Below are 57,552 nucleotides of genomic sequence, written 5' to 3' on the forward strand. Positions count from 1 at the left end.
AGGTATGGTTGTTAGAGCTTCAGAAGTAAAACCTCTTGCAAAAGAATTGGTCTTTGTATGTCCTGATGAACATCAAACTAAAGTTATTCAACTAAAAGGAATGGATGTAAAAATCCCAATAGTTTGTGATAACCCGAGTTGTAAACACAGAGATTTTGAATTAAAGCCAGAAGCTAGTAAATTCATAGATTTTCAAATTCTTAGATTACAAGAACTTCCAGAAGATCTTCCTCCCGGCCAATTACCTCATTATATTGACGTTACAATTAGACAAGATCTTGTAGATAATGCAAGACCAGGTGATAGAATTATCCTTACTGGTATAGTACGAGTAGAGCAAGAATCTATTGCAGGAATAACTCGAGGTCACAGTGGATTATATCGATTACGAATAGAGGGAAACAATATTGAATTTTTAGGAGGGCGAGGTTCTAAAACTTCACGTAAAATTGAGAGAGAAGAAGTATCTCCTGAAGATGAAAAGATGATCAAAACACTTGCTCAAAGTCCTAATGTATATCAGAGATTGATTGATTCTTTTGCACCGCATATTCAAGGACAATCTTTAATCAAAGAAGCTATTTTATTACTGATTGTCGGTTCAACTCAAAGATTACTTGGTGATGGAAGTAAGATTAGAGGTGACATCAACGTATTTCTTGTTGGTGATCCTGGTACTGCAAAAAGTGAAATGCTAAAATTTTGTGCAAGAATTGCTCCACGAGGACTATACACATCAGGTAGAGGTTCAACAGCAGCAGGTCTTACTGCTGCTGTAGTACGTGATAAAACAGGAATCATGATGTTAGAAGCAGGAGCTGTTGTACTTGGTGATCAAGGTCTTGTATGTATTGATGAATTTGATAAGATGAAACCTGAAGACAGAAGCGCATTGCATGAAGTTATGGAACAGCAATCAGCAAGTATTGCAAAGGGTGGTATTGTTGCCACATTAAACGCAAGAACATCAATTTTAGCAGCTGCTAACCCAATGTATGGAAAATACGATCCATTCAAAAATATAACAGAAAATGTAAATCTGCCAATTCCATTATTGACTAGATTTGACTTAATTTTTGTAGTACGTGATATCCCTGGAAGGGAAAAAGACGAAAAAATTGCAAGACACATAATTGAATTACATACACCACAAGGAACTGACAAACGTTCAGTAATTGATGTTGATATTCTAACAAAATATCTTTCATATGCAAAACGTTCTAGTCCTGATTTAACCAAAGAAGCTGAAGAAAAAATTCTGGAATATTACCTTCAAATGAGAAATGTAGAATCTGAAGAAATGATTACAGTCACACCTAGACAGCTAGAAGGAATTATTAGGCTTTCAACCGCAAGAGCGAGATTACTTATGAAAGATAAAGTAGAGGAAGAAGATGCTGAGAGAGCCATATTTCTAATTCAAAGTATGCTTCAAGATGCAGGCGTTGATGTTAATACTGGTAAGGTTGATCTTGGAGTTTTGCAAGGAAGGCCAAGAAGTGAAGTATCTAAGATGCAGTTGTTTATGGATGTTTTAAAATCGATGGAAGGTGACAATAAAGTTGCAGTTGAAGAACGAACTTTTGTCAAAGAACTAGAAAAGACAGAAAAATTTACTGAAGAGGAAGCGCGAAACTATATTCGAAGAATGCTTCGCGAAGCATCTATTTATGAATCAAAACCCGGTCATTATAACCGAGTATGAAAATAGAACAACTAGATCTTCTTAAACCTGCAATTGATTTTTTATTGTCTGAAGGATTTTCTAAATTATATCCACCACAAGCAGATTGTATTGATGCTGGACTCCTCAATGGAAAAAGTATACTAGTTTCTGCACCTACCGCGAGTGGTAAAACTCTAACTGCAATCATATCTATAATTAATTATCTTTCAAAAAATAATGGTAAAGTTGTATATCTTAGTCCATTAAGAGCATTAGCTTCTGAAAAATTTACTGAATTCAAAAAACTAGAAAAAATTGATTTAGGAAAAAAAATTAGAGTGGGAATATCCACTGGTGATTTTGAAAATATTGAAAAAAATCTTGAAAAAAATAATGTGCTAGTTTTAACAAATGAAAAAATGGATTCTATAATTCGTCATGGTACTGAATGGATTGATGAAATTGGATTAGTTATTGCAGACGAGATTCATCTTATTGGAGATGAAAGTAGAGGACCAACATTGGAGATGATCTTAACAAAACTAAAATTATTAGAATCTAAACCTCAAATTTTAGGTCTTAGTGCAACAATAACGAATTCTGCTGAACTTGCAAATTGGCTTGATTGTACACTTGTAAAAAATGACTGGCGACCTGTTCCTCTATCTGAAGGAGTATATGATGCGGGAGGAGTAATAATGAATAATGGTAAAAAATTTGAGGTTGAGCCTAGTATTCGTGGGATTTCTATTGATTTGGGTGTACAATCTGTAAAAGACGGTGGTCAATCATTAGTTTTTGCAGAAACTAGAACACGTTCAAAAGCTCTTGCAACAAAAGCTGCGGATATTATATCACAATTTTTAGAAAAAAACGAATCTGAAGAATTAGAAAAAGTTTCAAAAAAAATACTCTCAAATAATGAACATACTGAATTAGTAAGAACACTTGCAACATTAATAAAAAAAGGGGTTGCATTTCATCATGCTGGATTAAATCAAAACTGTAGACAAGCAATAGAAACTGAATTTCGTAAAGGCACTATCAAATTATTATCTTCTACTCCTACATTAGCTGCTGGTGTAAATCTTCCTGCAAGAAGAGTTATTATTTCTAACATCAATAGATATAATGCAAAGGTTGGTGCAAACAGACCAATTAGTATCTTAGAGTACAAACAACTTTGTGGTAGAGCTGGAAGACCACAATATGACGACTATGGTGAATCAATAATTGTTGGAAATGGAAATAGTGAAGATCTAATGGAGTATTATATTCATGGAGAACCAGAACCGATTTTATCAAAAATCACCGATGATAAGTCATTAAGAACACATGTGTTAAGTATAATTGTAACAAATCCCGGAATTAAAAAAGAAAACATTTTAGAGTTTTTTTTGCATACATTGGGTGGAATACAATCTAGAAAAGCAACTATAAAATTTGCCATTGATATATCCTTAAGGTTTCTAACTAGTGCATTTTTAATCATTAAAAAAGGTGAGAGATATGCTGCTACCGAGTTTGGAAAAAAAACTTCGATGTTGTATGTTGATCCATTAACTGCAACTTACTTTAGAGATGCACTTGAAAATGTATCTAAAGAAAGAAAACACACTTTTGGATTTTTACATTTAATTTCAAATTGTGAAGAATTTTTCCCTAAATTCTCACTAAGAAATAAAGACTTTGAAACTGCCAGTTTAATGATTGAAAATCATTCTTCAGAGATATTAGAACCATTATCTGAATATGATTGCTCTAGAAGTTTACTTGCTTTACAGGCTTGGATTACGGAATCATCTGAATTATCTCTATCTGATAATCTAGGAATAGAATCTGGTGATATGCATAGAATGGTTGAGACTGCTGATTGGTTAGCATATTGTTTACGAGAAATTTCAAAACATGTTGAACGTGCTGATCTTCTTGATGAATTAGAGAATCTTAGACAACGAATAATTTATGGAATTAAGGAAGAATTGTTAGATTTAGTGAAAGTAAAAGGAATTGGACGTGTAAGAGCAAGAGTGCTATATAAACATGGAATTAAATCTCTTGATGATTTATCAAAGATTCCAGTGAACAAATTAGCAGAAATTGATAAAATTGGTTCAACCATCGCAGATAACATAAAGTCAGAGTTAAAGAAGGTTAGATAGTTGACTGAATTAATCATACCTGCAATCATTTCATGTGTTGGTGCATTTTTTACCGTATTTTTTACAACTCCATATTTGATTAAATTTCTACACAAAAGAAATCTTGCAGTCCAAGATGTGAACAAAAAAGATCATGTGATGATTGTACGACCTGGAGGTCCATCCATAATTGCAGGAATTATAGTATCGGAATTTATTTTATATGGGTTTTTACAAATGAATGAAATTCTTGCAATAATAATTACTAGTTTTATAGCGTTTCTAATTGGCTATGTGGATGATAGAAAAGTAATGGGAGGATGGTTTAAACCAATTGCTTTGATATTTGCTGCAGCACCGATAATTTTCTTTGGTGCATATGATTCCAATCTATCTTTTCCTTTATTTGGTACAGTCCAAATACCTGCTCTTTATCTTGGACTAATCATTTTCATGATCCCTATCACAGGTAATACCATTAATTCTATTGATGTACTAAACGGAGTAGCTAGCGGTTTTATGGTTATTGCAAGTTTTTCCCTTAGTGCCGCATTATTTATTTTACAACATTATGAAATGGCTATAGTTAGTTTACCATTAGGATTTGTTGCTTTAGCATTTTACAAATATCATAAAATTCCAAGCAAAATATTTCCTGGAGATTCTGGTGCTTTAGCTTTGGGTGGAATGTATGGCGCAATTGCAATAATTGGTCATGTAGAAATTATTGCAGCAATCGCTCTTTTGCCTGCAGTAATTAACTCATTTTTGTTCTTATCTAGCATGAAACGAATCGTAGAACATAGGCAAATCAAAGGAAAACCTGTTGAGCATACTGAAGATTTCAAATTAATGGCAACTAAAGATAAAACTGCTCCAATTACACTAGTACGACTAATTCTAGCAGTAGGACCATTATCTGAAAAACAAGTTGGTTATGTAATTTTCAAACTTGCTATTTTTTCAGGAATCCTTGCAATAATAACTGCATTTATGACGAGGTTAGTCATTTGAAAATAGGACTTTTTAGTTTTATCTTTGTTATGTGGGTTTTGATAATTGTCGGTGGAGGAATTTTAGTAATGATTTTAGGTCCTTTTTCGATCTCTGGCTTTGGTGATTTTGATTCATTATTGACATCCATATTCAAAGCCATTATCGCAATTCTTTTGATAATAGTTTGGATTCTAATTTTATCAAAATTAAAAAATTGGATATTTAAAAAAGAAATTAAATTCTAACTTTCCATCCACTGTTTTTGTTTTTTATCGTATTCTTTACGTGTATACCTTATTGTAGCGGGAACTCCAATTACTACAGAATCTTCTGGAACATTTCTCGTTACTACTGCACCCATAGCAACTACACTATTCTTGCCAATAGTTACACCTGCTTTAATAACAGCCCTTGCCCCTATCACTGCATTATCTTCAATGGTTACTCCTACCATTTTCTCACACATTGGATATGGATCATTAGTTAATACTGCTGCAGGTCCAATGAATACATTTTTTCCAATTCTTGATAATGGTGGGATGTATGCTTGTCCTTCTATCTTTGTATTTTCTCCAATCTTTACATTGTAATCAATATGAACAAGTGAACCAATCTTCACATTATTTCCAATTTCTACATTATCTCCAATATATGAAAAATGCCAGATTTTGACATTCTCTCCTATCTTTGCTTTTTCAGAAATAAAGTTTGTAACCAATTATATCACAAATGCCATGGCTTTGCCATAGTAATAATTTTTTCAGGCAAGTTTTTCTTATTATTAGTGAGAAATTCTATCTCTTGCTTCTTGTTTCTTAATTCATCAGGTAACATTATTGGAATCTCTTCAATTATGGGATAAAATCTTGAACATTTGGGGCAAAATAATGCTCCTTCTGAAACAATATTATTTTCTTCTTTAATTTCATATAGTTCTAAAGGATGATTTTTGTCTATAGGGCATGCTAAAATATCCATCATTGTCTTGTTCATTTCAATTCCAGATAGATTGGCATGCCTTTTTGGCTAGATAAAAGTGCAGCTTCTGCTATTTTTGTTACATTTACTGCTTGCTGTGAACTTACAACTAGATTATTTTTTCCTTCTATAGCTCCCAAAAAACTTTGAATTTCCAGTAGTAATGGTTCCTGTTTGTCATTCCGTGGTATTTCGGTTTCTTCTTTTTTCTCAATTTTTATTTCCTGCGAAATGAAATCTGATGTAATTATTGCATCAGTACACACTGCTGTAAATGTTCTAACTCTTTTTGGTGTAATCCAATTTGATGAAATAATTGCTACTTTGTCATTTTTATATCCTAACATAATACTTGCAAAATCTTCATGTTCATGATTTATTCTACCTGATCTTGCAAAAACTACTTGAGGCATATCATCAAACAACCAATTTGCAGTATCTATGTCATGAACAGATGTATCGTAAATAATTCCAACATCTTTGATATGTAGTGGCATTCTATTTTCTCTGTGAAATTCAAGCATTACAAGTTCTCCATATTTTTTTTCTTTCACAAACTTTTTCACATTATCTACTGCTGGGTTAAATCGTTCTATGTATCCACAAGTTAGTACTAGGCTATTTTTTTTGGCCAGATCTGCAATTTTCTGACCATCTTCTGATTTGTATGTCATGGGTTTTTCTACAAATACATGTTTTTTTGCTTCAAGCAATTTTGTTGCAATTTCTGTGTGTGTTGATGTTGGAGTTACTACAAACGCTCCATCAAATTCTTCAAATTCAATCAAATCATCCAATGAATTATAATGATTAACTGAATATTTTTCACCATATTCTTTACTTCTTTCAGCATTAGTATCGCAAACTGCAGAAAGAACACCTAATTGTGATAGAATTCTTGTATGATTTTTCCCCCATCCTCCTGTACCGATTTGAACAATTTTCATTTAATACACCGCAGTTAACCAATCAGAGTAATTTTGGTTTTTGTTCATTACTATGTCTGTATACTCTTTCATCATTTTTTTAGTAATATGTCCTGGTTTACCATCACCAATTTTCTTACCATTCATTGAAATTATAGGTGTGATCTCTGCAGCAGTACCCGTAAGAAAAATTTCATCAGAAATTTCTAATTCACTTCTAGATACATCATTTTCTGTCACATCAATATTTAGATCCTTTGCAATTTTTATTATTGCATCACGTGTTATTCCATTTAATGCTGAAGAAGATAATGATGGTGTGATCAATCGTTCTTCTCTTACAATGAAAATATTTTCTCCAGGCGCTTCACTTACATTTCCATTATGATCCAATAAAATTGCTTCATCATAACCACTTCTTTTTGCTTCTTGTGTTGCTATAATTGAATTAAGATAATTTCCTCCCATTTTTGCTTGTGGTGGATTTGACATGTCAGAGAATTTTCTCCATGATACCACTCCTGCAGTAATTCCATTTTTGCTAAATAAATCTCCAAATGGGAAAGCAAAAATTGCAACATTAGTTGGTGCTTTTTCTGTAACATGTAGATTTATTCCATAATCTCCTACAAAATAAAATGGTCTAATATAACATGATTTTTTTATTTTATTTTTTTCGCAAATTCTAATTATTGCATTACTAATGATTTGATCTGAAAAATTAAGCGAAATATTATAAAATTGACCTGATTTTCTAAACCGCTTTACATGTTCATCTAATCTAAAGATAAAAAGATTTTTTCCATTCCAATATGCTCGAATTCCCTCAAAAACAGAAGTTCCATAATGAATTGCATGAGTTGTAATTGGGACTTTGGCTTTATCTATGGTTGTAAATTTTCCATCAAACCAAACATATTTTGAAATAGGAAGACCCACAAAAAATCATCGATATATCAGTAATTAATCTATTTGGGAATATTTTTCTCATTATTTTCTCTAAAACCTAGAATTAGAACGTAATTTTGATAATTAAATTTTGTTAGTGTATTCATTTTTGATGAATTCTTGAATAATTCTAATTTTCATATGATTTTAGACTTGATGAATCTTTTAATTTTTAGACAATGAATCTTTGAAGATAAAAATACAAAAAACATAAGATCTAATCTTGCAAAATGGATTTTTTCTTTTTTAAAATATTTTAAAATTGTATTCTCAACATCACCCATTTTGTGTAATTTTTTTAATTTCACCTGTAGAAATTCTAGTAAATTGTCAATTCTATTATGGCAGCAAAGAAAAAAGCAGCAGCTAAAAAAACAACTAAAAAGGCTTCAAAAAAGAAATAATCTTTTGAAGCTTGTTTTATTTTTTCCAATCTAGATTTTTATAAAATATTCATATTTTAGATGATTTACTCCGACCATCCTTCCTTAGGGAATTTCATTCCTAAAACTCGGGTTGTTTTATCCTCAGAATCTGAAAATTTTTTAATTACTTCCCAATTTTCTTCAATTATTTGTTGGACACTTTGTGGAACGTCATTTTTCCAATTTATTGTTTTATCTAATACTGAATTATAGATATTTTCTTTAACCGTTGTTGCTGACAATATTCTTCTTTGTCCTATCTTTGGCTTTAATCTGTATAATTTGAGCATATACCCTTCTGTTTTATCTCCTGTATATGAGAAAAAATCACCTTGTACACCTTTTAGTATTTGTCTTCGTAATTCCCATGATTTTGGTGATAATAATGGTGGCATGTATTTTTTAAATGGTGCAAAAAAAGTATAGTCATTTGTTATTCTAATAGAATCTCCAAAAATGGATGTAAGCATTTTTTTTCTAATTTCAAAATTAAATGGAAAGCTTTTACTGTTAATTTCCATTTTACCTGATTTGAAAATAACAGGCATAATTTTAACAATATCTGCTTTATTTTTTAATTCATTTATGATTTCAACATGAGCATTAGTGACAGGATTTAGATGTGCTAGGTACAGAGCAGTAATCAATCACATTAACTAGAAAAATGTCATATTTCAATGATTGACTTTCTAAAAATATGGGAACGATGGGATTTGAACCCATGATCTCCAGCACCCGAGGCTGGCAGTATACCAAGCTAACCTACGTCCCCGAAGTTTAGAATTGCTAGGTAATTTTATTTCTTTAAAAAGTTGCTTAACCGTACGATTCGTACTTTACTTCAAAGCTTCCGTCTGCACGTTTATCATGTTCTGTAACAAATCCTTTTGGTTTTAGGAAATCCATTACACCATCAATTGTTCCTTGCCAACCACAGACATAAAACATTGTATTTTCTTTTGTAATTTTATCTTCAATCAATTCTTCTAATGGTGAAATTCCATTGTCTCTTGGTCTAAGAAATGTTTCAACCCTTCCAACTTGACCTGCCCATGATCTGTTAAACCATTCTTGTGGTCTACTTATAGCTGCTCTGTATTTAAAATTCCATTTGTCTTTTCCTTTTGCTATGCTTTCATTTTCTAAATCTGTTAGTAATTCTTTGTAACTTAACTCATCAACATAACTTGCACCATGTAAAACAATTATCTCTCTTTTATCTCCAATAGCATGTAGGTGTTGTGCAAAACTTACAAATGGTGCTAGACCTGTACCCCCTCCAATACAAATAATTCTTCGATTATCTTTTTCTCCATTTGGAAGGGTTTCATTTATCAAGAGTGCTCTACCTGTAGGTTTTAACCATAAAATTTCATCACCTTCTTTAGCATTGAATAACTGCGTGGTTAATCTACCTGGAAGTGGTTTTCTTACCCATCTAATTACAAGCTCAATATACTTTTTATTTTCAGGATGTGATGCAATTGAATAAGCTCTTCTAACAATTTTTCCACCTTCTACAGGATTTGGTAAACCTAATGTGATAAACTGACCTGCCTGATAATCAGGAACTGGTCCGTCTTTTGGTACTAGTCTAATAATTACAAGGTCTTCCTTAAGTAACTGAACATAGGTGATGGTTGCTTTGTTATCTACTACCATAACGTTACATCCATCCTAATTATGGTTAAATATCTTGTGTTAATTTCACACTTGTGTTTTTTTTGACCGCTAAACGTTAATAACCAATTTGAAAAACGTTATTCGATCAGTTTACTGATTATTGGGCCGATCGTCTAGTCTGGTAGGATGGGTGCATGGCATGCATCAGATCGAGGGTTCAAATCCCTTTCGGTCCACTTTCTCTTTTAACATTTGAAAGTAATCTCTCTAACTCTGAATCTTGTTGATTAGACAATTCTTTAATTTCACTCTCTGACAATGAATATCCGAGATCAATAATTGCTTGTAATGCACTTTTTCTAACTTCCAAATTACAGTCGGATAGACAATCATAAATTGCTTCTTTAGCTTCTTTTGCTTTAAGATGTCCTAATGCTCCAAGAGCGCATGCTTTTACCATTGAACTTTGATCATCTAATAAATTGATGATTTCTGATATTGCATTAGTATCATTTCGATTAGCTATTACTAAAGCTGTGTATCCTCTAATGTTTTTATTTTGAGATTTCAAATTATTTACTAATAAATCTGAAATATTATTTTCATTTAATACTAGTGCACTAAAAGCTTCTCCTCTCACTTTAATATCGACATCATCTAATTTTGAAATTATTTTTTGTATAATTTCTATATTGTTTGTACCAGCAAGAAATTCCAGATTTTTAATTTTTTCTTCAATAGTTCCTGAATCTAAAATTTCTATGATGTTTTTCATATTATTCATTAAAATCCCCAGATCTAGTTAATAATGCTTCAATATTTTTCATAAAATTTTATCTAGAATCAAAAATTCTCTTTTAGCTTTAAATTATCGTTAAATACCGAACTTCTTATGTCAAACGAATCCAGAAACACCATATTCATTGGTAAGAAACCATTGATGGCATATGTAACATCAACGCTAATTCAATTGGCAAACTTACCCTCCGTCTACATCAAAGCTAGAGGTCTAAGCATTGGTCGTGCTGTGGATGTAGCTCAAATCATTGCAAGAAAGACAGAAAATGCTGGATACTCTATTGGAGAAATAAAAATAGGCTCCGAATCATTAGAGTCACAAGACGGTAGAACCAGAAACGTTTCAACAATAGAAATTGAAGTAAAGAGAAACGGTTGATAACTGTACTTTACTTGAAATTTTTTATTTTATTCTCTTTTTGAAAATCTATATCTCTTTTCTAATTTTTGGAATTTGGGTAATTCGACCAGATCATTGAACTGATCAAAATTTACAACTTTTTGTTTTGATTTCCTTGTAGTTCCTGACTTTTTCAATTCTTTTAAAATGTTCATAGTTGCAAAAGTATTAGCAAATAATACTGAAAGTGGATATAAAATAATTTTAAATCCTAATTTATGTAATGTTTCTGCTGACATTATTGGAGTTGTACCTCCCTCTATCATATTTGCTACAAGAGGTGCATTGATAGATTTTCCAATTATTTTCATCTCTTCTAATGATCTTGGTGCTTCAATAAACACTGCATCTGCCCCTGTTTTTTTATTTTGTAATCCACGTTCTATTGCTGCATCTAGTCCTTCTGTAGCTCTTGCATCAGTCCTTGCAACAATTATGAAATCTTTACTTTGTCTTGCATCTATAGCTGCCCCCAATTTTTCGGTATATTCTTCTTGTGATATCACTTCTTTTCCTTGCATATGACCGCATCTTTTTGGCCATCTCTGGTCTTCTAGAAAAATCCCTGATGCACCTGCTGATTCTAACTCCCTTACCAATTTCCAAACACTTAATGCATTACCATAACCTGTATCTGAATCAACTATTACAGGAACTGAAACGGCTCTACATATTCTTCTTGCATTATCTAATGTTTCAGTTGCTCCAATGAAACCATAGTCTGGCATTCCAAATAATGTAGCTGAAGTTCCATATCCTGTTTGAAACATAGCTTCAAACCCTACTTTTTCTGCAATTTTTGCTCCAATTGCATCATACACTCCTGGAATTACAAGTGACTTGTTTGTTTTTAGCATACTTTTCAAATTTTTCATGCTATTACTTTTAGGGAGAATTATTTATGATTTTAAAATATTAAAATGACATATACAATCCTATTCTATTTTAATTTCTTTTCCTTTTTTGATAGTTTTTTTCTCATCTATTTTCTTTAGCTCTGATTCTAAGAATTTTCTATATTTCTCAGTTTCATCATTTGTCATATTGGCAAAATTGGAGCTAAGAATTGAACCTATTATGGACATTTTTTCTAACAGATCCGTTGCAACAAATCTTCCTACATTCCCTAATCTAAAAAGGACATCTAATTGCTTTCTAACAATTTCATTTACTTTGTCAACATCTTCTGCCGTCTCTATTCCTTTTTTTGTTAATTGATACTTTCCATCTCTAGTTTCTTCAATAAGATCTTCATCAAGTAATCTTCCTAATAATGGATAGATCAACCCAGGTGAAGGTTTCCATATCCCATTACTTTGTTCTACAGCATAATCTATAATCTCTTTTCCAGTATGCGCTTTCTTTTTTAAAAGTTCTAAAATAAAATACCTTGAAAATCCTCTAGGTATTGAACTTCCAACTCTTTGAAACCATTCTGAAATCATAATCAATAATATCGCTAGTGATATATAATATTTTTTTGAAAATCTACGCTCATTACTACATATTTAACCCGCCTTTTAGGTAGTCATTCTGTCAAAATGGTCGAATCTCTTGAATTTGATTTGATAATATGTGGGTCTGGATTAGCTGGTTTAAGGGCAGCTATAGAAGCCGCAAGGAAGAACTCAAAAATCAAAATTGGAATTGTTTCAAAACTTCAAGTTATGCGTTCTCATTCTGTATCTGCAGAAGGTGGAACAGCGGCTGTTCTTTTTGAAGATGAAGGTGATACTATTGAATCTCATATTTATGATACAGTGAAAGGAAGTGATTTTCTTGCTGATCAAGATGTTGCTGAGAGGCTTTGTGTGGAGATGCCAAAAGAAATTTATCAATTGGATCATTGGGGAATGCCTTGGTCTAGACGAAAAGATGGAAGAATAGGTCAAAGAAATTTCGGTGGTTATAGTTTCCCAAGAGCTACATATGCATCTGATAAAGTTGGCTTCTTTGAAATGCAAACTTTGTATGATACATGTCAAAAATTTGAAAATATTGAATATCTAAATGAGTGGTTTGCAACATCAATTATTCATGATGGAAAACGATTTATGGGAATCACTGCAATTGAACTTTCATCTGGCACATTTTATTCAATTAAAGGTAAAGCTCTAATCATTGCAACTGGTGGAGCTGGAAGACTGTACAGTTTCTCAACTTATGCATTATCTTCAACTCCGGATGGTTTGGATATGGCATTACGTGCAGGTATGGCACTTAAAGACATGGAATTTGTTCAATTTCATCCAACTGGAATTTTGCCTTCGGGAATATTGATCACTGAAGGTGCAAGGGGTGAGGGAGGATATTTGCTAAATAACAAGGGTGAACGATTTATGAAAAAATATGCTGGTGAAAAAATGGAATTAGCTCCACGTGATATTGTTTCAAGAGCTATGATGACAGAAATGAGTGAAGGACGTGGATTCAAACATGAAACTGGCGTTAATTGCATGAAACTTGATTTACGCCATCTTGGAGATGAAAAAATTAAAGAAAAATTAGGTGGTATCCGAGAAATTTCTATTAAATTTTCAGGATTAGATCCTTCCACTGACATACTTGATGTTAGACCTGTATGTCATTATATGATGGGTGGAATTCATACTAATATCGACGGTGCTACTGAACTTCAAGGTGTATGGGCTGCAGGTGAGGCAGCATGTAATAGTGTTCATGGTTCAAATCGACTTGGAGCAAATTCTACTTCTGAGTGTATAGTATGGGGTAAAATTACTGGCAGTTTGGCAGTTGATTATATTGAAAAAAATGACTTGACCTCTTCTTGGCCTCATCACTTAGTTGCAGCTGAGGAAAAAAGAATTTATGATGGCATATTTCGAGGTAACGGCGATGCTAATCCATATGAAGTTAAACAAGAACTAACTGACATTATGAATGATAAAGCATATGTTTTCAGAAACGAAAAAAATCTTGTCGAAGGATTACAGAAAATACGCCAACTAAAAGAACAAACTTGGAAGCATGTTGATGACAAAGCAAATGAATACAATACTAACTTTTCAAATGTGATGGAACTCGATTCAATGTTTCGTGTTGCAGAAATTGTTTTGCTAGGAGCTATTAATAGAAAAGAATCACGTGGTGCACATGCAAGAACTGATTATCCTAAACGTGATGATGCAAACTTTTTACATCATACTCTAGCCTATTATGATCCTAAAGAGCCAATTATGAAAACACATCCGGTAACAATTACTAAATATCAACCAGTAGAGAGGAAATACTAGATGACTGATCAAGACGAACACAAAGAGGGTATTGGTGGAATGATCAATCCTCGAAGATATGGTATTGAAAGAGTGGCATATCTATTAATGAGATTAAGTGGGTTGGGATTATTGGCATATTTTATAGGTCATATCTATGAAACTAGTTCAATTTTAAAAGGTCAAGTTGGATGGAATGAATTTCTTGCAATTACACAAACCAACGAAGGTCATGCAATTTTAGCTATAGTTATTGCAATGTGTGTTTTCCACACTGTTAATGGAATTAGAGTGATGCTTGGACATGGAGGAGTTGGAGTAGGTAAACCTGCTAGACCTGATTATCCATACATTCCAGCCTCTCAAAACATTAGACACAAAATGGGAATATATTCTGCAATAATTCTTGCTGCAATTGCAATGATGTATGGACTCGCGGTAATGTTTGGTGAATAAAATGAGAGAAAGTATTATTATGAAAATTCATTATGGAACTGCTCTAGCTGCAGTGGCATTAGTAGCAGTTCACATATTGATGCGTCTTACACAAGGATTTGCAGAATCTTTGGAATATGAAAGTGTAATTGCAAACTACAAATTTCTACCATATGCGGGTATGCTTGAAATAATTTTAATTCTACTATCTATTCATGGATTTAATGGATTAAGGGTAATACTACTCGAGTTGAAACAAGGAAGAAAATATGAAAAGGCAGTTTCATATGGATGTGTTGTTGCTATGATAGCATTAATTGCATATGGTTCACGAACAATAATAATGGTTAATACGGGGATGATGTAGATGGCACAGGAATCTAGTTTGGCAGAAAAAAATACTATGAAAAAAATCACTTTACGTATTGCAAGATTTAATCCTGCAAATGACGATGCCAAAAAATTTATGGAATTTAATATTTCATACGAAAAATGGACAACTGTATTAGAAGCAATTCTTGATGTTAAGCAACATTTTGATCATTCTATTGCAGTTAGATATTCTTGCAGACAAGCTACTTGTGGTTCATGTGGGATGATTATTAATGGCAAACCTAGACTGGCATGTTTTACAAAAATCAGCGAGCTGAATTCAAATATTGTAACCGTTGAACCAATGAATAACTTTCCAATCATTCGTGATCTTGCAGTAAAATTTGAACGACTATTTGATACTCATCATAAAGTAAAACCATATCTGATTCGTGATGACACTGAAATTTCAAGTAGCACAAAAGAATTCCTCCAAACTCCTGAAGAGCTAGAACAATACATCCAATTTTCAAATTGTATTAAATGTGGATTATGCAACTCGGCATGTCCCACAATGGCAACAGATTCTTCGTTTGTAGGTCCTCAGGCATTAGCCCAAGCATATCGATATGTTGCTGATAGTAGGGATAAAGGCAAAGATGAACGCCTAAAAATTATTGATGATTCTCACGGTATTTGGAGATGTCATTTTGCCGGCTCTTGTAGTCAAGTATGCCCAAAAGGCGTAGACCCAGCCATGGGCATTCAATTACTCCGTGGTTATATGTTAGGATTTAGAAGCTAAATCTTTTTTTTTGGATTAGGGCTATTATTTACCTGATTGTTAATCTGTTCTGCCATAAAGTGATTTGATACATTTACTTTAACATCATCAATTCCATCTACCTTCAAAAGATTATCATGTATATCTTGACAGATTTTAAATCCAAAAACTGCAGGACAAAATGGACTAGTTAGATGTAAATCTACTTTCACGTTATTACTGTTGATGTCAACTTCATCAATTAATTCTAAATCGGTAATTGATGTATTGATTTCAGGATCTACAATCTTTGATAGCTCATCAAAAATTTTCACTCTAAGTTGTTTGATATCTAGACTCATGGAGAAAAAAGCGTTGATGCTATATATAACCATTCTAGAATATTAGATAATGTATCGTTCTCGTCTTAGTACAGATTTGAGTGATATTACTTTAGATTATGTTTCATCGATTAAAGACGATATTCAAATAGCGCTTTATGATATTCTAGGAAGCCAAGCTCATACTATAATGTTATTTGAAAACCAAATTATTACAAAAAATGATGTAAAAAAAATTCTTTCAGCTTTAGACTTTTTAAAAAATGAAAAATTTGATGTTTTTAGTGGAGCTGAAGATATTCATGAATTAATTGAAACACTAGTTATCAAAAAAGCTGGTATTGCTAGCGGTGGAAAAATGCATACAGCACGTTCCCGTAATGATCAAGTTTCTTTAGATATTAGAATGAAAATTCGTGATGATATTAACATTATTTGTAATTGTTTACTTGATACAATTGAAGCACTTGTATCTTTAGCAAAAAACCATCAAAAAACAATAATGCCTCTTTATACGCATCTTCAACAAGCTCAAGCTGGTTTATTTTCACACTATCTAATAGCTCAGGCCGATGTGTTGTTTAGGGACTTTGATCGTCTTTATAGTACATTTAACCATGTTAATCAAAGTCCGTTAGGAGCAGGCCCTGTTGGAGGAACTAGTATTGCAATAGATCGACATAGTACTGCCAAAATGTTAGGATTTGATAGTGTTTTAGAAAATTCTCTAGATGCAACTAGCACACGTGATTTTGTTGTTGAATACGTTTCAATGATCGCAATACTGATGACTAATCTTAGTAGAATTTCTGAAGATTTTATTATTTGGTCAACGTCTGAATTTTCCTTTATAGAACTTGCAGATGAATTCACGTCTCCATCAAGTGTAATGCCTCAAAAGAAAAACCCCGATATATTAGAATTAACAAGAGGGAAAACTGCAGAGGTAATTGGAAATCTTACTGCAATCCTAACTACCATCAAAGGACTGGCTTCTGGATATGGACGTGATCTGCAACAAATTAAATCATCCATTTGGTCAACATCTAAAATTTCTTTAAACGCATTATTGATTTTAAAATCTATTCTCCTTACATTACATGTTAATGAAAAAGAAATGAAAAAGTCAACCGAATCTAGTTATCTTATTGCCCTTGATATTGCAGAAAAATTAGTTCAAAATGGAATTCCATTTCGAACAACTCATAAAATTGCAGGAGGCTTAGTGCAATTGGCACATCAATCCAATAAATCTTTGAATAAACTCACTTCAAAAGAAATTTCAAAAATTGCACAAGATGCTAAAATCCCTCCTAATCTTATCATGAAAATTATTGAATCCACAACAATTACATCCTCTCTAAAAGAAAGAAAGTCCTTTGGCTCTTCAGGATATGATGAGCAAAAGAGAATGATTGAAGATCGTGTGAAAAAAATTAATGATTATAGAATCAATGCAACAAAACGATCTAATGCTATTACTAAGGCATTAGATGATCTCTCTAGCAAAGTTACTGAATTGATAAAATAGGAGCGGGTCTAGTGGGATTCGGACCCACGACAACCGGATTAAAAGTCCGGTGCGCTACCTGGCTGCGCCATAGACCCCTCACAAAAAATGCTTGACGTGTATAATTTAGTCTTTTACAAAATTTTTTCTGTTACAGAAACTTTTAATCTGGCAATTTGTTTGAAACAATTCGGGCCCTTGTAGTATAGTCCGGTCTAGAATTCGACCCTGTCACGGTTGAGACGCGTGTTCAAATCCCGCCGAGGGCGCCATTTATCTTACAATGATTTTATTTTCAATTTTCTTGGATTATGATCGCTCTAAACATCGTATTTTTATATAAAATTAAGAATAATCAAGCATTATTTTTCTACTTTTTCAATTCTTTTACAATCTAATTATTTCATTTGAGATTACCTCCCAAAATTTCACTACAAGAATATTAAAATTCAGGCAATTTTAGTAAAATTTGATGTCAGAAAAGCATGATGAATCTAAGATAGAAACTACAACTGTCAATGATTTAACATCTGATAAGACATCTGCAGAACAAACCGCAGAATCTAAATCTGAAATTGCAAAAGAAGCTAAAGTAAAAGCTAATGATAAAGCAAATGTAGCCAAAGATGCAAAAAATGAAGTAGTAACTAAAGTAAAAGAAACAGTTCAAGCAGCAGAAGGAACTAAAGCAGCTAATGAAGCTAAAGCAGCTGCTCAAGCAGCCGCAAAGGCAGCAGCTGCAGCTAAAGCAGCTGAAGATGCAGAAAAAGCTGCAAAAGAAGCAATTGCAAAGGCTGAAGCAGCTAAAGCAGCAGCAGAAGCAGCTGCTGAAGAAGAATACAAAGCAATTGCAGCTGAAGTTAAAGCAACAAATGCAAAAGCTCCAACATTTACTAATCAACGTAAAGGGGAAGAAATTTTTCGAAGAGAAATGGGAGAGCCTGAATTTTTCTTAGCAAAAAAAGATAGATTTCCAAGACCCATTCTTTCATCTGAAGAACAAGATGAACTCACAAGAAAAGTAGAGATTCCAACAGATAATACACCAAAATATATTCCACAACATGTTCTAAGTCCTGAATTTGGTGGAATGTCTAATTATGAATCGGGAGTAGGAAATTTCTTGGAGGAGACTAAACAAAAACTTAAAAAATTAAAAAGCGATCCTAATTCATCTCAAAAAGATATCCTTGCAACACAACAAGAACTTGCATATTTGGAATCAATTTATGAGAATTATTATATCGGTATGAATGTTTTCCGTACTGCAAAAGGTGGAAGGAACAAATTAAGAGAATAAATGGTGATGAATTGAGCGAAATTAATTTTGATATCATTAATGCAAGAGTAACTTTCAAAAATGTACCACTTCACTCTTTGGCCAGATTTAGATTTAATGATCTTAAAGTTGCATGTGAAACTTTTAAAAAAATTCCTGGTGTCGCAGAATGTATAATAATTCAAACTGCTAGTAGAGTTGAAATATTTACTGTTAGTAATTTGGAAACAGGAGATACTCCAGATGGAAGAAGGGTTGAGGGAAAGGCTCTAGTTTTAAATCAAATTAAAGAAACATGGGAATCTCTGTCTGAACTTGAACAAATTGATATTGATCACTTTGATCAAACACTTGAAGTTTACAAAGGTACTGATGTCTATCTTAATTTGTTAAGATTGGCTTGCGGTTTAGAATCCGTAGTAATTGGTAAAGAAGAAATATTGAATGAAATTAAATCGTCACTTTCACACGCAAAGGAAATTAATGTATCTGGAGATATTTTGAATAAACTATTTGAAAATATTATTCGAATTGCTTCACGAATAAGAGAAACTACTGGCATTAGTAAAAATGTGATATCTCTCGGTGATGTATCTGTAAAAATTGTAGATGAAAAAGCTGGATTGGATGCTAAGAAACGTATTCTTTTAATTGGTACGGGAGAATCTGCTGCTAGAGTCGCTAAAACTCTAAATAAAAAAGGATTTGCGTTTGATGTTACAAGCAAAACAATTGAGCGTGCAACTGGCTTTTCTAAAATATTGGGTGGTAAACCAATTGCATTTGAAGAAGTATTAGCAGGATTTGATAAATATGATATTGTTTTTGTTGCAACAACTGCTGATTATTTCTTAATTACATTTGATAGATTAAAATTAGTTATGGAAGAGAAAAAGAAAGGTACACTGATTTTAGATTTATCAGACCCACGAACAGTTGATGAAGGAATAACTGCATTACCTGGAATTAAATTATTGTTTAGAGATCAAATTGCTGAAATCTATGAAGAAAATGTTAAATCCAGAATTGGTATGATTCCTGCTGTGGAAAAAATTATTGAAAAAGAAGTACCAATTCTTGAAGCTACAATGAAACACATTACTGCATAATCTTATCGTAATTACTTGGCAGTAATAACTGCATATCTGAAATGTTATTTTTTTCTAAGGATAAATTGCATTAAGGCTTCTTTTGAGTAATCTATACCATGTATGTCTTCAGTATGTTTTCCAAATTCTTCTATTACTTGTTCTATTTCACCTTCTGACACAAATTCACACTCAAAACCATAATCACTGCATTTTAGTTTAGCCATGTCCAGAGTCTATCAACTGGATATAAATATCAAAAGAAAATTTTTATTCATAAAATTTATGATCTACTCATTTTGCTATAATTGGCGCTATATTAGAAGATGTTATTTTTATATGGATTTGATCATATTGTATTTTTAGATAAACCCTAAGTTGGACAGAAATACATTTATCCAAAGTAACAAAAATTATTCTGATGGTAGTAGAGCATAAAGCAAAGATTACTTACATGCAATTACTCAAAGAAGATCTTGTTGTAATTCGTTTGGTTCCAAATAACGGAATGCCAAAATACACTACAGGTCAATTTTTAACTATAGGATTACCAATACCATCTGAACAAAAAATTGTTAGAAGAGCCTACTCAATTGCTTCTCATCCTGAAAATCGAGATTACTTTGAATTTGTAATTAGATGGGTAAGAAAACCATTGCCAGGACGTGTTACTACGGAATTATTTTATGCAAATGTAGGTGATGAAGTATATTTAGGTGAACCCACGGGTAATGCTTTACTGATTGATGATAAATTACCAAATGGTCAGCCTGATACCAGAAGGATTGTTTGTGTGGGTGGTGGAACTGGACTTGCTCCTTTCATTGCTTTTGCTAAACATCTTCATGATACTGGCGATAAACGAGAGATAATTGTTTTGCATGGTGCAAGTTATGTTGATGAGTTAAGCTACAAAGAATTGTTAACAAATTATGAAAACGAAAGTCTTGAAAGAGGAAAAGATCAATGGAATTTTAAATACAGAGCCGCTATTAGTAGACCTAAAGAATTCTTTAATCGTTCTTGGGCAGGTCATGTTGGTAGAGTAGAATCATTTTTTAAACCAAATAAAAATGGAATTTCACCATTAGATGAATTAGTGGGAGAAGAGGTTACTCCTGCAAATACCAAAGTCTACATTTGTGGTTATCAAGGCACTATAGATGGTGTACTTGAATATTTGGGACCAAAAGGATTTGTAACAAAAGAAGAAAAACGTAAAGATGGAAGTTATGAAGTCAAGTATGAATCATACGGATAAAAAATTATAATTTTTTAATATTAATTTATTTAATTTTCATGATGCAGATTTTACATTTTTAATTTATTATGTATTTAGAAAATTTTATTTTTTAATTTGTAAAATAACATCATCGATAATTTTTTGATTTGCTGCTGCAATAAATGATATTCTTGTTTTATAACTAAGATCTGCATCAAGTGGATTCAAATTGGCATCCAAAAGTAAGCCTCCTGCTTCCTTTACTATTATGTATCCTGCTGCAATGTCTTGAATTCTTATTTTATTTCTTAAATCAATAAAAACATCCATTAACCCTCTTGCAAAAAAAGCCATTTCTAATGCATTTGCACCAAAATGTCTTATGTGATTATGCTTCTCAAATATCGGTTGTAATTGTTCCATCAAATCAGATGATGCTCCAGAAGTGTTTACTCCAATAATTTTGTAAATTGGGTCTTTATCATAAACCTTGATTTTTAATTCATTCATAAATGCACCATTATCTTTAGATGCCCAATACATATCTCCATTTGATAGATTTGTTATTACTCCATCTGTAATGGAACTTAATCTATCTTCAGTTGCAAATGCTAACGAACTACAAAAAAATGGAACTCCTCTTACAGCATTAGCAGAACCATCAATTGCATCCATAATAATAAACCCTTTAGGATTATCGGATAGTTCTACTCTACCACATTCTTCTCCTAATACAATACAGTCAAATTTAATTTCTTTAAGATAATCTAATACTGTTTTTTCAGCAATAATGTCAATATTACGTGAAATATCTCCTCCTGCACCAATTCCGAAATTTCCTGCAGCATTATCTGTACCTGCCAAATCTTTAACGTTTTCATAAATCATTTTTGAAACATTGCAAAGAATTTCAATTACTTCCATAATCTCTTTTTCTTTTCTCGTAATTTAAGTGAAAGAAATTTTTAGTTTTGAAAGCATAAATAACAATAAAGTAGCTTAACGTGTGTGAGTGGAAAGGATCAATCTGTTGTAAGTAAAGAGTCTTTGATGAGTACAAAGCCTGGAAAACAAATTATGAAACAAGGATTATTCAAATCAAAAGGTTACAAGCTATTTACTCAGTATAAAGAAGAAACAGAAAATGAATTTCCAAATTTTGCAGATAGATTTGCCAGAGATCTATTACATGAAATTAAATCAGATCTCTCTCCAAACACAACACAACAAGCATTTGGAAATGAAGTTGGTTCTACAGAAATCATTCTTCAATCATCAGAAATTGATGCTATAAAAACTAAATTAGAAAATCCTGATATAATTAAAGATAGAGTACTTCGTATCTTAAATTCTAATTTTGTAAAAATGACTTTTCCAGTATTTAATGCCTTATTTGATGGAGCTTCTAATTATACTGGAACAAATAATCCTCAACTTCGACAAGATATCGTGGAAGGTCATATCTTGGCCATTGATCTAAGTGAACCAATGGATAGAATTGTAGACAAAGATGAAGATTTAGAATATTTAGATGATTACAAACTGATGAATCCATATATTTTAAAATTAGCTCGAAATAAAATTTCTAAAGGTGGTGATCAAGTTCTAAAAGAATTTGAGGAAGGTTTCAAAGATGCTAGGGTTGGCCAATATCTTGATGAGAAATTAAAATCAAAATCCACCATGATTACAGAAGAGGAAATGACTTTATCATATAAAAAATATCGTGCTGTTATGGGTACGGCTGGAAGAAATATGGCACTAGCTGAAAGACCTCTTGGTGAAATTTTCTATCTTGGAATGGCAAGAGCTGCTGAAGGTGTTGGTTGTGGAAATGAAATTGAAGACTCGATCAAAAATGGATTTGTAAAAATTCCTTCTTGGCCATTATATTATACATTATTATCTAATGATGTTAAAACTGGATTCGAATTAACCTTGGAAAAAAGCAATTTGTATCTCCAAGATGCCCGATTAGCACTCAAATTACTACCTGAAGAATTTTCTCATACTGAATTTTTAGAATTTTTGTTTTTGACTGTTGAACATTATAATCAATACTGGTATAACCAATTACAAAAAGCAAACAAATGGTCAGAATTTGAATCTAAACTCCCTAAGTGATTAAATTGATGTGGTCTGAAAAATATAGACCTCAGAATATTTCTGATATGATTGGTAATGAAGAATCAAGATCTTCTATAATTGAGTGGTTCACTAAATGGAAAAAAGGCACAAAACCCCTTTTGCTAGTTGGTCCTCCCGGAATTGGCAAGACAACTATTGCATATCTTACAGCAAAACAATTTCAATATGATATGGTTGGATTGAATGCAAGTGATGTAAGAAGTAAATCTAGGATTAACGAAATACTTTCACCTATACTTGGCAATGTCAGCATATTGGGCTTACCTATGATCTTCATTGATGAAGTTGATGGTATTCATGGACGAGGTGATTATGGTGGAGCAGAAGCATTAATTGATATTTTAAAGGAACCCACTGTACCTATAGTATTAGCTGCAAATTCTGATACCTCTGATAAAATGAAAAGTATCAAAAAAGTTGTTAAGACTATATCTTTCAAACCCATTCCTCCACGTCTTTTGAAAATTTACCTTGAAAATATTTTAAAAAAAGAAAATGTAACTCTTAGTCCTGGTTCTATAATAAAAGTAATTGATAGATCCAGAGGTGATGTTCGTTCTATGATTAATTTAACACAGTCTCTAGTAACTGGGTTTAATCCTCAAACTGAAAAATCATTTGAAAGTATTAATGTCGAAGATGGAATTAATGCGTTTTTTAAAGCAAATTCATTTGATGAAGCTAGAGGCGTTTTGTATTCTATGCAAATTGATCCGAGATTAAAAATAGATGCATTTTACTCAAGTATTGTTACAAGTAATTTAGATAATCAAACACTTGCAAAACTATTAGAAATTATTTCTGAAGCTGATATGCTTTATGGAAAAATTATGAAAACTCAAAATTGGAGATTATTACGTTATTTAAATGAAATTTTGATTCGATTATATCTAAATGATGAACGAATTAGATATTCGCAATACAATCTTTCATGGCCCCTTCTAAATCGGATTAGATGGGATGGAAAAAAAATTAAGTCTTTATCTTCTGTCATGGCAAAAACATTACATCTTTCTTCTAGTGCTTTTGTTACAATGTGTTTACCATACGTATTATTTTGTATAAAAAATAAAAAACTAAGTTTAGACTTAGAAGAAACTTTTGGTGATGTAATAGAAAAGGAGATTGAATTAATCAAATGAGTTGGAGAAAAATACCTATGAAATTTCCTGGTACATGTGTTGTCTGTAACGAAAAAATTGAAGTAAATGAAATTGGATTATGGGCAAAAGGACTAGGTGTAAAACATGAAAAGTGTGCTCAAATTAATGAACTAAAATGTATTGTTTGTAACGGTTCTGCTGGTTGTGCACAATGTGAATTCCAAGATATTTGTGATATTCAAAAGGTATCACAGCTATGTATTTGCAAAAAATGTAGTGAAGAGAAAAATTCTTTCGATTCTTATCAAAAATCTGTAAAAAAGAATTTTTTACTCTTAAATCTGAATTTATAAATTGAATTTAGTTTAAAATCCACCGATCTGATATTCTCTTACAAATACTAGATGTCAGATATAAAACCAAAAAATAAAACTAAATTAATATAGTAAGATTTCTTTTCATCTATATTAGATGCACTTTGAAAAAATCGATGAATATTCTAAGATAAATAAAATATCGTTACAAGGTGGAGGACAGGATAAAATCAAAGATCAACATGATAAGGGAAAATTAACCGCCAGAGATAGAATTGATCTCTTATTAGACGTAGGTACTTTTACTGAGATTGATCCTCTCGTAACTCATCATTATTATGAATATGACATGCAAAACAAAAAATTCTTCACCGATGGGGTTGTTGGCGGTTATGGAACAGTAAACGGTAGACAGATCTTTGTCTTTGCTTATGATTTCACTGTACTTGGTGGCACATTAAGTCAAATGGGAGCTAAAAAAATTACCAAATTAATGGATCATGCAACCACCACTGGTTGTCCAATAATTGGCATAATGGATTCAGGAGGAGCAAGAATTCAAGAAGGTATTATGAGTCTTGATGGATTTGCTGATATTTTTTATCATAATCAATTAGCTTCTGGAGTTATTCCACAAATTACTGCAAGTATTGGTCCCTCTGCAGGTGGTTCTGTTTATTCTCCAGCAATGACTGATTTTGTTATTATGGTTGACAAAGTAGGAACAATGTTTGTTACTGGACCTGATGTGGTAAAGACTGTCCTTGGTGAAGAAATCTCATTTGATGATTTAGGTGGTGCAATGACACATGGAGTAAAAAGTGGGGTAGCTCATTTTGTTGCAAAGAATGAATATGAATGCATGGATTATATAAAAAAATTAATCTCATATCTGCCCCAAAATAATACTGAAGAACCACCAAAAATAAAAACTGATGATGATCCAAATAGACTTGATCATAATTTAATCAATATCATTCCTGATAATCCCTTACAACCCTACGATATGAAAGAAATCATTAACTCTGTTGTTGACAATCACGAATTTTTTGAAATTCATGAATTATTTGCACCAAATGTTGTTGTTGGTTATGGTAGACTAAACGGTAAAGTTGTTGGTATTGTTGCTAATCAACCAATGCATCTTGCAGGAGCACTTGATATTGATTCATCAAACAAAGCAGCTAGATTCATTCGATTTTGTGATGCGTTCAATATTCCAATAATCACATTTGTTGATACCCCCGGTTATATGCCAGGTTCTAATCAAGAGCATAATGGTATCATTAGACATGGTAGTAAACTTCTTTATGCTTATTGTGAGGCCACAGTTCCGAGAATCACTCTTGTAATTGGAAAAGCATATGGCGGTGCCTACATAGCTATGGGAAGTAAAAATCTAAGAACTGATGTGAATTATGCATGGCCAACTGCACGATGCGCAGTCTTGGGAGGTGAAGCAGCTGTTAAAATTATGTATAGAAAAGAACTATCGAGTGCTAAAGATCCTGAATCACTTAAAAAACAACTAATCAGCGAATTCTCAGAAAAATTTGAAAATCCATATGTTGCTGCATCACATGGTACAATTGATAATGTAATTGATCCAGCTGAAACTCGTCCAATGTTGATCAAAGCATTAGAAATGCTTGCAAATAAAAGAGCAAAACATCTTCCAAGAAAACATGGAAATATCAATTTGTGATTAATATGATTGAAAAAGTTCTGATCGCAAATAGAGGAGAAATCGCTTTACGTGTAATCAAGACATGTAAAGCACTTGGAATCAAAACTGTTGCGGTATATTCTGATGAGGATTACAATTCTTTACATGTTAAGCAAGCTACAGAAGCATATCATATTGGTGAAGCTGCACCATCAAAATCTTATCTGAATCAGGAAAAAATTATTGAAACAATTTTATCTTCTGGAGCGGATGCAATACATCCTGGCTATGGTTTTCTTTCGGAAAATTCTGATTTTGCAAGTAAATGTGAAAAAAATAAAATTAATTTTATTGGACCATCTGCTGTATCCATGGATCTCTGTGGTGATAAGATGCAATGTAAAGCAGCTATGCTAAAGGCAAAAGTTCCAACTGTTCCAGGAAGTCCTGGTCTTGTGAAAGATGTTGAAGAAGCATTAAAAATTGCAAATGATATTTCATATCCCGTATTACTAAAATCTGTTTTTGGAGGTGGCGGTCGTGGAATTAGATTAGTAAATAATGATAAAGAATTACGTGAAGGTTTTGAAACAGTTACTAGTGAATCTATCTCTGCAGTAGGAAAATCTGCAATCATTGTTGAAAAATTTCTGCAAAAAACCAGACATATTGAATATCAAATGGCAAGAGACAAACATGGTAATGCAGTTCATATATTTGAAAGAGAATGTTCAATTCAAAGACGTAATCAAAAACTTATTGAACAAACACCTTCTCCTGTCGTTGATCAAAAAACAAGAGATAGAATTGGTGAGTTAGTAGTTAAAGCATCTGAAGCAGTTGACTACACTAACTTAGGTACAGCAGAATTTTTACGAGCTGATAATGGAGAGTTTTATTTTATAGAAATTAATGCTAGATTGCAAGTTGAGCATCCTATTTCTGAATTAGTTTCTGGATTAGATTTTGTTAAGCTTCAAATAGATATTGCTAATGGTGAACCACTTCCATTCAAACAAAAAGATCTTAAAATGAATGGATATGCTATTGAATGTAGAATAAATGCTGAAGATACATTTTTAGATTTTGCTCCTTCTACGGGACCAGTTCCAGACGTCATTATTCCATCTGGTCCAAGTGTTAGGTGTGATACTTATCTTTATCCTGGATGTACAGTTTCTCCATTTTATGATTCTTTGATGGCTAAACTTTGTACATGGGGTCAAACATTTGAAGAGTCACGCACACGTATGCTTAACGCATTAAATGACTTTTACATTCAAGGTGTTGAAACATCAATTCCACTTTACAAAACAATTCTCAATACTGATGAATATAAAAGTGGAAATCTCTCCACTGACTTTTTAAATCGTTATAAAATCATTGATAGATTAAAAGAAGATTTGAAAAATGAAAAAATTGAAAAAAGTGATGCTGCGTTGGCAGCTGCTATAGTTTATTCTGAATATTATAAAAGTAGAGTAGAGAGTTCTACTAACAATAATTCTAATTGGAAAAATAAATTGAGTTGACACTAAATGGATTATAAAATAAAAGATATCGAAAAAACATTTGACGGAGAAATTATTGAGAACCTAGGTAATAATGAATATGTGATCAAAATTAATGATAATAAACATCAAATAAAAATTCTAAAAATGGATTCCAAAGGAATTGAATTTGTATTAGATCAAAAATACCACAGAGCAAAATATCTTGAGAATTCAACAAATGAAATGAATCTCATTATTGACAATGTACCACTTACGATTAACATGCACACTGATCTTGATAAAATTGTATACAAACATTCGGGAGGAAGCGGTGCTTCTGATTCTCAATTGACATTGAAGAGTCAAATTCCTGGAAAGGTTGTTTCTATTGCTGTTCAAGAAGGTGATTCAGTAAAGCAGGGAGATGTAATTTGTACATTAGAATCTATGAAAATGCAAGTTGCTATAAAATCTCACAAAAACGGTTCAATCAAATCCATTAAAGTCAAAATTGGTGGAACTGTAGCTAAAAATGATATTGTCGCAGAAATAGAATAAAAAAGAAATTTTCTAATTTAATTTAGGAATTTTTTTATTTCGTCGTAATTGGGTTCTTTTAACGGATCTTCTGATACCCATTTGTATCCAATTTTTCCATCTTCCATTATTATGAATACTGAACGCTTTGCCGCATTGTAGTCTTTGATGTGTAGCAGATGTGGCATTAAAACATCATAATCCCGAATTGTTTTACTGTTATAGTCGGCCAATAATGGAAAATTAAAGTTATTTTTTTGGACAAATGCTTTATTTGCAAATGGGCCATCGTTACTTATTGCAACTATCTGAGCTCCTAGATTTGAAATTTCACTCCATGAATCTCTAAAGTTACACAATTCATTTTCACAAACAGGAGAACTCGCTGCAACAATAAATGTAAGAACGATCTTTTTCCCTTTAAATTCATCAAGAGTCCTCATTTTCAGATCTGTGTCTGGAAGTTCGAATTTAGGAGCAATATCTCCAACATTCAATGCCATGATCGCATTAATTGGTTATCCTATTTAGTACTTTACTCAAAAATTCATTTCTAAAATTTAAATTAAAAAAGTGCATACCTTTTTATACAAAAACTTGGGTTCAAAGCTAAATTGGTCGGGGAATTAGCTGGCAATTATAGTACTATAGTATTGATGTTTGGATTTGCTGTAGTTGCTATGGCACCTGCGCTTGTAATTTCTAGAATGATTTCTCCAAGAAAAAGAAGTAACCCAGTTAAATTTTTGCCAATGGAATGTGGACAAGTTCCATCAGGTGAAGGAAGAACTCATTTTATGATGCAGTATTATGCTTACATTTTGATGTTTGTTGTTTTTGATGTTATGGCGATTTTCTTATATGCATGGGGAAGTTCACTTTTAGACTTGCCAAAATCTGCTACTTTGCCAATCATTGGTTTCTTAGGAATTATGTTTGCAGCAATGGCATTTGCATTACATCAGTCAGGGAGACGAGACATATGGTAGTTTTTTATACAAATCAAAATTACGGTAATGGAGGATTAAATTGATAAAAGATCTAATTACACCACAAAATGCAAATGTCTTTGTTGGTAAACTAGGAGATATTTTAGAAAAAGCAATTGATAAACCATTAGGCTATGCAATCAATTGGGGACGAATTTGGTCACTTTGGCCTGTCCATATTGAAACAGCATGTTGTAGTGTAGAATTTGGAGCTGCGTCAAGTCCAAGATATGATGTTGAAAGATTTGGTATTATTGAAGCATTTGGTTCTCTTAGACAATGTGATCTAATTGTAGTTCAAGGAACTATAACAAGAAAAATGGCACCACGATTAAGATTAGTTTATGATCAAATGCCAGAACCAAAATATGTTATTGCAATGGGTGCATGTGCAATTACTGGTGGTTTGTATTTTGATTCATACAATGTGCTTCCAGGTATTGATGGTGTTTTACCAGTAGATGTTTATGTTCCAGGTTGTCCGCCTAGACCTGAAACTCTTATTCAAGGATGTATGCTGTTACAAGAAAAAATTAAGAGAATGAAGGCCAGGAAGTATGTATAATGAGTTCTGATTCTGAAAATGAACAAATTGAAACTACATCTGATGTAGAACCTGCATCTAAAGCAACTCCGGCTAAAGAAATTGAACTACCAAAATTTGAAAAAGGTATTGCAGATAAAATTACTGAAAAATTTGGTTCTAAAACTAAAGTAGCCTTTGTAAAACCTGATAGAGTTAGAATTGATGTTGGTAGAGATGATATCAAAGAAGTGGCAGAATTTTTAAGAGATGTTCTTAACTTTGATCATGCTGAATCTGTTTCTGGTGTAGATTATCCTCAAGATAAAGAAATTGAGGTAGTATATCATTTAGGTTCCTATACTGATCCTTCTCTTTCAAGACAAATTCTTATATTGACAACTAGAGCACAAAGAGAAGAAAATCCAATTCCTGGAAATGATTCAACAAAACTTCCTAGTCTTAGAGAAATATTTTACAGTGTAGAATTTCATGAGCGAGAGATTTTTGAAATGTTTGGAGTTTACTTTCAAGGTCATCCCGATAATAGACGATTACTCTTACCAGAAGATTGGGCAGATTTACCACCTCTAAGAAAGGACTTTGCAATTAAAGGAAGATAGACATGAATCCAGAATTACCGCCAGGACTTGCACTCCAAAAAGTTGACGAGAGAATCATGACTCTAAATGTTGGACCACAACACCCAGGTTCTGGTCACATGAGAATTATTGTGCAAATAGATGGTGACTTTATTGTTGCATGTGATCCCGATCCAGGATATGTTCATCGCGGTGAAGAAAAGATGGCTGAATATAGAAATTATATCACAAATATTCCTCATTTAGAAAGACCCGTAATTCATGATTCGTGTAATGTATTATATCCATATGTTTTAGGAGTTGAAGAAATATTAGGTATTGAAGTACCAGAACGAGCTAAATATGTTCGAGTAATTGCATCCGAGCTTAATCGTTGTATCTATACAATGTACTGGCTTGCAATCTATGGCATTTTCTTAGGACATTCTACAATGTTTATGTGGCCTGCTGGTGATCGTGAACTCTTAATTGATCTAATGGAAAAAATGACTGGTGCACGTGTTACACATGCACATTTTGTACCTGGAGGAGTTAGAAATGATTTACCACCAAACTTTGAAGATGTTTGTTTACGTCAGGTAAACTATTTTGAAAAACGTATCAAAGAGTATGCGGCAATATTTTATGACAATCCAATTTTAATTGCAAGAACAAAAGACACTGGTATTTTATCAAGGCAGGATGCAATTAGACTTGGAACAACTGGTTCAGTACTTCGTGCAAGCGGTGTTGATTATGATCTTAGAAAGAAAGAACCATACGATGTCTATGAAGAATTGGATGTTCATACTAATGTTATGAAAGAAGGGGATTCTTATGCAAGATCTAGAGTCCCATGGCTTGATATGTTGGAAAGTTGTGCAATAATTCGGCAAGCATTACAAAAAATGCCAAAATCCGGTTCTGTTAGAGTTAAACTAAAACCAAATCCAAAAGGTAAGGGACTTGATTCCGTATACAAACGTGTAGAGTCTGGTAGAGGTTCTTTGGGATGCTATATTGTATCCGATGCAAAACCCGAACCTTATCGTGTAAAGATGAGTGTTGGTTCATTTAGAAATTTAATTGCATTACCATATCTTCTCAAAGGCGAAAAACTTGGCAACATGCCCTCTGTTTATTGGAGTCTTAATTATTGGCCTGTGGAGGCAGATCGATAAATGTCTGTTATTGCACCAAATTTCAAGTTTAGCGAATTTGTAAAATCTATTTTAGATAATCTATTTTGGATATTACTTATTTTTACATTAGTTGGAATTCCCGCAGTACAGATTGTCTTATTCTATATTGAAATGCCAGTTATCGATGGTGAATTACTTACACCATTTCTTGCATTAACATGGTTGGCAGATCCGTCCAGAACACTTCCAATTCTAAAAGCATTTATGAATACTGATTTGTTTAGAATTGCAGCATTTCCAGGATTTGGTTTTGCAGCATTAATTGCAGCTGGGACTATCTTCATAGAAAGAAAAATGCTGGCAAAATTACAACTACGTGTTGGTCCATTTTATTGTGGTAAAGTTGAAGGAATTTTACAATTAATGGGAGATGGACTTAAACTAATATCAAAAGAAATTATTATTCCAGCAAAAGCAGATAAACCAATTTTCTGGGCTGCGCCTGTGATATTTGTTGCAACTGCAGCTGCGTTTGTTGCATTAATTCCAGTTGCACCAGGTTGGGTAGTTGCAGATGTTGATGTTGGATTATTAGCTGTATTTGCAATCATTGGATTCTTTCCAATTATTACTATTCTATCTGCATGGTCTTCAAATAGTAAATTTCCATTCATTGGTGGAATAAGAGCATTACATCAAATGGTGTCATTTGAAATTCCATTGATTCTCTCTTTATTGGGCGTAGTAATTCTTACTGGAACTCTAAATCTTTCTGAAATAGTTGAGAGTCAGACTAATTTCCCATGGATTATTTTCTTACCAATAGGAGCAATTATTTTCTTTATTACAATATTAGCTGAATTAGAAAGAATTCCTTTTGATTTACCTGAAGCTGAAAGTGAAATTGTTGCTGGTTGGTTAACTGAATTTTCTGGAATGATCTATGGTCTTGTTCAATTAGGAACCTATCTGAAACTTTATGCATTTGCAGCTTTGTTTGTTGTTTTGTTTCTTGGTGGATGGACTGGACCAATGATATGGCCTCCATTTCCTGAAGAAATTATTACTGATGGAATAGTGATGGGTCCAATCACTGCTAAAATTCCTGGATTGCCAGTATTTTCTCAGGAGATGCTTAATGGTGTTGTATGGTTTGTAATTAAAACAGTAGGGGTGATATTTTTCATTCTATTGCCACGAGGAGTTTTCCCACGAATTAGAATTGATATGTTATTGAGTCTAGGTTGGTACAAACTAATTGGATTAGCATTCGTTAACATCTTTATAGCACTCGGATTGTTGTACGCTGGAGTCTTGGGACCTGGAGGAATATTGTAATGAATACTGCAACTGGAATTATCAAGGCATTAAATTCAGGAATTAAGCATTTAGCCATTAAACGATTTACATTACGATATCCTGAAGAGAAACTAAAATTTGTTGGAGATGGTTATCAATTTGATCCATCAACAGGTGTTGGAATTGCTGGCTATAAAGGACGTCATATGTTATTTCATGATCATTGTACTGGTTGTCAATTATGTTCCATTGCATGTGAAGGTGTAGCCGAAGCAATCGCGATGGTAAAAGTTCCAGAAGAACACAAACAAAATAAAAAAGCTATCATGCCACAAATTGATTATGGTAAATGTGTATTTTGTGGGTTATGTGTTGATGCATGTCCATTTTATGCATTGTATATGACAAATGATTATGAGCTTTCTTCGTTTAGTAAAGAAGGTTTGATTTACACACCTGCTCAACTTCAAGTAAAACCATATGTTTCTCAAGATTCATCAATACAAATTACTGATAGAGGTGCAACTCATGGCTGATGCTGTATTTCTTGCATTATCTGTAATTACAATCGGTTCTGCAATTGCTGCATTAGAAATGAGATCTTTAATTTACGGGTCAATTGCATTAATGGGAACACTTGGTGGAATTGCTGGGTTCTTTTTACTTTTAGATTCGCCTTTTGTTGCAATGTTTCAATTAGCAGTTTATGTAGGTTCAATTGCTGTTCTAATTTTATTTACTGTGATGTTGGTAAAAAGAGAATTAATCTTTAAGAAAATAGAGGATAAAAGAAGAAAATTTGCTGGTATTGCATTGATGTTAATTTTCATGGTTGCACTAGGTTCTGTCATAATGGATTCAGGTATCAAATCAATAACTACTGATGAACCTGCAGTTGATTTTAGAAATATTGGTGCGGACTTTTTAACATATTATTGGCCAGCTTTAATTTTAATGGGATTAATATTAGCTGGTTCAGTTACTGGTGCACTAGTTTTAGCAAGAAGAGAGGATATTCAAAATGAGCAACGAACTGATTGATTTTGTTTTAGTATCTATTGCCTTATTGGGCATTGGAATTTACGGATTATCTGTAAAGAGAAATGCAATCAGAATGTTATTTGCAGTTGAAATAATTATCAATGCTGCAAATCTTAACTTGGTAGCATTTGGACGATTCTTACCTCATAGTGGCGGTCAAACATTAGCTTTATTTTCAATTGCAATTGCTGCTGCCGAAGTTGCTGTAGGACTTTCATTAATTATTGTTGCATATCGTATGTACCAGAATATTGACATTGCAGACTTTAGGAGTTTGAAAGGATAATGGAATATGCACTTTTACAGGCAGTTTTCTTGCCATTATTATTATCTCCTGTAGCCTATATTATTGGAAGAAAACTTGGTCCTACTCCTGCAATGTGGTTTACATTTGGACTTCTGCTTTACACAACTGTATTAGTAATTTTAGCCGCACTAAGTGGTACTACGGAAGAACATTATCCATGGACAGAACAATTTGGTGAATTTGGTTTCTTGTTGGATGGTTTAGCATCCCCATTTGCTATTATAATTTATGTACTTAGTACGATCTTGGCACTTTACTCAAAACCATACATGATTCATAGATTTCATGAACAGTATGAGGAAGAGCAACATGAAATCACATCAACAACTAGTGGACATTCTGAAATAGTTGAATCCTCTTCTCTTTCAAACTATGTTAATGCAAAATCAGGACTTTACTTTGCACTTTATCTTGTTTTTGCAATGGGAATGCTTGGAACTGTTCTTGCTACAAATCTAATTGAATTTTATGTGTTCTTTGAGATTATGCTGATTCCTGGTTTCTTTTTGGTTGCTCTTTGGGGTGCAGGTCCTAGAAGAAAAATCGGGTTAATGTTCTTATTTTGGACACATGCCGGTGCTGTTGTTCTATTATTGGGATTTTTAATGATTGGTCTCACTATCGGAAGTTTTGATTTTGCAGATATTGATGAATCAAAAATTCCACATGATATTTTGATGCTTTCAGCTATTGCTATTTCAATTGGTCTTGGAGTCAAATTAGCAGTATTCATGTTCCATATTTGGCTCCCTTGGGTCCACGGTTCTGCACCAACTCCAATTAGTGCATTATTGTCACCTGCTATGATTGGTATTGGTGCTTATGGTATATTCAGATTGATTGTAGAATTTTTACCAAATACATTTGCTGAACTTTCGATTTGGTTTCACATATGGGGACTTGTTACAATGATTTACGGTGGTGCAATGGCTTTAATGCAAGACGATATCAAACGACTACTTGCATATTCTAGTATAAGTCAAATGGGTTACATTCTATTTGGAATAGGTTCAATGTCAGTACTTGGATTATCTGGTGCTGAAATGATGTATGTTACACATGCACTTGGTAAAGGAATTCTCTTCATGATGGCTGGAATAATAATTGTTAAAGTTGGCACAAGAAATATTTCTCAACTAGGTGGTCTAGCTGGAAAGATGCCAATTACTGCTGTATGTGCAATGATTGGTGCATTGACTATCATGGGGGTTCCTCCAACTAGCGGCTTTATGGGTGAATGGACCTTATTTTTTGGAGCATTAGAAACTGCGATTGAAGAAGGATCAACTGTCCGAGCAGTTACATTTGGTTTGGGTTTAGTTGCAACTGCTTTAACAATGTCATACATGCTTTGGATGCTTAAACGTGTATTCTTTGGAAAACTTCCAGAACATCTTGAGAAAGTAAAAGAAGGAAGTTGGTATATGACTGCACCAATGATGGTACTTGCAGGTTTTACTATTGTTCTAGGAATTTATCCGGACATATTCTTTAATCAAATAATTCCGTACATGAATGGAGTATTGGGGGTTTAGTATATGGCTACTGAAGCATTAGGTTTACCATTTGAAGTAGGTGCATCAAGTGCATGGTTGATTTGGATTCTGCCTTTCATTGCAGCTCTAATCATGCCGGGAGTTGGAAAAATATCCAAACGTTCAACTGGTTATGTTGCAGTAGGTTTTGCTTTGATGAGTGCTCTTTCAGCCGCATCCCTATTGCCAATGGCATTAGAAGCACATGAAGTTCATGATCAAATTTCTTGGATTAGTTCAATTGGTTTGAAAGCTGGCGTATTAGCTGATCCTCTTTCAGTAATTATGGCAAATGTAGTTGCATGGATTTCATTCCTCATTATGATTTACAGTACAGGATACATGAAAGGTGATAAATCGATTACAAGATTTTGGTTCTGGATGATGTTCTTTATTGGTTCAATGCAATTAATTGTATTATCTGATAATTTACTACAAGTCTTCTTTGGTTGGGAAGGTGTAGGACTTGCATCATATGCGTTGATCAGCTTTTGGTATCGTGATAAGAAGAAAGATCATGTAGGAACTGAAGGACGAACTGTTCTTGGACTCTTAGATTATTATTCTCCAACTCATGCTGGAATGAAAGCTTTCATCATGACCAAAGTTGGTGACGTGATGATGATTGCTGGTATGCTTTTGATATTCTTGTTTGCTGGAACATTTGGATTTAGAGAATTAATGCATGATACAGCTTGGGCAACATCAATGTCTGCACAAGGTCTCTTAATTCCTGCGTTTGTATTGTTATTTGGTGGTGCAATTGGTAAATCTGCACAGTTCCCACTTAACGAATGGTTGTTAGAAGCAATGACTGGTCCAACCGCAGTTTCAGCTTTGATTCATGCTGCAACTATGGTAAAAGCAGGTGTTTTCTTAGTGATGAGATTGGCACCACTAGTTTTCGCTTTAAGTGCTGCAGGAATTTTGGCAGATCAATTCTTTGAAATAATTCTCTTAGTTGGTGCAACAACTGCACTTCTCTTAGGACTTCAGGGAATGGTTAATTCTGAAATTAAAAAAGTACTTGCATATTCTACCGGTTCTCAAATTGGTTACATGATGATGGTGCTGGGAATCGCTGGATTATCAGAACAATTTGTTAATGGATTTACTGCAGGTTTCTTCCATCTAATTTCTCATGCAATGTTTAAGGCATCATTATTCATGGCTGCAGGATCATTGTTACATGTCGTAGGTTCAAGATTCATGACAGATATGGGCGGATTACGAAAACACATGAAAAAGACTTATGCGTTTATGTGGGCTGCTGGTCTTGGATTAATGGGTGCACCATTTATCACAACTGGTTTCTGGAGTAAAGATTCTATTTTTGGTGCTGTTTATACATCAGGACATGAATGGGCAATGCCGATATTTACAATTGCCGTACTTACAGCAATAATCACTGCATTTTACACAACTAGAATGTTGGGATTAGTATTCTATGGTTCAAAGAGTAAACATATTCAAAAAATGGAAGAAGAAGGACATCACATTCATGAAGCTTCATTATCTATGTGGATGCCATATGGAATTCTAGCTGTACTTACAATTGCTATAGGCATAATCGGTTTGTCATTTGAAGTAGGATTACATGAATTATTTACTGAATATCTTGAAGAATCATTTGGAATTCATTCTATACATCATGAAATTGAAAACTCTATACTACCCGGATTCCTAGACGGAATTAATCCTGTTGCATTAGCAGCATCACTAGCTGCATTTGGAATCGGAACTGGATTAGGATATGTGTTTTATATTGGTAGGTGGGTTGATCCAGTTAAATTTGTAAATTCAAATATTTTCTTTTATGCTATTCATAAAGTTATTTTGAATCGATTTTACCTTAATGCAATTATTTACTGGTGCTTTGTAGTGGCTCCACTATGGCTTTCAAGAGGAGTATTCAGATATTTTGAAAAGACTGCTATCGATTATGGAATGAATAGTGGATTCCAAAAAGCAGTTGGTTGGAGTGCTAAAGTAGTTCAAGGAACTCAAACCGGAGTAGCGCAATCATATCTATTTGTATTTGGAGCTGGATTACTATTTGTAGTCTTGATATTGTTGATATAGAGGTATGATGAGATGTTAGAAATTAGTTCAACTCCATTGGTAATAATTGCAATACTTGGTACCGTGGGAATTTTGTTACCTATCATCAGCATCGCAAGAAAAGAAAAAGGCTCAAACTCATTTTATGCCGTTATTGCATTTGCTGCATTAATAATATCGATAGGATACGTTGCATATCAATTTGTTAATGAAAACATTCTTCCATCTGCACTGTTTTCTGAAGATGTTCTTGTAGATGATGCATTTGGTGGATTCTTTGCCATTGCAATGTTAATTGTTGCAATCTTCACTACAGTTGGCTCTTTTAATTATATGCGTAAGAAGAACTATCCTGCTGTATATTATTCGCTAATACTACTTTCTACAATCGGTATGGTGTTAGTAGCATACTCTACTGACCTAGTAATGTTATTTGTTGCTTGGGAACTTATGAGTATTCCAACATATGTTTTGGCTGGATTTATGAAAAAGAATCCAAGCTCAAACGAAGCTGCACTGAAATATTTCTTGTTTGGTGCATTATCGTCTGCAATTATTGTTTATGGAATTTCATTATCTTATGGTTTAACCGGTTCTACAAATATTGGTGAAGTTATTCAAGGTTATGCAACTCTTGAACCTTCTTTGTTACCTTTAGCATTATTGTCTGTTGGAATGTTTATTGCAGGATTTGGATTTAAGATGGGACTAGTTCCATTCCATCAATGGTTACCTGATACTTATGAGGGTGCACCACCAACCATTACAACTTTACTTGCAGCTGGAACAAAGAAAGCAGGATTTGCAGCAACTATTAGAATAGTAGTTCTTGGAATGGTAGTACTAAATCTAGATTGGACTTTAGCTCTTGGGATTATTGCAGTAATGACAATGACTATTGGTAACATTGCAGCAATAATGCAAAAGAACCTTGCAAGAATGCTAGCATATTCTAGTATTGCTCATGCTGGCTATATCCTAATAGGACTTGCAGTATCTCCTTACAGCTCACTTGGTTTACAAGGTTCCCTCTATCACATCTTGAATCATGCAGTAATGAAAGGAATGGCTTTCATCGCAGTTACTGGCATAATCACTACACTTGCTGTAACTCATATCGATAAACTCAAAGGACTTGGTAGAAGAATGCCTATTACCGCACTTGGGTTGATAATTTCCTTATTTGCTTTAGCAGGTGTTCCTCCACTTGCTGGATTTTGGAGTAAACTAGTATTATTTGGTGGTGCATTAGATGCAGGAACTTCAATATGGTGGGCACCTTGGCTTGCAATAGCTGGAGTTCTAAACAGTGCTTTATCACTTGCTTACTATGGTTGGATCACAAGAAAAATGTACTTTGAAGGAGAAAATGAAAAACGTGTATCAGAACCAAAATCAATAATTGCAATTATGATATTCTCTATTATCTTCTTGGTAGGTTTTGGTGTTTATCCAGATCCAATAATTAAATTTGTTGAATTTGCAGCTCCTACATTTAGCTTAGGCGTTATGCCTTAAATGTTGTAAATTTTATAAGATTATCTAAATTTATTTTTGCATTATTGTCTGCAATTTTCCTTAAACTAGTTCTAGCCTTGTCTGAAAATTCTTTTAAAAGATCTTCCATTTTGTTGAATACGTCTCTAGGATCAGAACTTTTCTTGATCAATAAATTAAATAATTTATCTTCGTTCTTCCAGTCTAGCAAATCATCTCTTATTTGATATGCAATTCCTATGTTTTTACCGTATTCTGTAAGTGCTTCTATCTCTTCTTCACTACCGTTTGCAATTATTGCACCTATTCTTGCAGCAACTTCAAATGCAGTAGCAGTTTTGTATTCAATCACTTTAAGGTAATCGTCAAAAGTAACGTCTTCACTAGTTTCTAACCTGCTTTCTATCATTTCACCTTCACTCATCAACATAGCTGTTGTCGCTAAATCCTTTGTAATTCTTGCATTGTTTAATCGTGAAGAAATGGCGAGGATTAATCCTAAAACAAAATCTCCCGTCAATACACTTGTGTTATATCCATATTTGATATGGAATGGCTCTTTGAGTCTTCTCATAGTTTCATTATCTATGATATCGTCATGGATGATTGACTCCATATGCAAAAATTCTACTGCACATGCTGCTGCCAAAGTATTATCGTCAATTTTTCCTACACTCTCAGCAGCTAATGATAAGATAATTGGTCTAATTCGTTTTCCACCCTCTAAAGAATATTTTAACGGTTCGATAAATTCAGATTCAGAATACAGTGATAGTTCTCTATCTAATGCGTGGTTAATTTTGTCTATATACTTGCCATATGTTTCAAGTAATGGATTTATCTCAATATTTTTTCTGTCCAAGATATTGATCTATTCAAAAAACTTTCTCATTAGTAATTAAATCTTGGTGCTCCAGCCGGGATTTTCATCGTTAGATTTTGAACCCGGGATCACTGCCTTGAAAGGGCAGTATGCTTGACCGGTCTACACCACTGGAACCCACAAAAATTGGGTAATTTGTCCATAAAATCTTTTGTAAACCACAAAGATTTTTTTATTGGCACAATACGAGATGTGATATGAATCTAATAAAACGAATTGATGAAATGATTGAAGAAAGAAGTTTGTTAAAACACCCATTCTATCAAATGTGGTCTGATGGAAAATTATCTCTAGACTCTTTAGCTGGATACTCTAAGGAATATTTTCAACTTGTAAAGGCAGTTCCATCATTTATGACTCCAATAATAGAAAAAGCTCCAAATTATGTAATCAAGGAACTAGTTGAAAATCAATTTGAAGAGTCTTCACATATTAAATCATGGATTAAGTTTGCAGGTGAATTGGGAATTTCTGAATCTGAGTTAACTCATTACAATGGATTAGAAAAGACCAGAAAAGCTGTTTCAGAATTATCTGAATTAATGACTACTTTTGATGGCGGTGCATGTGCAATGTATGCTTTTGAAAAAGAAATTCCAAAAATAAGCCAAACAAAACTTGATGGTTTGATAGAATTTTATGGAATATCAAACGATGAGGCTACCGAATACTTTAAACTTCACACCGAAGCTGATATTCGTCATACTGCTTCTTGGAGAAATATTCTTGAAAAAACATCAGCTGATTCAGACAACTTGATCCAAATTGCAGATAAATCTATTTCTGCACAAAATTTGATGCTTGATAGTTGTTATGAATCTTATTGTTTAAGCTCATAACATTTTATACTGAAGATAAAATTCATCTGCTTAGGGCCCATAACTCAGCTTGGTAGAGTACCCGGCTCATAACCGGGGAGTCAAGGGATCGAAGCCCTTTGGGCCCATATTATTTCCGTTAGTTTTAAAATGACCACAGACAAAATTTACTGGCTGCAATGAAGAATCAGAGTTATATCTGAAAGATGATTGAAAGGCATTTGTCTGAGCCGCCAAAAATTATCTCTCGATTTGTTTTCTAACTTTTTCTAAAATATCATCTTCTATGAATTTTTGTTCGTGTAATGCCTGTGTAATTTGCATTATATTGGTAAGAGAATGCAATTTAACTCCTAATTCTTTGAGTGCTTCATCTGCACCTTCCATTCTATTTACAATTACATATACATCTTCAATAGTTATGCTGGCATCCTTCAATGACTTTATAGCATTCACAACAGAACCTCCTGTAGTAGCAACGTCATCTATCATTACAACCCTCATTCCCTTGTGAATTTGTCCTTCGACTGATTTTGTAGTGCCATAATCTTTTGGTTTGCTTCTTACATAGATTAACGGTTTGACTGTTTCAATCGCTAATGCTGATGCAATAATTAACCCTCCTGTAGGAACTGATACCAGAGAATCAAAACTATCCAGTCCTATGTCTTCTGCGATGTTATTTTGTAGCTTTTTTACCATAGTTCTAAATTGATGAGGATAGCTGGAAACCAGCCTCAAATCTACATAGTATGAACTTTTTTTACCACTTGCAAGTGTAAAATCTCCAAATTTTATAATTTCTTTTTGCATCAAAAAGGTTGCAAATTCTTTTATGAATTCCATGTCTAAATTAATTACAATGGATTTATTTTGGTTTGTATTGTGTAATAATCATGCCTGAAATTTGGTTAAATTATGGTATTACTGATGTTGTTCTTGATATTAGGGCAGAGAATTTAGAGCAAAAAATTGACTCTGATGGTAAAGTCTTAGATGATGCAGCGATCAATGAAAAGCTCACCACAATTGATTTAACAAAACCTATGGAACTTGTGATATTACATAATTCTAAATCCATTCAAAAAATTATTTCATCATTATTTACAATCTGTGAACAAAAATCATTACCTTTTCCTAAAATTTTAGCTGAGAAAAAAATAATGAATCTAGTAAAATCTGGCTTACCTGAAGGAAGTTCAATTAATGAATTTGATAACACAAACCTTTCTAATTCTAATCTTGTTTTCATTGGTGAAGTAGAGTTTGATGGATTATTTGGATATGAAACAATCTGTTCCCGATTAATCAAAAAATTTGGTCAAGAATCAATGCTTTCTGCATATGCAAAAAGAAAAAATAATGTTCCATCTCCTGGGCAAATAACCGAAAGTTTTGATGAAGCAAAAAAATTTGCCGATAATTTTGAAATCAAAGCAATTGAAATTGTAGCAAATTCTCAAGGTATTGTTGATTTTTCAATAGGACATCCCTCTGAAACTGTTTCATCTACAAAAATCCTTGAATCATTTGCAATCAAAGATGTCGGTCATCACAAATCAATGATAATTAGCACTGGTAAAGATTCTAGTAATGACAATCTTGGAAAATCTCTTTCATCTCTTTGGAATTGTGCTAGTGCTATACAAAATGGAGGTTTGGCAATCTTAGTGGCAGAATGTAAATCTGGTTTAGGCTCTGATGCGCTACAACAATACATTGAGGGAAGATTAACTATTGACCAACTTAGAAATCCAACCAAGTATATTTCTGGAATGGAAGATTTATTGTTTTTATCTGAAATTCAAAAAAACTTTCAGATTGGTTTGGTTTCAATTCTTCCTGATTATTACGTTAAAAAATTAAATATGATTTCATTATCTGGAATTAAACCTTCATTAGATTATATTCTAAAAACACAAGGTAATAGACAAAAAATTGCAGTTGTAATAGATGGAGCTAGAGTTTTACTAAGATAAAAAATTAAACAAAAAATTTGATGGTATGGGAGCACACAAAATAGCTAATCCTATGATTCCTATATATGCTAGTTTTCTGTTTTTTGATAATGGCGAGATATCATCAAGTGGTGTTGCACTAGGGTTTCTTGAACTTAAAACAAGAATTAGCATCGCCATTAGCCAATAATTTAATAAAACAAGAATTGCCATACTTCCAAATGTTGCATATCTGTGAAGTTTAGATCCAAGCAATGTTCTTGCCATATGTCCTCCGTCTAACTGCCATGCTGGTAATAAATTCAAAAATGTAATTAGAAATCCAATCCAAGCTGCAAACAACACTGGTGTCATTATTACTTCATGACCTGGTCCACCTTTTCCAAATAATGCTAAACTTGCAGTCATCAATAATGGTTCACCTTGATTCCATTCAATTAATCTAGATTCTGCAAAAAGTCCTTGAGCAATATCTTCTTGTAATATGGGGGCAGTATATGCTCCATACATTGAAACTACTATTGCAATTATTAGTCCTGCAATTGGTCCTGCAATAGCTACATCAAATAAAATTTCACGATTAATTGTTAATCCACGTGATTGAATAAATGCACCAAAAGTAGGAATGCCCATAATTGGAATTCCTGGTATGAAAAATGGCCATGTTGTTTTTAATCTATGAATTTTAGCTGCAACTATGTGTCCTAACTCATGAACTCCTAAAATCCCTAAAAGTGACAGTGTATAGATTCCTGCCATTTCTAATGGTTCTCCTATATTGATAATGGAATTAGTTCCTACAGTACGATAAAATCCATCAATCATTACAAAAGTTATGACAATTGCAAACAAAATTCGTGGAGTCCAAGAGGCGCTTAACCACTTTCTTTGTTTTTTTGGAGTAAATTTTTGAATTATTAGATATTTACCATCATCCATTTGTTCCAGTTTACACACATAACTCATATTTTCTAATTTTCTTGCTAAATCCTCAAATTTTGATTTAAAATTATTGTCACTAATCCTAAATTCCAACGCATACATTCCTTTGTTGAACTGTTCCACTTCAAATAATGAATTAACTAATGAAATTATGTCATCTTGAGAAGGTTCACTCATTCTCTTTACGGCTCTTTCTTTCCATTAAATGGTTTTGTGGTTTAAAATTAAATATTGATAATAAATTATACTAGTATGCAAGTAATTCTTAGGCAATTGGGTGATTGTAACATCCGTAGAGCAGATCCAAGCGATCTTATTCCTGTCATGGAAATAAATCTGAAGACCCTTCCTGAACACTATTCTGATTATTTCTATGAAAGCTTGTTAGCTGAAATACCGGAGGCATTTATTGTTGCAGAAATTGGAGGAAAACATGTTGGATACATCATGTGTAAAACTGAATATGGATTTTCAAATTTCAAAAAATTAGGATTTGTAAAAAAAGGACATATGGTATCAGTTGCAGTTCTTGATGAATATAGAAAAAAAGGAATAGGAAAAGCATTAGTTGAAGAATCTGTAAATGGTGTTAAACTCAAAAAATGTGATGAGTTCTATCTTGAAGTAAGATGCAGTAATAATGACGCTGTTAGACTATATGAAAAATTAGGATTTATTATTAGACAAAAACTTAATGCATATTATCGCGATGGTGAAGATGCTTATCTAATGGCAATAGAATTAGATTAGCTCAAACCAATAAATAACTCACAACAAACTTCAATTTAATGGATAAGCGTAAAGGCATGGGTGTCACAATTTTTGTATTGTGTATTACAGCATTTTTTCTTTATGCATATTTACTGATGCTATCTGAATGGAGTCCAATTGTTTTACAACTATCAATCTTGATGATTGCAGGCGGAATTCTTGGTGTTGTGGCGTGGATTGGTTATGTTATGGCAACAACCAAGCCATCATCTGCATCAATCTCATCTGATGATTAATTATTTTGAAATTTTTACATCCACAACAGTTTGATAATATCTTGGACCTACAGCTCTTACAATTTTTGATCCTAAAATTTCTGATTTAACAGGTGAGATCTTCAAATAATGTTCTTCAGAAAGTTTCCCTGCATCTGATTTTTTATCTGCATGGATATGTGAATAATAATGAATAATGCCTCCATTTTTAGTTGCATTGATGGCAGATTCTAAAAATTCATCTGATCTTTCTGGTAGCAGCATTAAAGTTCTATCTGATTTATTTTGTAGTTGTTCTTGAATTATCTGTAATGCATCTCCATTAATTGAAACTATATTCCCTACAAGTTTATTTGATTTGATATTTTTTTCACAAAGTTTTGTTGCAATTGGATTAATGTCTATGCTATATACCGTACATTTCTTTTTTTTTGCAATCATGACTGAGAACATGCCTACTCCCGCAAACATATTGACTATAGTTTCTCCATTCTGAACTAAATTTGATATTCTCTCTCGTTCTGTAGATAATCTAGGAGAAAAGAATGCATTTTCAACATCTACTATAAATTTACAGCCAAATTCTTTGTATTCTGTTTCTGTTTTGTTATCTCCTGCTAAAATTTCTAAATTTCTTGTGCGAAAATCTCCTTCTACAGCAGATGCTTGATAAAAAACACTTTTTGCAATTTTTACTTGTTTTAACAGCGTTTCGCCAATAATTTTTTTCTTTGAAAGTAATGAATCTGGAATCCTTACTATAATTATATCACCAATCTGATCAAAAGATGAAATAAGTTCTTGACTTTCTTGTTCGCTGAGTATGCTTTCCAATGCCTTCTTTAGCATTCGAGTCATCCTTTGTAATAATAATTTCCTGAATCTTTTTGGTTTTTGTCTAGCCTACTTTCTAATTTGTTAACTCGTGGTCTCAAACTTTTCTCATCTCTTCGGAATGACATGTCCAATGATTTTAGAAATCTATTCATTGCATCTGCTTTTGGCATTGGAGGTGTCGCATGTCCAGTTACACCTGACACGCCTTCAAAAATTATCATAGAGTCAGAAATTAAATCCATTAATTGTATGTCGTGATCTATTACGATTGCTGTTTTGCCAAATGATCTAACAAATTTTTGTAAAAACTTTGCGATAGTTATTCTATCTTCTACATCTAAAAATGCAGATGGTTCATCCAATGCATAAAGATCTACTTTTTGTAAAAGACATGCTGCAACTGAAATTTTTTGTAATTCTCCTCCTGATAGATTCTTTACAGATTTATTGTAAAGTTTTTTAATTTTTAATGGTTCAAGTATTTGTTCTTCTTCTTGACTGCCTTCAATTTGACTTCCATTGGCTTTGTCTAATAATGCTATGACTTCTACATCAATATCGTTTTGAAGATATTGTGGTTTGTACGCAATTTTTATTTTTTTATCTATTTCACCAGAATCTGGTTTTTCTACTCCTGCAATCATCTTCATCAATGTTGTTTTTCCAAGCGCATTTGCCCCCATTATCCCCAATACTTCACCTTTTCTTACTTTTCCAGGCTCAATTGTTACAGAGAAACTCGGATATTTTTTTTCAAGTTTTGGATATGCCATAATTTCACTTCCTTCTTGAAACTCATCTGTTGACGTTGAAGATACATCAAAAGAAAATTTTTTGTCTCTAAATCTGACATTTTCAGTTGGCAGATATCCGTCAAGAAATACATTGATTCCAATTTTAGTTGATAATACATTCGAAACAATACCATATGCTGCAGGTTCTCCATAAAGCAATTCAATATAATCACTGAGATAATCAAGTAATGTTAAATCATGTTCTACAACCATTACGCTTTTTCCAATTTTAGCTAGATTGTGGATTACTCTTGCTACACTTTTTCTTTGAAATACATCATTATATGATGAAGGCTCATCAAAAAAATAAAACTCAGTATCTTTTGATGCAACTGCAGCTATGGATAATCTTTGAAGTTCTCCTCCACTAAGTTCTTTCAAATTCTGTTCCATAGAATTCTCTAATCCTAATTCTTTGATTAATTCTCTAGATATTCCACGTTCATCATATTTTTCTATTAGATCCTTTCCAGTTCCATCAAATGCTTGTGCAACATGATGTACTTGTTGTGGTTTAATTGATGCACGTATTTGTTTATTTTTGATTTTCTCAAAATGAGATTTCAATTCGGTTCCACTATAATACTTTAAAATCTCATCCCACTCTGGAGGATTTTCATATCGTCCTAAATTTGGCTTTAAGTTCCCAGATAGAATATTTACTACAGTGCTTTTTCCCATTCCATTTCTGCCAAGTAATCCTACAACTTCACCTTTTCTTGGAGTAGGTAATTTGTATAATCTAAATGAATTTGGACCGTATTGATGAATTTTATCTGACGCTAATTCTGATGCTAAATTGACAATTGTAATTGCATCAAATGGGCAAACTTTTACGCAAATGCCACATCCATTACAAACCTCTTCATCTATCTGGGCTTTTTTTACCTCTTCGTTTAGAATGATGCAGTCCGCACCTGACTTGTTAACAGGACAGTATTTTATGCATTCTAAACCACATTTTTTTGGCTGACACAGATCTCTGTCAAGTACTGCAACTCTATGGGTCATGTCGTAATTCTATTTTGCCTTGATTTATACCTCTTTTGAACTGTCCACTGAGAGGCGTTACCTTAATAGATGAGATTCCGTGAAGATTTTTCAAGCCGGCCATAGCGTTAGGGTGCGACCCAATCCCATTCCGAACTTGGAAGTCAAACCTAACGTCGCTGTTGTGCTACTAAGATGCGAGAGCTCTTGGGAAGCAACAGTGCTGGCATCTTTCAATCAATCTTTTAATATGGAATTTACAGTTTGCATTATGATTTCAATGCCTAACTGTGTTGTTTGTGGACAATCATTTTTAGACGATATACGTTTTCTAAATCATATGATGGATAAACATGGTTTTCGAAATCCTAACACCGATAAACCCGATAGAAACAGTCGTGGATACTAGTTTTACATTTTTCTAAAATCTTATAGTTATGTTTGATCATTTAGAAAATCTCCAACACTTGTTTGATTTGTAATTAAACCGCTAAATTATTTTTAAATTAATTCTGTAAATAATCTAAAATTAATCTTACTCCAAAACCTGTCGCTCCTTTTGGATTGTATGGTTTTTCTTTTGTTGCTATTTGTGTCCAGGCAACTCCTGCAATATCAATATGAACCCAAGGGGTTTTTTCAATAGCATTTCTTAAAAACGCTGCAGCGGTAATCGTGCCAGCAGCTCTTCCAATTCCAACATTTTTCATATCAGCAACTTCAGATTTTATCATGTCCATATAGTCATCATTTAATGGAAGATTCCAAATCTCTTCAGTTGTTCTTTTTGAAGACTCCATAATCATATCTGCCAATTTTTTATTATTTGAAACCATACCTGCAATGTTTGTTCCTAAAGCAATAATACAGGCTCCAGTTAATGTTGCAAAATCAATAATTGCCTTTGGGGAATATTGTTTTTCACCATATGATAACGCATCAGCTAAAATAATCCTACCTTCCGCATCTGTATTCAAAATCTCTGCTGTTTTTCCGTTGTATAATTTTATGATGTCTCCCGGTCTATATGCTTCTCCACCTGGCATATTTTCAACAGATGGAATAATCCCTACTAAGTTAATTGGTAATTTTAATTCTGAAACCACTTTCATGATTCCAATAACTGTGCATCCTCCACATTTATCGAATTTCATTTCATCCATTTTTTCACCTGGTTTTAATGAAATTCCACCCGTGTCAAATGTTACAGCTTTTCCAACTAGCACAATTGGTTTTTCGTTTTTAGGGCCACGAAAATGTTCTAAAATAATTAATTTTGGTTCGTTTTTACTGCCTTGTCCTACGGCAAAAATTCCTCCAAATCCTCTTTTTTTGAGTTCTACTTTGGATATTATGTTGCATTTCATATTATTCTTTTTTGCTATAATTCTTGAAAAATCTGCTAATGTTGTTGGTGTACATTCATTGGGTGGTAAATTTGCAATACTTTTTGTGTAAATAACACCATCTGAAATAATTTCTGCAGTTTTTATTGAATTTGAGATCTTCTCTGATTTAGAAATTAATATTGTGAGATTAGGATCGGAATTTTCTTTTTTTGATTTATATTTTTCAAACTTATAAAGAGACATTTTGCATCCCTCTACTATTTGAGATACTGATGAAAGAGGTTCAATAAGAGAACTTGGTGGTGCTATTATGGTAAATTCTTTCAGTTTCAATTCTTTAGCTTTTTGAGCAATTTTGCCTGAAACAAACCTAATTGTATCGTTTGTAAAGTCTTCTTTTTTACCTAATCCGGCTAACAGAATTCTCTGAGTTGATTTTTCGGTAGTTGGAATTACTGCTATTTTACCAAATATCCCACCCATGTCATTTATTGATTGCTTTACTGATAAGGCAATTTTTGAATTCATATTTTGTAATCCTAATATTTTATCGGAATTTTCTAATACGTATCCACAAAGCATAGCAGTTTTCTTTTTAGAATTGCTTGAGTTTTCTAATCGAATCTTCATTATGCTGATTGGTTTTGATGTATTATTTAGATTTACTAGAGATCTATTTTTTTGCTATTTGAAAATAAACTTGCCGATCTTATGAAGACTGCTTTTACAGTTTTACAGGCTTGTTCACACTGTACATCTACTTTTGTATTATTTGATTTAACATGTTTTGTTGTAATGATTGCTTTTAACAGTGGTAATAGTGCTGCTCTTCCACCATATGCTGTTTTTTTATCTATTAGCCAAAACATCTCTGTTGCTGATTCTCCCAACGTCTTTCTTAATTTTATACCAAAATCTGAATAATGTCCGATCATTGTGAAACTACTCCTTGAAAGAAATTCAATCATTTTTGCAAATTTTACACACAAATAACACTGATTATCATAAACAATTATTGGTAATTCTTCATTAATATCCACATTCATCATTGGTAATCATCAGATTAAAATTTTGCAGAAGTAGATTTTTATTAAATTTGTAGTTATCGCAATCGAGAAATGAGACTAAATTATTATCTAATCAAAAAAAATGTTCTTCGTGCTCGTAAATTAGTAATTAAAGCATTAAACAATGCAGGTTCTGGTCATCCAGGAGGATCTTTCTCTATGGCTGAAATTTTAGGGTGTTTATTTTACAAACATTTGCAGTATGATCCAAATAATCCTCAATGGGAAGATCGAGATCGCCTGATCTTATCTAAAGGGCATGCGGGACCTGGCTTGTTTTCAAATATGGCTGTTGCAGGTTATTTTCCAGAATCCCAACTTGAAACTTTAAGACAATTTGGAAGTAAATTACAGGGTCATCCTGATCTAAAATGTCCTGGAGTTGAATTCTGCGGTGGTTCTTTAGGAACTGGTTTATCTTATTCTATTGGTGTTGCACTTGCTGGTAAAATTGATGGTAAAAAGCATCATGTCTATACTATAATAGGTGACGGTGAGTCAGATGAAGGTCAAATATGGGAAGCAGCAATGACAGCTGCAAAATACAAGGTAGATAATCTTACAGCATTTTTGGATAGAAATTTTATACAACAGGATTCATACACAGAAAAAATTATGCCATTAGATGAAAAACTAGAAGGAGATGACATCTCTGAAATGTGGAAAGATGCTTCACGATGGAAGACAGGTGATAAATGGAGATCATTTGGATGGAATGTAATTGAAATTGATGGACATAGAATTGAACAAATAGATGCAGCTATTACCAAAGCAAATTCTACAAAAGGAATTCCCTCAATAATTATTGCTAGAACAATTAAAGGAAAAGGAGTTGAACATATGGAAGATAATCCGCAATGGCATGGAAAAGCACCTGATTCAGATGTTACACCAATAATTGATTTAGAACTTGATTCTCAGTTTATGATTGCCCCATCAATCATTGCTGGTGATATGAATAATCTTGAAAATGAGATTAAGCGATGTATATCTGGCAGAGCCGACTTTATTCATCTTGATGTTATGGATGGCCAATTTGTTCCAACCAAAACTTTCGATCATACAAAAATCAAAGAATTACGCTCATTAACAGTACTCCCATTTGATACTCATTTGATGATCAATGAACCTGTAAAACATGTCAAAGATTATGTTGAATCTGGAAGTGATATAATTACTGTACATGCTGAAGTTTGCGATGAAACAAGCTTTGGTGAAATACATGATTATCTAAAACAAAATAAAGTTGGTGTGGGTCTTGCAATTAATCCAAATACTGAACTTCCTGAATGGTCTTACAAATTCATTCCATCTCTTGATCAACTAATTGTAATGTCTGTTGTACCTGGAAAATCTGGTCAAAAATACATTGAAGAAACTCATGAAAAAATGACTAGATTGAAAGCTATTCTAAATGAGCACAAGTTTTCTGGTTATATTGAGGCTGATGGCGGTGTAACTTTTGATAATATTGGTTCTTGTTTTGCAGATGGCGCTAGAGTTTTTGTGGGTGGTAGTGCAATTATTGGAAAACAAGATGTACGTGGTGCTATTAGAGATTTTAGAAATCAAGTTCTTAAAACTAGACGAAAATTATTACTTGATAAAGCAAATGAATTAGGAGGTTCTGAACTCGTTAAAAAATGGATTGGATTACATGTTGTTGGAGAAAAACAAGAACAGATTAAACAAATAGCAAAAGAGGCAAGTTATCTTTGAATCCACCTATTATGACTGACATGCGTTCAGAGTATTCAAAAATACTAATTGAACTAGGAAAAGAAAATTCAAACATAGTAGTTTTGGGTGCAGACACAACTGATTCACTCAAAACTTCTGGTTTTGGAAAAGCATTTCCAAATAGATTCTTTAATGTAGGTATTGCCGAAGCTAATCTAGTTTCCATGTCTGCAGGTCTTGCAGCTTCTGGAAAAATATCCTTTGCTAGCACTTATGCTATATTTTTGCCTGGTCGTGCAGTTGATCAAATAAGAAACGGAATAGCTTATCCTTCTCCTGGAAATAAAAAAGGTCTTAATGTAAAATTAGTAGTTTCTCATGGTGGTCTATCAGTTGGACCCGATGGCGGTTCACATCAACAAATTGAAGATATTGCAATAATGCGAGTGATTCCAAATTTCCGAGTTTTTATCCCTGCCGATACAATTGCAGTTTCAAAATTAACTAGATTAATGGCAAACGAATACGGTCCATTTTACATGAGAATGGCAAGATCAAACACACCAGTAGTTCATTCTGAATCCCAAGATTTCCAAATTGGTAAAGGAATTACAATTCGCGATGGTTCTGATTGTACTATTGCTGCATGCGGAATTACTGTAAGAATGGCACTTGAAGCAGCTGAATCTTTACAGCATGAGGGAATATCTTGTAGAGTGTTGGACATGTTTTCTATAAAGCCAATTGATGGTGATATATTAGAAAAAGCAGCCAGAGAAACCGGATGCATAGTTACATGTGAAGAACACAATATTTTGGGAGGTATGGGCTCTGCAGTTACAGAATCTGTTTCTGAAAGACATCCTGTCCCAATTAAAAGAATTGGCGCTCAAGATATGTTTGGCGAATCTGCACGAGATAATGAAATTCCACTACTTTTGGAAAAACACGGAATAACATCTTTTAATATGGTCAAACAAGTAAAAGAAATAAGGAGTAGAAAATTATGAAAATTTTTCTTGATAGTGCAAATTTAGAATCCATCAGAAAATTCAATGATATGGGTTTGTTGGATGGAATTACCACAAATCCCTCTCTCATGTCAAAAGAAGGCGGTAATCCAAAAGACGTTATGCAAGAAATCACCAAAATTATCAAAGGCGACGTTAGCCTAGAAGTTGTAAGTACTGAATATTCTGCAATGATTGAAGAAGGAAAACGTTTACGTCAATATGGTAAAAATGTTGTTGTTAAAGTCCCAATGACTTCTGATGGTTTGAAAGCCTGCAAATCTCTTTCATCTGAAGGAATTCCTGTAAATGTTACCCTGGTTTTTTCACCAAACCAAGCATTACTGGCTGCAAAATCAGGGGCAAAATATGTTAGCCCATTTATTGGCCGATTGGATGATGTTGGTCAAGACGGAATGAAATTGATTAAAGACATTAAAGTAATATTTGATAATTATAAGGATGATTTTAAAACACAGATTCTTGTTGCAAGTATTCGTCATCCACTACATGTTATTGATGCGGCAAAGATTGGAGCACACGTTGTAACTTTACCTCCAAATGTTCTAGACAAAATGCTCCAACACCCATTAACAACTATCGGACTGGAAAATTTTCTATCTGATTGGAAAAAACTAAAAGATGGAAATTCTGACATTAAAATTTAAAATTTACATATCCAAAATTATATGTACAATTACCTGATATGATGAGCTTAAATAAATATAAGATAACTTACCTAACCTTATGGGAAAAATCAAGATTAGAACCGGTAGGGGAACTGGAACCAGAGAAATTGATGACGATAAAAAAGGCTGGGCAGGCGACGAATACAAAAAAATTCAAGACGAAAAGAAAAAACAAGCCGCAAATAGAATGATTCATACCGGTAGAGGAACTGGCTCAAAAAGACTAGGAGATTTACCAGATTCAAAACCAAGACCTTCAACCGAAGGTATGACTCGAATCACTGGTAGAGGAACAGGTTCAAGAAAGAGTACTAACAAAGGTTCATCGTAGAACCTCAATTTTCCTTTTTAATTTCGTATATGTTATTCAAATGTTATTTATTCACTAAAAATCATCTTTAGTGATATTCTGTAAAATTATTCAACCTATAACTACTCTCATTTTATTATAATATGTATTATTCATAAAATTTAGTATTAATTGATATGATACAATTATCTTATCTGGTACATTTTTTAAAATTAAAAACTATTTTTTATAATATTTTGCAGTGAATATTATATTGTTTTATCTACCAATCCAACCTAGTTTTTTGAAATAAATAAACATCAATGCGACAGGTATTGTTGATGCCAAAATAATTAATATCAATACTGTATATGGTCCTAAAAATAATACTTGATCATTTAACCCCCCTGGCAAATTTATGTTCATCCCATAAAATGTTCCAATTACTGTTCCAGGAATTGCAAATGTAAAAATTATTGTTAATGCAGCAAGTACTTTATTTGTTTTTTCAGTACTTAACATGAAGTCAGTATCTTTGTAAATTTCCATTGTTTCTCTAGATTCTTCCAGAGTTTCAATTACTTTATCAATGTGATCTATTACATCATCAAAATATAGCGATAGATCATCTTCCTCAGAAAATTTTTTAATATTTTTTGTAATTTCTAATACAAATTTCTTTAATGGATTTGCTATTCGTCTCATTACGTTAATTTCTCTTCTAAGTAAGGCTATACTTCTTGCAACAGATATTTTTTCATCAAAAACTTCATCTTCAAGATCATCTAAATTTGCAATTACTTTTCTTGATATATGTAAGAGTTCATCCACTAGAATGTCTATTATTTCATGGAGGAGATATTCCACAGATTTTCCTAATATTCTTTCTTTTCTATGTGCATCTAAATCATTTTTACAAATATTTACTAAATCTACTAATGGCTTTAAATCTCCTTGATGAACTGTTATTAGAAAATCTTTTCCGATGAATATTGATAACTGACTATTTCTTGAAATTCCCGGCTGTCTTAATATAGATGGAAAATGTAATATCACAAAAAAATGATCTTGATAACTATCTAGTTTTGGAAGTTCTGATTTAGTCATACAATCTTCAATGTTTAATGTATTCAAACGATATGTTTCAGCTAATTTTTCAATATCGCTTCTATCTGGATTTTGTAGATCAATCCACAAAAATCTCTTACCCTCAACGGTTTCAATTTTTCTCTCTACCTGTACCGCTTGTGGTTTTTTCCCAACATGTAGTCTATTAGTAATGAATCCTTTTTTCAAGTTGAATGGTAACTCGATTTAACAAATTTAAAGCGATCGCTTTTTTATCTATTTTTTATAATTTTCATGAATTTGATTCTTTTCTAGAATTTTATGCTATTTCCATGGAAGAAAGAAATTGACGCCAATCCATGTAAGCCCAATTGTTATTCCCATAGCTATCCACCAAAATCTCATGACTATAAATTCTGTTAGTTGATAATAAATCTACAGGCTAATTTTCAATGAGATAAATCAAAGATTATTACGGGATAAGCAATTTTTTATTCTTGTGGCCCTCGTAGTACAGTGGCTAGTATAGGGGACTGTGGATCCCCGGACAGGGGTTCGATTCCCCTCGAGGGCCTACAAATTTTTTTATGATTTTAACCTACAATTCCTCGTGCAATTCTGTCATGACATGAGCATTTACAAAATCTGTAAAAATTTCCATCATGTTCTGAATTGCAAGTATTGCAACCTTTACCTTCTGCCATTTTTGCAGTTTTTATAATTGTGATATTTTTATTTTTTGGTAAATTACTTTTTAAAAAATGCCATATTTACTTGATTCCATTTCTTCTTTTATTGCCAGCTTAAATCTGGGTATTTTACCTTCTAAATTACTTGTAAGCCAAGATAGAAATTTTTTTTCTAAACCCTTTCCTTTGAATTTATCAAAATCAACTCCCATCTGATCAGCTAATTTTTCTACTAATGTTTTATTTACACTAACAACAAAAAAGTGCCATCCAAAAGCAAATTCAGAATCTGTCATAACAAAATCATCTTGACTGTGAACCATTTCTTCCAAAAGTGAAAGCTGGTTTGTTATTGCCTTACTTGTTTTATCATAATCTATTGCAGATACATTAATGTTAATTCTATCTATCATGATTCTATATGATTTACATAAAATAAAAGGATTACACAAATTATTTTAAAAGATGTTCAAAATCAATATTGAAATGAGTTTTCATTATGTCTATGTACGTTTTAATGGATTCCGGGATTTTCTCTCCACACGATACTCCTAAATTCTTTGCATTAATCCAAATTACTAGAGTTTGAATAATTGTCAAAAATCTATCATTTTCAATTTCTGGGATACTGATAGCCTTTGTATATCTCTCAGCAAATTCCCATGCTGTTACAAAATCTATACATTTTACTCCAAAAACTGCTAGTACTTGTTCTTGTAGGCTATTTGCTTTTTTAAAAGGAACTAAATTAATTATGTATGGAAATTTTACTTTTTCAGGAAGGCAATCTGGCAATGGCCCCCAAATTGTAATTATTCTTGTCCCTTCTTTTAGATCTTTAAATTTATTCATCATATTATTGATGATATCTTCATTTGTAAACCAAAACAAAATTGCGGTAGCATCAGAAATGTTTACATTTTGTATGTCGTCACAAATTAATTTACCTTGCATCTTATTTTTATCTAGAATATTTTTTGCTAGTTTAATTTTGTCTGGATTGTTATCAATACCTACAGCTTTTCTCACTTGATATTCTTTCAATGCTATGGCGATTCCAGTTCCATCTCCACATCCAAGATGATAAAAAATATCATTTTTTTCTAATTTTAAAAAATTAAAAATATCTCTAAACGATTTCTCTGGTAATTGAACTTCTTCTCCACTAACTATGCTTTCTGGTAATGATTTTAGATATTCTTCTATTTTCAATATTATGATTAAAACTATACTTGAATTATTCTCTTATGCTTTCAAGTTTTGAAACTGCTTGCCATAACTGTGTTCTTACATATGAGGGCATGTTTGGATCTTGTGTAACATCATCAAGTAAACTTATTGTATTGTTTGCTCTTACTGACAATGAATATTCTTCGTTATTTAACTCCGCTATCAAATCTGTAATTGATTTTTTAATTGTCTTTGGTGTTGAATGACTTGTAGCAATTTGATTTAATGTTTCAATTGCTTCTTTCATTGATTCTTTGTTTTGTTTTTCATCTGCCATTTTTTACACCATTTATTGTTAATTTGAGGTATATAGTCACATCTCTAGAAATATGTTATCTGACTCTATTGATACGTTATATGATGCTACATCTCTAATTTTAGCTGGGAATTTAACTAATTTGCCAGTTTTACAATCAAATTGGGCTCCATGCCATCCACAAATTACATTACAGCCATCTAATTTTCCCTCTGAGAGACTTGAACCAGAATGAGTACATGAATCATCCATAGCACAATATGTACCGTCAATATTTGCAACCATTATTTCTTTACCGTCAATTGACACTTTGATCATTTTTCCAGGAGGAACATCTGCTGTTTTTCCGGCTATAATTTTACCCATTACCGTTTTTAATCAATCATTCTTAATATTTTTTCGTATATGTGTACAATTGTGATAAGAAATGCAGTTGATTCCGATAAATCTGTAATACTGAACTTTTGTCATAATACTTTTTCATGGGGTGATTATATTCAAGATGTCTGGAATTCTTGGTTGTCTGAAGATAATTTATTCATTGTAGAGAAAGAACATCCAATTGGTATAACTCATGCATTTTTCTCTAAAAATCAAGTATGGGTTGAAGGAATCAGAATCAATCCAGATTTTCGTAGACAAGGTTTCGCTAAAAAATTAGTTCAACATGTAGAATTAATTGCTAAAGAAAAACAAA

General features: G+C 32.8%; 64 protein-coding genes, 7 tRNA genes and 1 rRNA gene (2 of these 72 running past the window's edge). 44 read left to right on the forward strand and 28 right to left on the reverse strand.

Annotated features, from left to right (window positions below; translation table 11 throughout):
• The 4 genes in view from K5782_RS03220 to K5782_RS03235 are tightly spaced (each overlapping or abutting the next) and all read left to right on the forward strand, a layout consistent with a single transcriptional unit that may run on beyond the window.
• Positions 1-1,705, forward strand: partial view of a minichromosome maintenance protein MCM gene (locus K5782_RS03220; protein ID WP_297463977.1) — the 3' portion only. It extends 383 nt beyond the left edge of the window; the window shows 1,705 of its 2,088 coding nt (coding positions 384-2,088); the start codon falls outside the window, past its left edge; its stop codon occupies positions 1,703-1,705.
• Positions 1,702-3,828: a DEAD/DEAH box helicase gene (locus K5782_RS03225; protein WP_297463978.1), complete on the forward strand. Its 2,127-nt coding sequence runs from the start codon at positions 1,702-1,704 to the stop codon at positions 3,826-3,828. Before K5782_RS03220 ends, K5782_RS03225 begins: the two co-directional genes overlap by 4 nt.
• Positions 3,829-4,821 carry a glycosyltransferase 4 family protein gene (locus K5782_RS03230; RefSeq protein WP_297463980.1) on the forward strand — a complete coding sequence of 331 codons (993 nt, stop codon included), beginning with the start codon at positions 3,829-3,831 and terminating at the stop codon, positions 4,819-4,821.
• Entirely contained in the window at positions 4,818-5,048 is a 231-nt protein-coding gene (locus tag K5782_RS03235; RefSeq protein ID WP_297463982.1) for a hypothetical protein, read from the forward strand. The genes K5782_RS03230 and K5782_RS03235 overlap by 4 nt, the downstream gene beginning before the upstream one ends.
• On the opposite strand, the gene K5782_RS03240 is transcribed toward K5782_RS03235, so the two are convergent.
• The 7 genes from K5782_RS03240 to K5782_RS03270 all read right to left on the reverse strand — a co-directional run bounded on the left by K5782_RS03240 (position 5,045) and on the right by K5782_RS03270 (position 9,742).
• The gene (locus K5782_RS03240) at positions 5,045-5,521 is read right to left on the reverse strand and encodes an acyltransferase (protein ID WP_297463983.1); all 477 of its coding nucleotides are present in this window, start codon (positions 5,519-5,521) and stop codon (positions 5,045-5,047) included. The genes K5782_RS03235 and K5782_RS03240 overlap by 4 nt on opposite strands.
• 5 nt (positions 5,522-5,526) lie before the next feature.
• Complete coding sequence (locus K5782_RS03245) at positions 5,527-5,796, reverse strand: Trm112 family protein (protein WP_297463985.1); 270 nt, start codon at positions 5,794-5,796, stop codon at positions 5,527-5,529.
• A complete protein-coding gene (locus tag K5782_RS03250) occupies positions 5,793-6,728 on the reverse strand; it encodes a Gfo/Idh/MocA family oxidoreductase (protein ID WP_297463986.1) in 936 nt (311 codons plus the stop codon). Before K5782_RS03250 ends, K5782_RS03245 begins: the two co-directional genes overlap by 4 nt.
• Positions 6,729-7,646, reverse strand: coding sequence for a branched-chain amino acid transaminase (locus K5782_RS03255; protein WP_297463987.1), 918 nt, complete (start codon positions 7,644-7,646; stop codon positions 6,729-6,731).
• A gap of 478 nt (positions 7,647-8,124) precedes the next feature.
• Positions 8,125-8,727 carry a hypothetical protein gene (locus tag K5782_RS03260; protein ID WP_297463988.1) on the reverse strand — a complete coding sequence of 201 codons (603 nt, stop codon included), beginning with the start codon at positions 8,725-8,727 and terminating at the stop codon, positions 8,125-8,127.
• A gap of 51 nt (positions 8,728-8,778) precedes the next feature.
• Positions 8,779-8,852: transfer RNA gene (locus K5782_RS03265), tRNA-Pro, on the reverse strand.
• 44 nt (positions 8,853-8,896) lie between these two features.
• Entirely contained in the window at positions 8,897-9,742 is an 846-nt protein-coding gene (locus K5782_RS03270) for a ferredoxin--NADP reductase (RefSeq protein WP_297463989.1), read from the reverse strand.
• Between the two features lie 123 nt (positions 9,743-9,865).
• Here K5782_RS03270 and K5782_RS03275 point away from each other — a divergent pair.
• Positions 9,866-9,939 (forward strand) — tRNA-Ala (locus K5782_RS03275).
• Here the strand turns inward: K5782_RS03275 and K5782_RS03280 are convergent.
• The gene (locus K5782_RS03280; protein WP_297464077.1) at positions 9,921-10,478 is read right to left on the reverse strand and encodes a HEAT repeat domain-containing protein; all 558 of its coding nucleotides are present in this window, start codon (positions 10,476-10,478) and stop codon (positions 9,921-9,923) included. The two genes, K5782_RS03275 and K5782_RS03280, sit on opposite strands and share 19 nt — an antisense overlap.
• A 117-nt stretch (positions 10,479-10,595) precedes the next feature.
• Between K5782_RS03280 and K5782_RS03285 the strand changes: the two genes are divergently transcribed.
• Positions 10,596-10,880, forward strand: a complete 285-nt coding sequence (locus K5782_RS03285; protein WP_048109332.1) for a DNA-binding protein — start codon at positions 10,596-10,598, stop codon at positions 10,878-10,880.
• Positions 10,881-10,909: 29 nt separating this feature from the next.
• On the opposite strand, the gene K5782_RS03290 is transcribed toward K5782_RS03285, so the two are convergent.
• Positions 10,910-11,758, reverse strand: a complete 849-nt coding sequence (locus K5782_RS03290) for an isocitrate lyase/PEP mutase family protein (RefSeq protein WP_366069340.1) — start codon at positions 11,756-11,758, stop codon at positions 10,910-10,912.
• A 78-nt stretch (positions 11,759-11,836) separates the two neighbouring features.
• Positions 11,837-12,346 carry a PadR family transcriptional regulator gene (locus K5782_RS03295; RefSeq protein WP_297463992.1) on the reverse strand — a complete coding sequence of 170 codons (510 nt, stop codon included), beginning with the start codon at positions 12,344-12,346 and terminating at the stop codon, positions 11,837-11,839.
• Between the two features lie 96 nt (positions 12,347-12,442).
• On the opposite strand from K5782_RS03295, the gene K5782_RS03300 reads away from it, so the two are divergent.
• From K5782_RS03300 to K5782_RS03315, 4 genes are read left to right on the forward strand one after another with little or no spacing between them, the layout of a single operon-like run.
• Positions 12,443-14,155 (forward strand): succinate dehydrogenase/fumarate reductase flavoprotein subunit, encoded by a 1,713-nt coding sequence (locus tag K5782_RS03300; RefSeq protein ID WP_297463994.1) that lies wholly within the window; start codon positions 12,443-12,445, stop codon positions 14,153-14,155.
• On the forward strand, positions 14,156-14,590 hold the full coding sequence (locus K5782_RS03305; RefSeq protein WP_297463995.1) for a succinate dehydrogenase: 435 nt from the start codon (positions 14,156-14,158) through the stop codon (positions 14,588-14,590).
• A gap of 1 nt (position 14,591) precedes the next feature.
• Positions 14,592-14,936, forward strand: a complete 345-nt coding sequence (locus K5782_RS03310; RefSeq protein ID WP_048109335.1) for a succinate dehydrogenase — start codon at positions 14,592-14,594, stop codon at positions 14,934-14,936.
• Positions 14,937-15,686 (forward strand): succinate dehydrogenase iron-sulfur subunit, encoded by a 750-nt coding sequence (locus K5782_RS03315; RefSeq protein WP_297463996.1) that lies wholly within the window; start codon positions 14,937-14,939, stop codon positions 15,684-15,686.
• On the opposite strand, the gene K5782_RS03320 is transcribed toward K5782_RS03315, so the two are convergent.
• A complete protein-coding gene (locus K5782_RS03320) occupies positions 15,683-16,006 on the reverse strand; it encodes an iron-sulfur cluster assembly protein (protein WP_007549614.1) in 324 nt (107 codons plus the stop codon). The genes K5782_RS03315 and K5782_RS03320 overlap by 4 nt on opposite strands.
• A 49-nt stretch (positions 16,007-16,055) precedes the next feature.
• Here K5782_RS03320 and argH point away from each other — a divergent pair, with 49 nt between their 5' ends.
• Complete coding sequence (argH, locus tag K5782_RS03325) at positions 16,056-17,516, forward strand: argininosuccinate lyase (RefSeq protein WP_297463999.1); 1,461 nt, start codon at positions 16,056-16,058, stop codon at positions 17,514-17,516.
• Between the two features lie 3 nt (positions 17,517-17,519).
• Here the strand turns inward: argH and K5782_RS03330 are convergent.
• Positions 17,520-17,593: transfer RNA gene (locus K5782_RS03330), tRNA-Lys, on the reverse strand.
• A 96-nt stretch (positions 17,594-17,689) separates the two neighbouring features.
• Between K5782_RS03330 and K5782_RS03335 the strand changes: the two genes are divergently transcribed.
• The 3 genes from K5782_RS03335 (at position 17,690) to K5782_RS03345 (ending at position 19,883) form a co-directional block, all read left to right on the forward strand.
• Positions 17,690-17,767, forward strand: a tRNA-Asp gene (locus K5782_RS03335).
• 200 nt (positions 17,768-17,967) lie between these two features.
• On the forward strand, positions 17,968-18,795 hold the full coding sequence (locus K5782_RS03340) for a hypothetical protein (RefSeq protein ID WP_297464000.1): 828 nt from the start codon (positions 17,968-17,970) through the stop codon (positions 18,793-18,795).
• Between the two features lie 11 nt (positions 18,796-18,806).
• The gene (locus tag K5782_RS03345) at positions 18,807-19,883 is read left to right on the forward strand and encodes a glutamyl-tRNA reductase (RefSeq protein ID WP_297464002.1); all 1,077 of its coding nucleotides are present in this window, start codon (positions 18,807-18,809) and stop codon (positions 19,881-19,883) included.
• Positions 19,884-19,927: 44 nt separating this feature from the next.
• Here the strand turns inward: K5782_RS03345 and K5782_RS03350 are convergent, their stop codons facing one another.
• Complete coding sequence (locus K5782_RS03350) at positions 19,928-20,089, reverse strand: DUF1059 domain-containing protein (RefSeq protein WP_007549620.1); 162 nt, start codon at positions 20,087-20,089, stop codon at positions 19,928-19,930.
• A gap of 194 nt (positions 20,090-20,283) precedes the next feature.
• Between K5782_RS03350 and K5782_RS03355 the strand changes: the two genes are divergently transcribed.
• Positions 20,284-21,123 carry an FAD-binding oxidoreductase gene (locus tag K5782_RS03355; RefSeq protein ID WP_297464003.1) on the forward strand — a complete coding sequence of 280 codons (840 nt, stop codon included), beginning with the start codon at positions 20,284-20,286 and terminating at the stop codon, positions 21,121-21,123.
• An 84-nt stretch (positions 21,124-21,207) separates the two neighbouring features.
• On the opposite strand, the gene K5782_RS03360 is transcribed toward K5782_RS03355, so the two are convergent.
• Complete coding sequence (locus tag K5782_RS03360; RefSeq protein WP_297464004.1) at positions 21,208-22,008, reverse strand: inositol monophosphatase family protein; 801 nt, start codon at positions 22,006-22,008, stop codon at positions 21,208-21,210.
• Between the two features lie 84 nt (positions 22,009-22,092).
• On the opposite strand from K5782_RS03360, the gene K5782_RS03365 reads away from it, so the two are divergent.
• From K5782_RS03365 to K5782_RS03390, 6 genes are all read left to right on the forward strand, one after another.
• On the forward strand, positions 22,093-23,208 hold the full coding sequence (locus K5782_RS03365) for a hypothetical protein (RefSeq protein WP_297464006.1): 1,116 nt from the start codon (positions 22,093-22,095) through the stop codon (positions 23,206-23,208).
• Between the two features lie 8 nt (positions 23,209-23,216).
• Positions 23,217-24,374, forward strand: coding sequence for an AAA family ATPase (locus K5782_RS03370; RefSeq protein WP_297464007.1), 1,158 nt, complete (start codon positions 23,217-23,219; stop codon positions 24,372-24,374).
• A gap of 17 nt (positions 24,375-24,391) precedes the next feature.
• The gene (locus K5782_RS03375; RefSeq protein ID WP_297464009.1) at positions 24,392-24,688 is read left to right on the forward strand and encodes a hypothetical protein; all 297 of its coding nucleotides are present in this window, start codon (positions 24,392-24,394) and stop codon (positions 24,686-24,688) included.
• Between the two features lie 118 nt (positions 24,689-24,806).
• Positions 24,807-26,354, forward strand: a complete 1,548-nt coding sequence (locus K5782_RS03380) for an acyl-CoA carboxylase subunit beta (RefSeq protein ID WP_297464010.1) — start codon at positions 24,807-24,809, stop codon at positions 26,352-26,354.
• Between the two features lie 5 nt (positions 26,355-26,359).
• A complete protein-coding gene (locus K5782_RS03385; RefSeq protein ID WP_297464011.1) occupies positions 26,360-27,847 on the forward strand; it encodes a biotin carboxylase N-terminal domain-containing protein in 1,488 nt (495 codons plus the stop codon).
• Between the two features lie 6 nt (positions 27,848-27,853).
• Positions 27,854-28,366, forward strand: coding sequence for an acetyl-CoA carboxylase biotin carboxyl carrier protein subunit (locus K5782_RS03390; protein WP_297464013.1), 513 nt, complete (start codon positions 27,854-27,856; stop codon positions 28,364-28,366).
• Positions 28,367-28,383: 17 nt separating this feature from the next.
• Here the strand turns inward: K5782_RS03390 and K5782_RS03395 are convergent, their stop codons facing one another.
• Positions 28,384-28,848 carry a peroxiredoxin gene (locus K5782_RS03395; RefSeq protein WP_297464014.1) on the reverse strand — a complete coding sequence of 155 codons (465 nt, stop codon included), beginning with the start codon at positions 28,846-28,848 and terminating at the stop codon, positions 28,384-28,386.
• A 111-nt stretch (positions 28,849-28,959) separates the two neighbouring features.
• Between K5782_RS03395 and K5782_RS03400 the strand changes: the two genes are divergently transcribed.
• The 11 genes from K5782_RS03400 to K5782_RS03450 are packed head-to-tail and all read left to right on the forward strand — an operon-like array spanning position 28,960 to position 39,341.
• A complete protein-coding gene (locus tag K5782_RS03400; RefSeq protein WP_007549634.1) occupies positions 28,960-29,334 on the forward strand; it encodes an NADH-quinone oxidoreductase subunit A in 375 nt (124 codons plus the stop codon).
• Positions 29,335-29,374: 40 nt separating this feature from the next.
• Complete coding sequence (nuoB, locus tag K5782_RS03405; protein ID WP_007402311.1) at positions 29,375-29,899, forward strand: NADH-quinone oxidoreductase subunit NuoB; 525 nt, start codon at positions 29,375-29,377, stop codon at positions 29,897-29,899.
• Positions 29,899-30,480 (forward strand): NADH-quinone oxidoreductase subunit C, encoded by a 582-nt coding sequence (locus tag K5782_RS03410; RefSeq protein WP_297464016.1) that lies wholly within the window; start codon positions 29,899-29,901, stop codon positions 30,478-30,480. Before nuoB ends, K5782_RS03410 begins: the two co-directional genes overlap by 1 nt.
• Positions 30,481-30,482: 2 nt before the next feature.
• Positions 30,483-31,619 carry an NADH-quinone oxidoreductase subunit D gene (locus tag K5782_RS03415; protein WP_297464018.1) on the forward strand — a complete coding sequence of 379 codons (1,137 nt, stop codon included), beginning with the start codon at positions 30,483-30,485 and terminating at the stop codon, positions 31,617-31,619.
• Positions 31,620-32,918 carry an NADH-quinone oxidoreductase subunit NuoH gene (gene nuoH, locus K5782_RS03420; protein WP_179365806.1) on the forward strand — a complete coding sequence of 433 codons (1,299 nt, stop codon included), beginning with the start codon at positions 31,620-31,622 and terminating at the stop codon, positions 32,916-32,918.
• Positions 32,918-33,415, forward strand: a complete 498-nt coding sequence (locus K5782_RS03425) for an NADH-quinone oxidoreductase subunit I (protein ID WP_007549640.1) — start codon at positions 32,918-32,920, stop codon at positions 33,413-33,415. The genes nuoH and K5782_RS03425 overlap by 1 nt, the downstream gene beginning before the upstream one ends.
• Positions 33,408-33,920, forward strand: a complete 513-nt coding sequence (locus K5782_RS03430; protein WP_007549641.1) for an NADH-quinone oxidoreductase subunit J — start codon at positions 33,408-33,410, stop codon at positions 33,918-33,920. The genes K5782_RS03425 and K5782_RS03430 overlap by 8 nt, the downstream gene beginning before the upstream one ends.
• Entirely contained in the window at positions 33,901-34,206 is a 306-nt protein-coding gene (nuoK, locus tag K5782_RS03435) for an NADH-quinone oxidoreductase subunit NuoK (RefSeq protein WP_048109341.1), read from the forward strand. The genes K5782_RS03430 and nuoK overlap by 20 nt, the downstream gene beginning before the upstream one ends.
• Positions 34,206-35,762: an NADH-quinone oxidoreductase subunit M gene (locus K5782_RS03440; RefSeq protein ID WP_297464023.1), complete on the forward strand. Its 1,557-nt coding sequence runs from the start codon at positions 34,206-34,208 to the stop codon at positions 35,760-35,762. The genes nuoK and K5782_RS03440 overlap by 1 nt, the downstream gene beginning before the upstream one ends.
• A 3-nt stretch (positions 35,763-35,765) precedes the next feature.
• Positions 35,766-37,844 (forward strand): NADH-quinone oxidoreductase subunit L, encoded by a 2,079-nt coding sequence (locus K5782_RS03445; protein ID WP_297464024.1) that lies wholly within the window; start codon positions 35,766-35,768, stop codon positions 37,842-37,844.
• Positions 37,845-37,856: 12 nt separating this feature from the next.
• Positions 37,857-39,341: an NADH-quinone oxidoreductase subunit N gene (locus K5782_RS03450; RefSeq protein WP_297464025.1), complete on the forward strand. Its 1,485-nt coding sequence runs from the start codon at positions 37,857-37,859 to the stop codon at positions 39,339-39,341.
• Here the strand turns inward: K5782_RS03450 and K5782_RS03455 are convergent.
• The gene (locus K5782_RS03455) at positions 39,331-40,182 is read right to left on the reverse strand and encodes a polyprenyl synthetase family protein (RefSeq protein ID WP_297464027.1); all 852 of its coding nucleotides are present in this window, start codon (positions 40,180-40,182) and stop codon (positions 39,331-39,333) included. The two genes, K5782_RS03450 and K5782_RS03455, sit on opposite strands and share 11 nt — an antisense overlap.
• A gap of 44 nt (positions 40,183-40,226) precedes the next feature.
• Positions 40,227-40,320, reverse strand: a tRNA-Glu gene (locus K5782_RS03460).
• An 80-nt stretch (positions 40,321-40,400) separates the two neighbouring features.
• On the opposite strand from K5782_RS03460, the gene K5782_RS03465 reads away from it, so the two are divergent.
• Together K5782_RS03465 and K5782_RS03470 are read left to right on the forward strand one after the other, a co-directional pair.
• Positions 40,401-41,042 carry an iron-containing redox enzyme family protein gene (locus K5782_RS03465; RefSeq protein WP_297464028.1) on the forward strand — a complete coding sequence of 214 codons (642 nt, stop codon included), beginning with the start codon at positions 40,401-40,403 and terminating at the stop codon, positions 41,040-41,042.
• Positions 41,043-41,075: 33 nt separating this feature from the next.
• Positions 41,076-41,149: transfer RNA gene (locus K5782_RS03470), tRNA-Ile, on the forward strand.
• A gap of 112 nt (positions 41,150-41,261) precedes the next feature.
• Here K5782_RS03470 and pyrE read toward each other — a convergent pair.
• Entirely contained in the window at positions 41,262-41,867 is a 606-nt protein-coding gene (gene pyrE / locus K5782_RS03475) for an orotate phosphoribosyltransferase (RefSeq protein ID WP_297464029.1), read from the reverse strand.
• A gap of 50 nt (positions 41,868-41,917) precedes the next feature.
• On the opposite strand from pyrE, the gene K5782_RS03480 reads away from it, so the two are divergent.
• Complete coding sequence (locus tag K5782_RS03480) at positions 41,918-43,000, forward strand: transcriptional regulator (RefSeq protein WP_297464030.1); 1,083 nt, start codon at positions 41,918-41,920, stop codon at positions 42,998-43,000.
• Here the strand turns inward: K5782_RS03480 and K5782_RS03485 are convergent.
• On the reverse strand, positions 42,992-44,098 hold the full coding sequence (locus K5782_RS03485; protein WP_297464032.1) for a site-2 protease family protein: 1,107 nt from the start codon (positions 44,096-44,098) through the stop codon (positions 42,992-42,994). The genes K5782_RS03480 and K5782_RS03485 overlap by 9 nt on opposite strands.
• 75 nt (positions 44,099-44,173) lie before the next feature.
• Here K5782_RS03485 and K5782_RS03490 point away from each other — a divergent pair, with 75 nt between their 5' ends.
• Positions 44,174-44,671, forward strand: a complete 498-nt coding sequence (locus K5782_RS03490) for an N-acetyltransferase (RefSeq protein WP_048109346.1) — start codon at positions 44,174-44,176, stop codon at positions 44,669-44,671.
• Positions 44,672-44,709: 38 nt separating this feature from the next.
• Positions 44,710-44,928: a hypothetical protein gene (locus K5782_RS03495; protein ID WP_048109348.1), complete on the forward strand. Its 219-nt coding sequence runs from the start codon at positions 44,710-44,712 to the stop codon at positions 44,926-44,928.
• On the opposite strand, the gene K5782_RS03500 is transcribed toward K5782_RS03495, so the two are convergent.
• Positions 44,929-45,756 carry a class I SAM-dependent methyltransferase family protein gene (locus K5782_RS03500; RefSeq protein ID WP_297464078.1) on the reverse strand — a complete coding sequence of 276 codons (828 nt, stop codon included), beginning with the start codon at positions 45,754-45,756 and terminating at the stop codon, positions 44,929-44,931.
• Positions 45,757-45,761: 5 nt separating this feature from the next.
• The gene (locus K5782_RS03505) at positions 45,762-47,549 is read right to left on the reverse strand and encodes a ribosome biogenesis/translation initiation ATPase RLI (RefSeq protein WP_297464034.1); all 1,788 of its coding nucleotides are present in this window, start codon (positions 47,547-47,549) and stop codon (positions 45,762-45,764) included.
• Between the two features lie 91 nt (positions 47,550-47,640).
• Between K5782_RS03505 and rrf the strand changes: the two genes are divergently transcribed.
• A 5S ribosomal RNA gene (gene rrf, locus K5782_RS03510) occupies positions 47,641-47,760 on the forward strand.
• 274 nt (positions 47,761-48,034) lie between these two features.
• Here rrf and K5782_RS03515 read toward each other — a convergent pair.
• Positions 48,035-49,507: a leucyl aminopeptidase gene (locus K5782_RS03515; RefSeq protein WP_297464035.1), complete on the reverse strand. Its 1,473-nt coding sequence runs from the start codon at positions 49,505-49,507 to the stop codon at positions 48,035-48,037.
• Between the two features lie 35 nt (positions 49,508-49,542).
• Positions 49,543-49,917 (reverse strand): hypothetical protein, encoded by a 375-nt coding sequence (locus K5782_RS03520; RefSeq protein ID WP_297464036.1) that lies wholly within the window; start codon positions 49,915-49,917, stop codon positions 49,543-49,545.
• Positions 49,918-49,995: 78 nt separating this feature from the next.
• Here K5782_RS03520 and K5782_RS03525 point away from each other — a divergent pair, with 78 nt between their 5' ends.
• The 4 genes from K5782_RS03525 to K5782_RS03540 all read left to right on the forward strand — a co-directional run bounded on the left by K5782_RS03525 (position 49,996) and on the right by K5782_RS03540 (position 53,654).
• The gene (locus tag K5782_RS03525) at positions 49,996-51,663 is read left to right on the forward strand and encodes a ribulose-phosphate 3-epimerase (RefSeq protein ID WP_297464037.1); all 1,668 of its coding nucleotides are present in this window, start codon (positions 49,996-49,998) and stop codon (positions 51,661-51,663) included.
• Positions 51,660-52,634, forward strand: a complete 975-nt coding sequence (locus K5782_RS03530) for a transketolase family protein (protein ID WP_297464038.1) — start codon at positions 51,660-51,662, stop codon at positions 52,632-52,634. Before K5782_RS03525 ends, K5782_RS03530 begins: the two co-directional genes overlap by 4 nt.
• On the forward strand, positions 52,631-53,302 hold the full coding sequence (fsa, locus tag K5782_RS03535) for a fructose-6-phosphate aldolase (protein ID WP_297464040.1): 672 nt from the start codon (positions 52,631-52,633) through the stop codon (positions 53,300-53,302). Before K5782_RS03530 ends, fsa begins: the two co-directional genes overlap by 4 nt.
• 79 nt (positions 53,303-53,381) lie before the next feature.
• Positions 53,382-53,654: a hypothetical protein gene (locus K5782_RS03540; protein WP_007549667.1), complete on the forward strand. Its 273-nt coding sequence runs from the start codon at positions 53,382-53,384 to the stop codon at positions 53,652-53,654.
• Between the two features lie 237 nt (positions 53,655-53,891).
• On the opposite strand, the gene K5782_RS03545 is transcribed toward K5782_RS03540, so the two are convergent.
• Complete coding sequence (locus tag K5782_RS03545) at positions 53,892-54,908, reverse strand: magnesium transporter CorA family protein (protein WP_297464041.1); 1,017 nt, start codon at positions 54,906-54,908, stop codon at positions 53,892-53,894.
• 274 nt (positions 54,909-55,182) lie between these two features.
• Here K5782_RS03545 and K5782_RS03550 point away from each other — a divergent pair.
• Positions 55,183-55,254: transfer RNA gene (locus tag K5782_RS03550), tRNA-His, on the forward strand.
• A 180-nt stretch (positions 55,255-55,434) separates the two neighbouring features.
• Here the strand turns inward: K5782_RS03550 and K5782_RS03555 are convergent.
• The 4 genes from K5782_RS03555 to K5782_RS03570 are packed head-to-tail and all read right to left on the reverse strand — an operon-like array spanning position 55,435 to position 57,221.
• Positions 55,435-55,782, reverse strand: a complete 348-nt coding sequence (locus K5782_RS03555) for a hypothetical protein (RefSeq protein ID WP_179365819.1) — start codon at positions 55,780-55,782, stop codon at positions 55,435-55,437.
• 40 nt (positions 55,783-55,822) lie between these two features.
• Entirely contained in the window at positions 55,823-56,581 is a 759-nt protein-coding gene (locus K5782_RS03560) for a class I SAM-dependent methyltransferase (RefSeq protein WP_297464042.1), read from the reverse strand.
• Between the two features lie 25 nt (positions 56,582-56,606).
• A complete protein-coding gene (locus K5782_RS03565; RefSeq protein ID WP_007549671.1) occupies positions 56,607-56,876 on the reverse strand; it encodes a UPF0147 family protein in 270 nt (89 codons plus the stop codon).
• A gap of 36 nt (positions 56,877-56,912) precedes the next feature.
• Positions 56,913-57,221, reverse strand: coding sequence for a non-heme iron oxygenase ferredoxin subunit (locus K5782_RS03570; protein ID WP_297464043.1), 309 nt, complete (start codon positions 57,219-57,221; stop codon positions 56,913-56,915).
• A 51-nt stretch (positions 57,222-57,272) separates the two neighbouring features.
• On the opposite strand from K5782_RS03570, the gene K5782_RS03575 reads away from it, so the two are divergent.
• Positions 57,273-57,552 carry the 5' end (the start) of a GNAT family N-acetyltransferase gene (locus K5782_RS03575; protein ID WP_297464044.1) on the forward strand. 497 nt of this gene lie beyond the right edge of the window, so only the first 280 of its 777 coding nucleotides appear in the window; it begins with the start codon at positions 57,273-57,275; its stop codon lies beyond the right edge, outside the window.

Origin of the sequence: Nitrosarchaeum sp., assembly GCF_025699065.1 — an archaeon.
GTDB lineage: Archaea > Thermoproteota > Nitrososphaeria > Nitrososphaerales > Nitrosopumilaceae > Nitrosarchaeum.

Coding starts and splice junctions, on each gene's coding strand:
- K5782_RS03225 (WP_297463978.1), top strand. CDS start 1,702: ATGAAAATAGAACAACTAGATCTTCTTAAACCTGCAATTGATTTTTTA.
- K5782_RS03245 (WP_297463985.1), bottom strand. CDS start 5,796: ATGAACAAGACAATGATGGATATTTTAGCATGCCCTATAGACAAAAAT.
- K5782_RS03250 (WP_297463986.1), bottom strand. CDS start 6,728: ATGAAAATTGTTCAAATCGGTACAGGAGGATGGGGGAAAAATCATACA.
- K5782_RS03270 (WP_297463989.1), bottom strand. CDS start 9,742: ATGGTAGTAGATAACAAAGCAACCATCACCTATGTTCAGTTACTTAAG.
- K5782_RS03280 (WP_297464077.1), bottom strand. CDS start 10,478: ATGAAAAACATCATAGAAATTTTAGATTCAGGAACTATTGAAGAAAAA.
- K5782_RS03285 (WP_048109332.1), top strand. CDS start 10,596: ATGTCAAACGAATCCAGAAACACCATATTCATTGGTAAGAAACCATTG.
- K5782_RS03290 (WP_366069340.1), bottom strand. CDS start 11,758: ATGCTAAAAACAAACAAGTCACTTGTAATTCCAGGAGTGTATGATGCA.
- K5782_RS03295 (WP_297463992.1), bottom strand. CDS start 12,346: ATGATTTCAGAATGGTTTCAAAGAGTTGGAAGTTCAATACCTAGAGGA.
- K5782_RS03300 (WP_297463994.1), top strand. CDS start 12,443: ATGGTCGAATCTCTTGAATTTGATTTGATAATATGTGGGTCTGGATTA.
- K5782_RS03305 (WP_297463995.1), top strand. CDS start 14,156: ATGACTGATCAAGACGAACACAAAGAGGGTATTGGTGGAATGATCAAT.
- K5782_RS03310 (WP_048109335.1), top strand. CDS start 14,592: ATGAGAGAAAGTATTATTATGAAAATTCATTATGGAACTGCTCTAGCT.
- K5782_RS03315 (WP_297463996.1), top strand. CDS start 14,937: ATGGCACAGGAATCTAGTTTGGCAGAAAAAAATACTATGAAAAAAATC.
- K5782_RS03320 (WP_007549614.1), bottom strand. CDS start 16,006: ATGAGTCTAGATATCAAACAACTTAGAGTGAAAATTTTTGATGAGCTA.
- argH (WP_297463999.1), top strand. CDS start 16,056: ATGTATCGTTCTCGTCTTAGTACAGATTTGAGTGATATTACTTTAGAT.
- K5782_RS03340 (WP_297464000.1), top strand. CDS start 17,968: ATGTCAGAAAAGCATGATGAATCTAAGATAGAAACTACAACTGTCAAT.
- K5782_RS03350 (WP_007549620.1), bottom strand. CDS start 20,089: ATGGCTAAACTAAAATGCAGTGATTATGGTTTTGAGTGTGAATTTGTG.
- K5782_RS03355 (WP_297464003.1), top strand. CDS start 20,284: ATGGTAGTAGAGCATAAAGCAAAGATTACTTACATGCAATTACTCAAA.
- K5782_RS03360 (WP_297464004.1), bottom strand. CDS start 22,008: ATGGAAGTAATTGAAATTCTTTGCAATGTTTCAAAAATGATTTATGAA.
- K5782_RS03370 (WP_297464007.1), top strand. CDS start 23,217: ATGTGGTCTGAAAAATATAGACCTCAGAATATTTCTGATATGATTGGT.
- K5782_RS03375 (WP_297464009.1), top strand. CDS start 24,392: ATGAAATTTCCTGGTACATGTGTTGTCTGTAACGAAAAAATTGAAGTA.
- K5782_RS03380 (WP_297464010.1), top strand. CDS start 24,807: ATGCACTTTGAAAAAATCGATGAATATTCTAAGATAAATAAAATATCG.
- K5782_RS03385 (WP_297464011.1), top strand. CDS start 26,360: ATGATTGAAAAAGTTCTGATCGCAAATAGAGGAGAAATCGCTTTACGT.
- K5782_RS03390 (WP_297464013.1), top strand. CDS start 27,854: ATGGATTATAAAATAAAAGATATCGAAAAAACATTTGACGGAGAAATT.
- K5782_RS03395 (WP_297464014.1), bottom strand. CDS start 28,848: ATGGCATTGAATGTTGGAGATATTGCTCCTAAATTCGAACTTCCAGAC.
- K5782_RS03410 (WP_297464016.1), top strand. CDS start 29,899: ATGAGTTCTGATTCTGAAAATGAACAAATTGAAACTACATCTGATGTA.
- K5782_RS03415 (WP_297464018.1), top strand. CDS start 30,483: ATGAATCCAGAATTACCGCCAGGACTTGCACTCCAAAAAGTTGACGAG.
- nuoH (WP_179365806.1), top strand. CDS start 31,620: ATGTCTGTTATTGCACCAAATTTCAAGTTTAGCGAATTTGTAAAATCT.
- K5782_RS03425 (WP_007549640.1), top strand. CDS start 32,918: ATGAATACTGCAACTGGAATTATCAAGGCATTAAATTCAGGAATTAAG.
- K5782_RS03430 (WP_007549641.1), top strand. CDS start 33,408: ATGGCTGATGCTGTATTTCTTGCATTATCTGTAATTACAATCGGTTCT.
- nuoK (WP_048109341.1), top strand. CDS start 33,901: ATGAGCAACGAACTGATTGATTTTGTTTTAGTATCTATTGCCTTATTG.
- K5782_RS03440 (WP_297464023.1), top strand. CDS start 34,206: ATGGAATATGCACTTTTACAGGCAGTTTTCTTGCCATTATTATTATCT.
- K5782_RS03445 (WP_297464024.1), top strand. CDS start 35,766: ATGGCTACTGAAGCATTAGGTTTACCATTTGAAGTAGGTGCATCAAGT.
- K5782_RS03450 (WP_297464025.1), top strand. CDS start 37,857: ATGTTAGAAATTAGTTCAACTCCATTGGTAATAATTGCAATACTTGGT.
- K5782_RS03465 (WP_297464028.1), top strand. CDS start 40,401: ATGAATCTAATAAAACGAATTGATGAAATGATTGAAGAAAGAAGTTTG.
- pyrE (WP_297464029.1), bottom strand. CDS start 41,867: ATGGAATTCATAAAAGAATTTGCAACCTTTTTGATGCAAAAAGAAATT.
- K5782_RS03480 (WP_297464030.1), top strand. CDS start 41,918: ATGCCTGAAATTTGGTTAAATTATGGTATTACTGATGTTGTTCTTGAT.
- K5782_RS03485 (WP_297464032.1), bottom strand. CDS start 44,098: ATGAGTGAACCTTCTCAAGATGACATAATTTCATTAGTTAATTCATTA.
- K5782_RS03490 (WP_048109346.1), top strand. CDS start 44,174: ATGCAAGTAATTCTTAGGCAATTGGGTGATTGTAACATCCGTAGAGCA.
- K5782_RS03495 (WP_048109348.1), top strand. CDS start 44,710: ATGGATAAGCGTAAAGGCATGGGTGTCACAATTTTTGTATTGTGTATT.
- K5782_RS03500 (WP_297464078.1), bottom strand. CDS start 45,756: ATGCTAAAGAAGGCATTGGAAAGCATACTCAGCGAACAAGAAAGTCAA.
- K5782_RS03505 (WP_297464034.1), bottom strand. CDS start 47,549: ATGACCCATAGAGTTGCAGTACTTGACAGAGATCTGTGTCAGCCAAAA.
- K5782_RS03515 (WP_297464035.1), bottom strand. CDS start 49,507: ATGAAGATTCGATTAGAAAACTCAAGCAATTCTAAAAAGAAAACTGCT.
- K5782_RS03525 (WP_297464037.1), top strand. CDS start 49,996: ATGAGACTAAATTATTATCTAATCAAAAAAAATGTTCTTCGTGCTCGT.
- fsa (WP_297464040.1), top strand. CDS start 52,631: ATGAAAATTTTTCTTGATAGTGCAAATTTAGAATCCATCAGAAAATTC.
- K5782_RS03540 (WP_007549667.1), top strand. CDS start 53,382: ATGGGAAAAATCAAGATTAGAACCGGTAGGGGAACTGGAACCAGAGAA.
- K5782_RS03555 (WP_179365819.1), bottom strand. CDS start 55,782: ATGATAGATAGAATTAACATTAATGTATCTGCAATAGATTATGATAAA.
- K5782_RS03565 (WP_007549671.1), bottom strand. CDS start 56,876: ATGGCAGATGAAAAACAAAACAAAGAATCAATGAAAGAAGCAATTGAA.
- K5782_RS03570 (WP_297464043.1), bottom strand. CDS start 57,221: ATGGGTAAAATTATAGCCGGAAAAACAGCAGATGTTCCTCCTGGAAAA.